A 57,671-nucleotide genomic window follows, 5' to 3' on the forward strand; every position below is an offset into this window, starting at 1 on the left:
GATTACGAAGCCTTGCTGCCGTGGAACTGCGAACCTCGACTTCACAGCTAAGCGCTTTACCTATCTTTTGCCAGGTGGGGTTTATGGAGCGCTTACGATTCATCGCGGTCGGAGTGAGTGATCGTTTTATAACCCATTCGTATATCCTCTAAAAGCAGCTTTTATTCTTGGCGAAAGACTTCGCATATCTTCTTGCCGTACGAGCCTCTTGTTGCGAAATAGAAATTTGGGTATCTGGCGGGAAACATCCATGAGCGATGATGAGGACTTTTTTTCAAGCATTGCGCGGTTGTCCGGAGAGGTCGAAGTGACGCAAAGCCCTGCGTTTCACATGTCTGCTCAAGACAGAATCGGCGGTGACGCAGCTCCTACTTAGGCGTTACACGGCTGTACCTGCTTATCCAGCCGTCGCTGGTGAATAACTCGCCCGATAGACCATCACTGAGTGTGTTTATATTTTTTCTGAAAAATGTGAGTTCAATTTTTTCATCGTTCTGTTCAATCATATCCAGGAAATTAAAAAGGGCATTGTCGGTTGTCTCGATTATTAAGGTTTTGATGGCTTTTTTTGTTCATCGTTAAACTGGCTCAACAATTTGCTGAGCTCCAGACCTTTTTGAGATTTTAAAGAACCCATTTCTATTTTTTCGAATTTCTCAATTGTCCGATCACGTACGGATGTGATCAGTTGCTCCCCAAACCCATCTAAAATCTTTTGGTCTGACATTTTTTCACCTATTGATACCAAGGAATGTTTGTTGGCTTAATTGCACCTTGCTGGCGAAGATTCCACAGAGACTGCGCAGTCAGTTTCTGGCCTGCGATATTCATACGTTCATAGGGTTTTGAGTTAATGCCAAAGAGGGTCAGTGCTTCAGCTTATTCAAAATATCGCATAAAAATTATTTGATGCCCAGTTGACTGTAGCTAGATTTTTCTGGCGCAGCGAGACATACACTACTCCAGCTGCCTTTCCTTTTTCGTTCCAGCAGCGAGGACAATTTTTCGCCAGTAGGCCTGCCTGGCTTTCCAAACTTTATAGGGGCTAGAACAAAAAGATAAACTCTATCATCAATCTCTATTGTGTTTTCATCAGTTGTTGAGTTCCATGATTTGTTGACAGCCATAAGAGCATCGACACCATCGGGCCATGCGAGATCATTATAATTTTCATCTGTTTTAACAATCATGTCCCCTTCGCTAAGCGGGACGCTGCTTTTTACATGAAGAGCAAGTCTTTTCAAGAATGAAGTTGGAAAGGTCCAAGGATTATCTACAGGTAAAGAGTTTCGCGGCAACGGCCAGTCGCCGGGAAGGCAAATCAATAACTCTGTATGAGGACGCTGAGTAAAGAGTCCTGTCGTAAAAAGCAATTTGTTCCTGTTTTTTCCATCAATACAACTAATGCGTAATGCTAGATTCTCAACATCTGTGATGGGGCTGAACTTACTGGGTAGCACCCACCCAACAGTGTTGTGAATAAAAATCACTATAGGTCCGCCGAACTGCGCTTCTGAATCTACAATGATATCTCTTGTGCTCAACGCGCCCCTCAGCTTTAAGAGGTTTGAGATCTCTGAGTGGCCCCACATGTCAGCTATATCAAGAGGTGCACTATTTATTTTCGCATGAAGACGATTGACATCAGAGCCTTGATTGATCAGAAGTTCCACGGTTTGAAATTGGTTGGAGATGATAGCGTCTATGAGAGGCGTGGTTAGACTAAAAGGATGTCCGTCTACCGCCGCTCCATTATCCAAGAGGAGTTGGACGGTTTTTAGGTGTCCTTCCGCAGCAGCCTCGTGGAGGGGGGTGGATCCTCCTGCCTCGTAGGCACATGCATTTGCATCTGCACCACAATCAACGAAAAGTTTGCAGATATCGGTTTTTCCTTCTTGAGCAGATAAATGTAAAAGCCCTACTTCCCCCGGCACGCCATCTTCAGGGATAAATAGAAGCTCTGGCTTCATCGCCAGAGCTTCCTTTATATTTTCAATCTTACCTTTTTCAATCCATGTGTAAATCTTCCCGATAAGTTTCAGATTTTCTTTATAAATTTTGGATATTTCTAAATTTTTCATAGTGCGTTTTTGCTCATTCTTTTACCCAGTCTAGCAAGTGTTTGCTCTACCGATGCAGTGCCTCGCTTGTCTGTGGCGGACAATGCAATTTTGATGATTTCTTTACTTAGGCAGGCGAAGAGCCATCAGATAGTCTGTAGCTACCAAACTCGTAAATTTTTCTACCGTAGCCAGTTTATGAAACGCCAATGATCATTCGCCATCGCTTGGGCAATCAGCTTCGATGCTAGTGCAGTTTTTCAGACTAATGCCCGTTAATTTAAATTTTTTACAGTCTGCCAGGAAGCTGTCCGAAATGTAAATTCGAGTGGTGCTCTCTTCTAGCATGAATATATACCTATCTCCCGCGACACTACTATCCAATGTTGGTTTATAAATTATCTTGTAACCGTTAGCTGTTTCTCTATATTTTGACTTTTCCCAGACTATCGAATCGCTAAGTACAACGTTTACATGAAAGCCGACGTAGGGTGAGTTCTGTTCTTTGAGGGGTACAAACTCTCCGTAAGGATTCAGGTTTTCCTCAAGATGTTCACGTGCCGAAGACGAGAGTATTATTATAGAGTTTGCGCCTAATAATGAGATGTCCGCTATTTTATTTTTTTTGTTTTCTTCAGGGTTAGGTATTACGCTCAAGGGCTTTAATTTTTCATTCAGCGCCCGCCCAAAGCTCTCCTGCAAGAGTGGCGCTGAGCTGTCTTTCCATTCAATATCCTTGAGGGCCTCCTCGAAAATAAAGCTTTGGTAGCGTTCGTTACTAAAGGGTTCAAAAAACTGTGTCATATACCAGTCTCCTAATTTATTACGGTTGCCCATGCTAGACGTTCTAGGGGCGGAAATTAACTCGCCTTTTAATGCGCTAAGCTCTGCGAGAACTTCTGTTTTCCCTCCTCTTAGGTCCGCATCGGCAATTCTTTTTTTTACTTTGTAAAAGTACGCGTTAGGGTGCTTTCCGTTGTGCAGTATTCCAGGAAGAGCATCTTTATTATTGCGATTTGGTAACCATACACCGTTTTCGGCTGAGTCAACGTCGATACCGTGTTTCTTCAATATCGCGCGCGACGTTGCTGCTTTGGCTGAGGTATCGCCCACGATGTGGTGCGCTGCCGAATTTGCAGGCCTGTTTTTCAGGTTCCTGCCAAGTCTTTGCGAACACCCCCCCCCCACGGATCCCCCCCCAATCTGTCTTTCAGACTGTGCGCTTCAAAGGTGCATATGAATAGATGTCAACGTCATGCACGCTTTATAGCGCCGACTTGCTCGGTGCTCACCAGCTCAAAGCCTTTCAGATTTTCGTTTTTCAACACGTCGGCGAGTCTTGATGACACAAAAGTGTATCCCAATAAGCTGATTTCAAAAATCTTGAAGAAGTCCAAGCTTACTTCTTCTTTGATGGTAAGGGAGATAATGTTTTTTATTTCACCGTTTTTTCTAAAGTTAATATTCGATTGTTCGATGTCTATGATGTGCGGTTTTTCTTGTTCCTGCATGACCTGACGTATGTAATAGTATTGTTTGTCCGTAACTTTTTCGCCTTTAGGGTTGACGATGTCCAGCGTTGCGACTTCCCATGTACTGGTTTTTATTTCATTGAAGATTTTTAGAAAGCTTTCGCTAACTATGTGACCACTTAACGCAGTGCGAAAGTCAAAATCATAGCCCTTGTCTTTGGTGATGAGTATGAGCCGCTTTGGCAGCGCTGTCAGCAGTACTCCGGGCTCAGCGTAATACCAGCTACCCGACATGCCTTCGTCATAAATTCCCGGGTAAAAGCTTTCCTTGAGTATGCCGTCGATAAATGCAGGACAGCCTTTGTCTGGTTTGTATGCAAGCGTGTAAAACATGAAGCCTCTCTTTTCAACCCAGTCGGCCTGTGGTTGATTTTGTTCGTACTCTCCCGGATGCGGTTTTTTTCGGAGACTACGTTGAAGCGGCTTGACCTGTTGTCGAGCGTGCGCCTTGGATCCATTATTCGCATAAAAACGCTGACTGGTTCGCTCTAGTTTCATACCGGCCAGATCAGAGTAGTTTCGATGAGATCCATTGTGGTGAACGTTCCAACCGATAGTGCGCGCTTTTGCTTGGCTATCAGGCATCAGTAATCCATGCCGTCGTCAGCGCAGACGTAAAGGCTGTCTGGCTGTGTTTGTGTGCCTAGCGCAAAGTCGTTCTCGTGCACTTATTTCTGTAGTTACCGGCACCATCTCCAAAATTACGCGCACTCTACAGAGCCTATCTCTTCAGTGCCGACTATCTCAAAGCCTTTAAAATTTTCTTCTTCAAATTTTTTTGCGGCGCGCGATGAAATAAAAATATATCCCAGCAAGCTGATTTCGAAGATTTCAAAAAAATCCAGTGCCACGGTTTCTTTAATTGCAAGAGATGTTATGTTTTTTATCTCGCCATTTTTTCTAAAGTTAATTTTGGATCGCTCAGTGTCAATAACGTTTTGCTTTTCTTGTTCTTGCATTACCTGACGCATGTAGTAGTATTTTTTCTGCGTTGCTTTCTCCCCTTTTGGATTAACGATGTCTAGACTGGAAAATTCCCAATTGCTGATCTTCAGCTCTTTAAGAACTTTAAGAAAATGTTCGCTAACGAAGTGACCATCTAATCCGGTACGAAAGTCGAAATTATAGTCCTTGTCTTTAGTAATAAGCACGAGATTTTCGGGCAGAGAAGCGAGCTGTTCTCCAGGCTCTGCATAATACCAAGTCCCGGACATGCTTTCATTATAGATGCCAGGATAGAAGCTTTCCTTGAGAATGCCGTCAATAAAAACGGGACAGCCTTTTTCGGATCTGAGTGCAAGTGTGTAAAGCATAAAATCTCTCTTTAGCAAAGTCGGCCTGTGGTTGATTTCGTGCGTATCCTTCCTGACATGGTTTTTTTCCTTAGGCTGCGTTGAAGTGATTCAACTTGCTGTCGAGCCTGCGCTTGAGTTATGGATTTTGCATAATAACGTTTGCTGATTCGATTGATTTTTTGATCAATCATCCGGGAATAGTCGGCGTGTGACCCAACATGGTAGACCTTGCGGCCTACAGTTCGTGCTTTAGCCTCGCTGTCTGGCATCAGTAATCCATTACTTTTCATGTCGCGTGTGTGACCCATACCGATTGAATCTAAAAATGGTTTTCGATCTTTCCACACGGCAACTGGAATGACATGCTGCGCCTGCATGCCGTCTCCTACAACGCCGCCTAACGAACGATCCAGAACGGAGCTCGGACTCCAGCCCCATGGGGCAACCCAGCCAATAGGATTTGGACCGTATGCATATGTGTTCAGTCCGCCACCCAACCCAATCGGGTCCGGTGTGGTGAAGCGCCCTATGTCGGGATCATAAAACCGGAAGGTGTTGTAGTGAAGCCCTGTTTCGCGGTCCAGGTATTGGCCCTGGAAGCGCAGGTTCTGTTCTTCGATGTAGTAGGGCTCGCGGATTTCTTCGATGGTGTTGCCCCAGACCCGATAACGGGCCTGCCAGACGGTGTGGCCGTCAGGTTCGGTCAGTTGCTGCGGTAGGCCGTTGAGGTCGTTGTGGTAGTAGCGGATCTTTTGCAATGCGCCGCTGCCGTCGATCCGGGCCAGCGGGTCGTAGCCGTCGTCAGCGTAGATGTAAAGGCTGGTCTGGCTGTGTTTGTGTTCCTGCAGCAGGCGCATGCCGTCCCAGGTGAAGCGGGTCTCGCCCAGCGCAAAGCCGTTTTCGTCGTGCTCGCTTTTGGCGATGCGCCGACCCAGCGGGTCGTAGGTCATGTTGACTACTGAAGTCCGTCCGTCCTGTTCGGTGCGGACTTCAATCAGTTGATGCTCTGCGTCATAGGCGAAGCGCTGAGCGCGATGACTTCCGCTGCGCTTTTCGATCATTCGTCCGAAGGCGTCATAGCGGTAGCGCTTGTCCTGATAGGTCAGCAGCCGGTTATGCACCACCAGCCCTGCACTGGCAGGCGGCCCGTCGATTAGTCATACTGTTGCATTTCTTCTTTTAATTTTTCGTTAAGAACAGAGGGGGGTAAAACTACTCCTTGAGATCCCTTGATAGGGAATACTAAGATATCTGTACCGTCGTTCTCCATGCCAGGTAGCCATTTTTCAAAAAAATGGCCAAGCTCTATACGTTTCGGTAATGCAATGGCTTTATTTTCATCTATGTAGTTTTTTGCGAAGTCTTCTTCAGGCCAAACCGGAAGAAATTTTTTATCACTATTGTCCCCTAGAAGCAGCCATCCCTCCTCATAGGCTCCCCATAGCTCTTCGAAGTCTGCCACTTTTCGAATGAAGTACTCTAATCGTTCTAGATCATCGAGTAAAAGTACGTTCTCTATTTTTTGTCTGTTCATATTTTAATACCCTTCGTATTTGTGTTCCAGTAAGTGCAAGTCGTGATCTTGCATCACTGAGTGCTCATAAGAATGCCCGTCTTTAGCCCGCATGCCTCGTTTATGAGCAAGCACCTTTCCTGGAGCCTTGGATTTTTTAGAATTGCCTGGAAGACGTATAGTCTTTCTTTTTTTATTTTTTATGTGGCGCAGCTCATTTTTTATCCATCCTCTAATCCATTTAGGCTGCTTAGGGTCGTCCATGAGAGAACGCAGTTTTGCTTGCTTACCAGATCGTCCAGTTGTGCAACTCCACCCCCACGGATCCACCCAACCAATCGGATTCGGCGCGTACTGGTACAGGTTGATGCCACCCGCCAACCCAATCGGGTCCGGTGTGGTGAAGCGTCCGATGTCGGGATCATAAAACCGGAAGGTGTTGTAGTGAAGCCCTGTTTCGCGGTCCAGGTATTGGCCCTGGAAGCGCAGGTTCTGTTCTTCGATGTAGTAGGGTTCGCGGATTTCTTCGACGGTGTTGCCCCAGACCTGGTAGCGGGCCTGCCAGACGGTGTGGCCGTCAGGTTCGGTCAGTTGCTGCGGCAGGCCGTTGAGGTCGTTGTGGTAGTAGCGGATCTTTTGCAATGCGCCGCTGCCGTCGATCCGGGCCAGCGGGTCGTAGCCGTCGTCAGCGTAGATGTAAAGGCTAGTCTGGCTGTGTTTGTGTTCCTGCAGCAGGCGCATGCCGTCCCAGGTGAAGCGGGTCTCGCCCAGCGCAAAGCCGTTTTCGTCGTGCTCGCTTTTGGCGATGCGCCGACCCAGCGGGTCGTAGGTCATGTTGACTACTGAAGTCCGTCCGCCCTGTTCGGTGCGGACTTCAATCAGTTGATGCTCTGCGTCATAGGCGAAGCGCTGAACGCGATGACTGCCGCTGCGCTTTTCGATCATTCGTCCGAAAGCGTCATAGCGGTAGCGTTTGTCCTGATAGGTCAGCAACCGATTATGCACTACCAGCCCTGCACTGGCAGGCGGGCCGTCGAGCAGGTTGGCGGCGGCGTCGTAGGCGAAGGTTTCGTTCTGGCCTTGAACGTTGTCCTGGCTGGCGATGATGCGGCCAGTGGCATCGTAGTGCAGCAGTTGGCGATGATCGCCACGCGGCTGCTGGTCGAGACGGCCGATCAGGTTATCGGCCGGGTCGAACTCGAAGCGCTTCTGGGCGGGGGCCGGCAAGATTGGCGACTGGCTGGTCAGTCGGCGTTGACGAGCACGCAGACGTCCGGCACGGTCGTATTCGCTGCGGGTACTGACATGCCCTTGAGTGCGCAACACCTCGCGATGCAGGCGATCCCGCTCGAAATCGCTGATGACCTGGCCATCCAGATTGATCTGGTGCAGGTGACCGCTGCCGTAGTTCAGGCGGTTGAGCCAGCGACCATCCGGCAGTTGCGTCTGGATCAGGTTGCCCAGTTCGTCGTAATGGTATTTCAGGCTGCCGGCTGCGCTCTGTTCCTCCAGCATCTGGCCGAGGGCGTCATAGGCGAAGCTCAGCGTCTGCTCGGTACCGGGGCGACCGGCAAAGGTCACTTCGGTCAGTTGGTCGACCGGGCTGTATTGATACTGCGTGCGGCCATCGTCGGTGACTTTGGCGATCAACCGACCGACCGCGTCACGCTCCAGCAGGTGCGTGATCGGTGAAAGCGGCTGGGTCGGGACCACTGCCAGACCGTTGCCGAACGGCGCGGGTGCATATTCCATGCGGATGACATCGTCCAGCGCGTCGTAAGCGTAGAGGCGGGCGCTGCCATCCAGGTCCTGCTGCTGTGTCAGGCGGTCGCCAGCGTCCCAGGCGAAACGGTAACTCTCGCCATTTTCGTTGGTCAGCGCCTGCAAACGACCGTAGGCGTCGTAGCTGAACTGCACAGGCCGCCCGAGTGCATCGATGCGTTGGCGAACCTGACCGCGCAGATCGTATTGATAACGGGTGGTGTGTCCGGCGGGGTCGACGTAACCGTTGAGCAAACCGCTGGCGTCACGCAGGTACTGCTCGATACGTCCGTCCGGCAGCTCGCATTTCACCAGTCGACCTTGTGGGTCGTGCTCATAGACTGTGCGCTCGCCCAACGCGTCAGTGACCACCTGCAGATTGCCGTGTCGGTCGTAGCCAAAGCGGGTCGGATAGCCGGAGCAGTCGACGTGTTCAATCAGTTGACCAAGATCATTCCACTCCAGCGTCTTGCGCTTGCCGGTGGCGTCAATGATCTCGACTGTCTGGCCACGTTCGTCATAGCCGTACCGCGTGACCTGGCCCAGCGGATCGATCTCATGGGTGCAGTTGCCACGCGAATCGTAGCGATAGCGCCAGCTGTTGCCGGCCGCATCCGTCTCCACCAGCGCCAGTGACCACAGTTCCAGCCACAGCACTGACTCGCGGCGGCCCAGCGGGTCAACGGTTTCGCTCAGATTGCCCGCCTCGTCGTAGCTGTATTGATACTGGCCGCCCTTGGGGTCGACCGCGCTGAGCAACTGGCGCTCGTCGTTCCACTCGAATTGCCACGTGTTGGCGAGGTTATCGGTGTATCCGGTGATCTGGTGCTGCTTGTTCCAGTGCCGCGTGCTGGTGCGTTGCAGGCCGTCGATCACACGGGTAATGCCATTGCTCAGATCGTATTCGAACGTGTAGCTGTCACCGGCATCCGTCCAGTGTTGAACCACGCGCCACTCGATGCCGTCGACCTGAGCCCACTGATAAAAGCAGCGCAGGCCGGTGGGCAGTTGGTGTTCGGTCATGCGCTGGCCCGCGTCATAGGCAAAGCGACGTTGAACCTGCCCCAGCGCATTGCGGACCTCGGCAAGGTCGCCGCGGCTGTCATAGTCATAGCTGACCAGCACGTCACGTTGCTGATCGGGGTAGAGGCGTTCAACCTGCTGAACACGATCAGGCCACCGCGCGCTGTAGATCAGCTCCACCTGCACTGTGTCTTGCGTGTCGCGCAGACGGATCAGTTTGCCCGCGTCGTTGTAATCCAGGTAAATCCGGTTGTCGTTACGATCACCCAACTGGCTGAGGCGCAGCAGGGCGGCGTCGGCGAGGGTTGGCTCAAACAGCCGGTATAACCCGTCATCGCTTTCAATCAACAACTGACCGGCATCGCTGCGTTTGACCGCAAGGCCTTCACCGGGGCTGAACACTGCGCCGCCCAGCGGGATCGAGCCCATGTCGATGCGTCGGCCCTGTTCATCGACATACGTCAGCCGCTCGCCACCGTCGGGGTGCGGGTCTATGTACACGTGCACTTCATAGGGCACGCTCCAGCCTGCGCCCAGCAATCCGTCGCGTCGCTCGTCACGGCTGTTGTAGACACGTTGCCAGTCGATAGGCAGCACGCCCGGCAACTCGAAATCCAGTTCATCCGCGCCACCCAGCACCTTCGCGCCTGTGGCAGCGTGCACCGGGTTGGGCGAGCCTGCTACGGCGTTGGTTATTGCGCCGGTCACCTGGCTGACCACGAACGAGTTGACGCCAGCCAACAGCATGCAGGGCAGGTTGGCGCGAAATTTACCTTTGCCGCCTTTGAGCATCATCAGCACGGTCAACGCCAGGCCGACGCCAGGAGTCTTGCCGCTGCGGATTTCCCGCACCACCACCGAACCGCCGCCGATGGTGACGTTGGAAGAGATCATCCCTGACGAAACCACTTTGGCTTCGCAGGTACTGCGGTCGCCACTGCGCACCGCCGGCTGGCCATTGATGCTGACCTTTTCCGAACCTTCGGCGAGAAACTGCGGAGGCATCGGTGGATGCTTCATGCAAACGACGAGGTCCAGCGGCTTGGGCACCGCACCGGGCGCAGGCGTGGCAACGGTGGGCTGCCAGAGTTGGGAGAAAAATCCCTTTGCCATGTCCAGAAAACCGGCTTCTTCAGGCGCCGGTTGGTCATCGGCTGCGTTTTGAGTGTCATCAGCGCTGGGTGGCGTACCCATCGGGTTCATGTGCGCAGGCACGGCACCCGCTGCACGCGCCGCCGGAATGGAGTTGATCAGGGTGTCGGTCGAGCCGGTCAGAATGGTTGCCATGACAATGGGCGGGAACAGGCCATTGGCAATCGACTCGCAAATACTGCTCAGCCCCTTGTCCGCCCCCGTCTTGCTCATCGCCAGACCTACGATCACCCCCACGACTGCGCCCAGCACGCAGGCACCCAGCCCGCCTGTGGCAACGGTGATACCGGTGGCCGCTACCACTGCCATGGTTGCCAATGAGCCGATGGCCGCATAGGCCGCGACCTCAAGGACGCCGCCCAGAATGTCGGCCATCATCGAACTATGTTCGAGCCCGTCACCCAGCCGGGCGGCCCACAGCGCGTCAGACATTCAAGGTACTCATCATGCCAGCGTCAGCGTCTGCTTGAGCACCGCCCAATGCGCCGCCTCTGCATCGCCCAGTGGCTGAGCCTTGACGTAGCTGAGGGCGATCATCTTGCGGGTGCCCGGCAGGATGAAGGCCAACTGGAACTGATAGACCTTTTCCGTGCCTTTGCTGAACTGGCTGCGTAATTCGATGCCTTCGATGGCTTGGTCTGCGCCCAGTCGTGCGCCTTGAACCGGTTGATAGCGCAGGTCCTGAACCTGCTGCTCCAGGCGCTTCAACTGCGTCTCGAAATTGCTGTGCAGCGTCTCGCCGTCAGCCAGCTGACTGCGGCTGACGATCAAGGACGTCCCCAACGCGGGAAACTTGAGGATGTTGATCGAGGCGTCCTGCAGTTCGCTCTCGGGCAACTGAAACTGGAGTTCGTTGATACGATAAACCATGAGGCTCGAATCTCGTTATTTGGGCTTTGGGAAGGCTGACTTGATGTTGGCGTCGATGCTGGCCTTGACGCCCTGACCATCAGGTGAGGCGTCAGCGCCCTTGCCATTGTTCAGGTGCAGAACACCACCGGTATTGAACTGTGCATCGCCGCTGGCGTGCAGACTGATCTGCACCCCACAGATATTGATCTGGCCGCTGGCGTTGAGCTCCAGCACGCTTTTGCCGCACACCAGTCGCAGGTTTTCCCCCACCTCAATGATGTAGCTCTGGCTGATGCTGTCGGTTTTGCTGGTGCCCACGGCCAATACGTCGGTGTGCTGGACGATACGAACCCGGTTATTGCCGATCAGCACGGTTTCGTTGTTGCCGATGCTTTTGACCCGGTCATGGCCCACCGAGTGGCTTTCGTCCACCTCGACGATCATGTCCTGATTGCGCTCGGCATGGATGTACAGCTGTTCGGCGCCTTTCTTGTCTTCCATGCGGATTTCATTGAAATTCGCCGGCGTGCCGCCCTTGCTCGAGCGGCTTTTCATGCCGCTCTGCGTCGCGTTGGCGGGCAGGTCGTAGGGCACGGTCTGTTCGGCGTTGTAGACGCGGCCGGTGATGATCGGGCGGTCAGGGTCACCTTCCAGAAAGCTGACGATGACTTCCTGGCCGATGCGCGGGATCTGCATCGAGCCCCAGTTCTTGCCGGCCCAGGCCTGCGAGACACGTATCCAGCACGAGCTGTTTTCGTTGGACTGGTCGTGGCGGTCCCAATAGAAATGCACCTTTACCCGGCCAAACTGATCGGTCCAGATTTCCTCGCCGGATGGGCCGACCACGATGGCGGTCTGCGGTCCCTTGACGATGGGGCGCTGGGTGTTGGCCAGCGGCCTGAAGCTTTGCTGTGCATCGATGCAGCTGATGCCGAGCTCGAACTGCGCACCGCCGCCCGCTGCGCCACTTTCCAGGCTTTCCTGGGCGATGTAATAGCGTGCACCGACGATCAGGTATTCGCGGTTCTGGTCCTGCCGACCAAAGCCGGTCAGGCTGAACAGATGACCCGAACCCAGGCCCCGTGCGTTGCCACTCAGCTCGACCCGTTCATGCAGGCTTTGCAGGGCTTCGAGGCGGGTTCGCGCGTAGTGCTCGCCGTCCTGGCTTTGTACGTAGGTGCCTGGATAGTCATACAGCGGGTAATCGCCTGCCGTGTGCGGCCGCGGCATGGCGGAGCGCACGTCGATGCTCGCGCTGGGCCGCTGGAAATCATAGTCGTTGAGCTCCAGTGAGCCCGGCTGGACTTCCTGCGCCAGGCGCCAGTCATTGATGTGGTCGCGCTCGCGGTGCTGACCGTCAGGCGGAAAGTAGGGCACTGATTCGTAGCCGGGTGCAGGCTGATGAGCGCCGTAGGCGTCGGCCAGCACCAGCACATGGCGGTCCTGTTCGTGACGGAAGAAGTAGTAGATCCCTTCCTGTTCCATCAAGCGGCTGACAAAGTCGAAGCTGCTCTCGCGGTACTGCACGCAGTATTCCCACTCGCGATAGGGCCGGCTCAGCGCGTCTTCGAAATCGGAAAAACCCAGGTCGCGGAACACCTGCCTGATGATCTGCGGGATCGTCAGGTTCTGGAAAATCCGGCAGTCAGAGGTGCGGGTCAACAGCCACAGCCAGGGGCGTAGCGTTACCTGATAACTGGCGAACTGATCGCGGGTCACGTTCTGGCTGCAGCGCGCCACGATGCCGTGGAAGTGCCGCTGCGCACCGCCCGCCAGCTGAATGGACACGCTCATGTGCTTGCCCAGCAGTTGGTTGAGGTCCAGCGCGCCGTCGGACGACGTCAGTTGCAGGTCGTAATTGAACAACCGTCCCAGCTCGTCGCCGCCGCTCAATTCCTTGAGCAACAGCACATCCGGACCGAGTGGGCTGGTGACCTGTGCCAGGCGGGTAAGTTGCTGGAAATTCATCGAGTATCCCGTTTTGTGCAGCTCTGCTCAGCGCTCATCAAATGTTCTGCCCTGCGGCTCAGACCGATGCATCACTGAACTGATAATGGAGTTCATTATCCCGTTGACTGATCCGCACACCCGCCAGCGCCTTGCCTTCGAGCATGCGCGTGAGGAATTCACGGCTCATGTCCGGCAGCAGGTTATTGGTCAGGATGGTGTCGATCATGCGTCCGCCGCTTTCGGTCTCGGTGCAGCGCGAGACGATCAGGTCGATGACTTCGTCGTCGTAATCGAAAGCGACCTTGTGCGTGTTTTCGACCCGTTTCTTGATGCGATTCAGTTGCAGACGGGTGATCGCCTTGAGCATGGTGTCGCTGAGCGGGTAGTACGGAATCGTCACCAGACGGCCCAGCAGGGCTGGCGGGAAGATTTCCAGCAGAGGCTGACGCAGCGCCTTGGCGATGTCTTCCGGGTCCGGCACGTTCAGGACGTCTTTGCACAGGTGCGAAATGAGTTCGGTGCCGGCATTGGTGGTCAGCAGAATCAGGGTGTTTTTGAAGTCGATGACGCGACCCTCACCGTCTTCCATGACGCCTTTGTCGAACACCTGAAAGAAGATTTCGTGAACGTCCGGGTGTGCTTTCTCGACTTCGTCCAGCAATACCACGCTGTAAGGCTTGCGACGTACGGCCTCGGTCAATACGCCGCCCTCGCCATAGCCGACATAGCCCGGCGGTGCGCCTTTGAGGGTGGAAACGGTGTGCGCTTCCTGGAACTCACTCATGTTGATGGTGATGACGTTCTGTTCGCCGCCGTACATGGCTTCGGCCAGTGCCAGTGCGGTTTCGGTCTTGCCCACACCGGAGGTGCCCGCCAGCATGAACACGCCGATCGGTTTGCTCGGGTTGTCCAGCCCGGCGCGCGAGGTCTGGATGCGCTTGGCGATCATTTGCAGCGCATGGTCCTGACCGATGATGCGTTTCTTCAGGTGCTGGTCCAGATTGAGGACGGTTTCCAGCTCGTTGCGCGCCATACGGCCGACCGGAATGCCGGTCCAGTCGGCGACCACCGAGGCCACCGCCTGGTAATCCACGGTGGGCAGGATCAACGGGTTTTCGCCCTGCAATGCGCTCAGGCGTTCCTGCAGGCTGACCAGTTGCTCGCGCAGTGCCTGTCCGTTGTTGCCTTGAGTCTCGGTGTCGCTGTCGACCACGCCTGCGCTGTCGCGCAACTGGGCGCGCAGGGCCAACAGTTCGTCGACCAGTGCTTTTTCGTCGGCCCAACGTGTTTCCAGTTCTGCCAGACGCTCGCGCTCGGCGCTCAACAGGGTTTCACTGTGGCTCTGACGGGAGCCGATTACGATGCCGATCGCATGTTCGCGAGCGATGATTTGCAACTCGGTTTCCAGTGCCTCGATGCGTCGACGGCTGTCGTCCACTTCGGCTGGAACGGCGTGCAGGCTGATGGCAACCCGCGCGCAGGCGGTGTCCAGCAGGCTCACGGATTTGTCCGGCAACTGGCGCGCCGGAATGTAGCGGTGCGACAACTTCACCGACGCTTCCAGCGCTTCGTCCAGAATCTGCACCTTGTGGTGGTGTTCCATGGTCGATGCCACGCCGCGCATCATCAACAGCGCTTTGTCTTCGGAAGGCTCAGCTACCTGCACAACCTGAAAACGTCGGGTCAGGGCCGGGTCTTTCTCGATGTGTTTTTTGTATTCCGCCCAGGTAGTGGCAGCGACCGTGCGCAAGGTGCCGCGAGCCAATGCTGGCTTGAGCAGGTTGGCGGCGTCACCAGTCCCGGCTGCGCCGCCTGCACCGACCAGCGTGTGGGCTTCGTCGATGAACAGAATGATGGGCTTGGGCGATGCCTGCACGTCTTCGATCACCTGACGCAGGCGCTGTTCGAACTCGCCTTTCATGCTGGCGCCGGCCTGCAGCAGGCCCACGTCAAGGCTTCGCAACTCAACGTCCTTGAGCGCGGGCGGTACGTCACCGGCCACGATGCGCAGCGCAAAGCCTTCGACCACTGCTGTTTTGCCTACTCCAGCTTCGCCGGTAAGAATCGGGTTGTTCTGGCGACGACGCATCAGAATGTCCACCATTTGGCGGATCTCTTCGTCGCGTCCAACGATAGGGTCCAGCTTGCCGCTGCGTGCCTGTTCGGTCAGGTCAACCGTGAATTTATTCAGCGCCTCCTGCTTGCCCATCGCGCTCGGCGACATGGCACCGCTGGCCTCGCCGGGCACGGCGCCCGCGTTGAAACCGTCGCTGGCACTCAAGGCGTTTTCCGGAGAATCGCCAACGTATTCGTCGAACCGCTCGCTCAGGGTTTCGGCCTTGATCTTGTCGAATTCTGCAGACAGGCCCAGCAACGCATGACGCAGGCTCGGTGTCTTGAGGATGCCAATCACCAGATAGCCGGTCCGCACCTGGCTTTCGCCAAACATCAGGCTGCCGTACACCCAGCCGCGCTCGACGGCTTCTTCGACATGGGACGACAGGTCGGTGATTGACGTCGAGCCACGCGGCAAGCGATCCAGCGCCTCGGTCAGGTCGCGGGCCAGACGTGCAGGCTCGACGTTGAACTGGCGAATGATGCGGTGCAGGTCCGAGTCCTGCAGTTGCAGCAGTTGGTGAAACCAGTGCGCCAGCTCGACGTAGGGGTTGCCCCGCAACTTGCAGAATACGGTGGCGGCTTCGATGGCTTTATAGGCAACGCTGTTGAGCTTGCCGAACAGCGCGGCGCGACTGATTTCACCCATGTTTCCTGCTCCTTGAAATGTGTGCTGACGTTGCCTGTTCGGCGTAGTGCCGGGCCAGAATCAAGTCATCGGCATCTTTTTTGGGGGTGCCCAGCCAAGTATTGAAACCCAGCCGTTGGCGCCCGTTGAGTAGAAATGCCGGGACTTCGGGCTGTTCCAGGATCAAGTTGAGATCCCAGTCCAGTTCGTGCCCCAGGTATTCGGCGACCCAGGCCACCAGTTCCTTGAACGACTGACCGTCGGGCAGCATGCCCATGTAGTCATCGAGCTTGAGCGGCCCCAGTCGAATACGAAATTTGTGCTGGCGATCCCAGACATGGCTGCCCAGACAGAAGTCCACGCCCAACTGGTGCGAGCTGACGCCGAGACGACTGCGCTCAGGCAATTCGAGCCACTGGCCGACGTACTCTTCAATCTCCACCGGCAGGCCGAAATACTCGGAGAGGATCGCGCGCAGGCCATCCGGGTAGCGGGTCTGTGCGGCCAGATGACCGCTGAAGTGCAGTTGGGCCGTGTCAGGAATGAGGCCCTGTTCGAGCAGGCTCGGCATGCCGCGTCCGCTGAGTGCGGCCAGTCGCGCAGACCAGTAATCATCGTCCGGGCGGTCGTGGCTGACCGTTGGGCGTGCCTCTGCCCACGCACGGTAGAACAGGCTCAGCAAGCGATGGTGGAACACATCCAGGAAACGCTTGCTGGTGCTGTCAGCGTTATTGCGCTGACGTTCGCGCACGTATTCGGTGATATGCAGCGGCAATGGACCGTTAGGCCCGCCAAGACCGAAGAAAAACTGCTCGAGGCGGGCCGGTGTGTCGTCGCCCGCGGGCGTCATGGAGGCCAGCGTCGAAGGCGCAAATGCACTGTCGGGTTGTTGCCCCAGACGCAACGGATCGTCGGCCAGACGCACTGAATGGCCAAGCCTTGGCAGGTGTGGCGATTCGCACTCGATCCGACGCAGCGCCTGGAAAAAATCATATTCCCAGGGCTGGTCCTGCATGGCCGTCAATGTGTTCAAAGGGTCGGACGACGTCCGGGCCGGGCTTTCCATCGCATGATCTCGCCGCGTTCGGTGGTACGTAACACCGTTTCGGTAAAACTGTTGATCGACACGTAACGTGCCAGGAAACGCTCGAACACCGTGCCAAGCAAAAACACGCCGGTGCCGCGAAATGCGTTCTCGTCAAATTCCAGGGTGATCTCCAGACCACGACCAAACACGATCGGTCCGGGCATCGGCAAACGGCGAGTGCAGGGTTTGCTGCTGACCTCGCGCAGGCCTTCGATCTGCAATTGCAGCGCAGCGTCGTGGTCGTCGCCGTACAGCCGCAACAGCTCACGCAACGCGGCTGCGCCCTGACCCTGTTCACTCAGCGACAGGTAATTGAGCGACAGCTGGCTGATCAGGCGCCAGGCCTTGTTGTCATGTGCGTTGCTGGCACGCGGGCGGCTCGGCCCCGCCAGGCAGCGAATTGCAGACACCGGCGCACTGTCGGCCAGGGTGAAGTCTGTCTTGCCGCTGCCCACGGTCATGAACAGCGGCAGATCGCGATTGGTGCACAGGGCACTCAAACCCAGTTGGCGCAGGTCGTGGCGATAGGGCGCCTGTTGGCTGTCGACGAGGCTGATGAAGGTCTCGCTGCCGACATAGTTGGAGCGTGTACCGTTGCGCCGTTGCTCGCTGGACAATACACGTGGCTCGCGGCGCAGAATGTAATAAGCCTTGTCGCGGCCGTAGCGTGACGGATCGCGCACGGCATAAAACGGCAGAAACGGTTGATCAGGGCCTGTGCCGTGGCCGGTCACGCTCTTGAGCGAGTGAATCTCGAAATCCATCGGCCGTGTGCGGTCGGCAATGGCATGGTGTTCATGCACACGGTCCGACAAATGAATCCGGTCCAGACGGCGCGGGAACAGATTGATCGCCGGTGTGCAGAACGGTACGAACTGCTCCGCGCTGATGCTGCTTTCCAACGGCTGCTCAAAGCTGTTGAACAGCACAATCAATTCCAGTTCTTGCCCCGCACACCGCTGGACGGCACGTGTCAGGCCAGTGAAGTCGACGAACAGATAACGCTGGGGCAGGGCAAAATACTCCTGCAACAGCCGATAACCCTGAAAGGCCTGAGGCACCACCGGCAGCGCCGCTTCACGATCATCGAAGCCGCATGGCTTCAAGGCGTCAGCAGGCAGCCGCTCAACCCAGTCGCCGCCCGGCTGACGGGCAAATACTGCACAGGCATTGCCCAGCAGTTGTTCGTATAGCCGGAACGGCTGTTCGTCGGCGCCGTGCAGGTAAAGCGGCAGATTATCCAGCGTCAGTTTGTCGAACGTCAGCTCTGCGCCGGTACGCAAGGTAATGCGTAGCCCGGCCTTGGCCTTGGGTTCACTGGCTGCCAGGCGCCCGAGCACTGCGGCCGGATTGCCGAAATATTCGGCCTGTGTGATCTGCAGTGGCCACAGGATCACTTCGTGTGCGCTGCGGTATTCACACGGCGTTTGCGAATCGCGCCCCAGCGACGCGCGCAATACGCTGTCACGGGGCAGGGTAAAGCCACTGCTCAGCGAACCTTCGTTCGGATCAGTCTGCAGTTGCACCACGGTCATCGACGGCGTTGGTGCGAGGTAATGCGGATACGCGATTTCCAGCAGGTTGTGAGTGAACGTCGGGTACTCGGCGTCCAGCTTGAGCTGCACGCGTGCAGTCAGGTAGGCAAACCCTTCCAGCAGGCGCTCGACGTAAGGGTCGGCACAATCGAGGCCCGACAGCGTCAGGCGTCCGGCAATCTTCGGGTATTCCTTGGCGAATTCGGCTGCGCTCTCACGAATGTGCTGCAGTTCCTGGTTGTACAGCCCCAACAGGCGAGGGTTCATGAGCGCCTCCTTTGCTCGGCGGGCATGACCTGCACATGTCCGGACTCAAGGTCCAGTTCGGTTCGCAGCAGCAGCGGCAAGGGCACAGGCTGTGCCCACAGGTCGCCCTGAATCTCGAAGCTCAACGCGTTATGGTTCATTTCGTCACGGCCAACCCTGGCCCTCACTTGCAGTGTCTGGGGCAGGATACGCGGCTCGAAAGTGGTGATGGCGCGGTGAATCAGGCTTTCCAGCAGGCTGATGTCGATACTTGATGCACTGTTACCCGCCAGCGCGGGCAAGCCGAAATTGACCACCGAGGTGCCTGCCGGAGTGTGCAACGTGGCGTCAGCGTCCAGCAGCGAAGTGGTGTTCAACAACCAGCTCAAGTCGCGCAGGACCGATGCCTTCAGTTGATTGACGGACAGCACGCGCTTGTCCGCGCTCTCCTGCGGATTGCTCGGGTCTTCGTCAGTCAGGCGGTCAAGCAGCGATGGCTGCAGGCGCTCGCGGGGGATCATGCAGTCACCAGTCAAACTGCCAGATGAATGCTTTTTGATCCCAGTGGCTGGGGCCACAGGCAGCGACCCGGCTGACGGGCGAGGCTTCAAGCTTGCCGTTCAGCAGGCGCACAGGCTGCAGGTCGGTGACACAGCTTTTGCTCGGCGCGGGCAATGGGTCGCTGCGTTCGACCATGATGATCAACGCCTTGCGGTAGGTTTCCACGCGCACGTTCTTTTGCAGGTCTTCGCTGAACCGGCAGGGCCATTGCATTTCGAGCGTCAGGGACGCCGCGCCTGCACGGTTCAGGGTGCAACGGCCCTGCTCATTGCTCAGGCTGAGCGGCTGACCGCCGAGTTCGGCCTTGGTCAGACCATTGCGGGCAGGATCAGCCTGTTCGGCACACGCATTGAGGCTGATCAGCGCAGCGGTCAGCAACGGAAGCACAACCCATTTGCGCATCACGTCAACTCCCAGAACCAGACGGCTTTGGCCCGGTGGAAGTAGTCGCCGGTCTGGGTCTGTCCACGGTTCCAAAGGTCGATGTGGTCGCCGGTGGGGTGACCCTCGCGGTCGTTTGGCTGAGCGTAGAAATCCTTGTAGAAAATGATGCCTTTACTGTCCAGCAACCGGGTCCGGTCTGCCGGGCTGTTGGTGTAGATTTTTGGCGCGCCGAGTTGTTGCTTTTTCCACAGCCAGTTGGCCAGGGACTCCGCCCCGCGGGCATGACCGTGAGCACAGCGAGGCTCGTTGTAGGTCGAGTTATTCACCGTAAGCGTACGTTCGTTGCACAAGGCAATGCTCAGGCGGATCGCACATTGATTGGCCCATGGGCCGTTACAAGGCTTGCCGCTGGGCGAGGTGCCCATCATGTCTTCGTACGCTTTCCACAAATTGATAAAAGAGGGCTTGGCCATCATTCAATCTCGATACGGCGTGGATCGGAGTGTCCTGATACCGAAGGCCCCGGCGGCGGTGCCGGGGCCGGGCGTACTTAGCGCTTGGTGTTGGAGCGGATGTTCCAGCCGTATTTGACCGGGCCGCCTTCTTTGGTGCCGTCGGCTTTCTGCGGTTGGTAATCGACCAGTACCTGAGCGAAGTTCAAGGTGACGTTTTCAATCAGACGATCATCGCTGCCCGAACCGCCGGTGCTCAGCGAGGTGATCAGAACTTCTTCAAGGTTGATGATCAGGTACTCGACCTGGCTTTCGCCGCCGGCCTTGCGCACGGTCAGCTTGACCTTGTCGATGTGCTTGCCGCTGGAGCAGTGCATCATCAGGTTCGGGGTCGATTTGTCGACGTACTTGGTGATCGACAGGTCCTGAATGTTGACCTTGCCCGCACCGCCGCCTGTGCCCGTGTGCATGTTGCCGGTCTGGGACATGCCCCAGCTCCAGTTCAAGACATCGACTTCGTCCTTGTGGGCCTTGTCCATGGACTCGCCCTTGATGTCACCGATCTTGATAAAGATATCGACAGCCATGTTCTCTCCTGATGTGGCCTTGACCACTTTTTGTTGATTGGCTGCGCGCCCTCATGGATGCGCAGCGTGCTCGCGATCGAGTGCAGGGCACTCGCAAAACCGGTCTGCGGGCAGCGCCGGGTGAATGAAACAGATCATTCGCCCGGCGCTACGCGCAAACGAGGTCAGGCGCCTTTGGCCGACGGCAGTTTGGAGACCAGCCGCAGCGATACGGTCAGGCCTTCAAGCTGATAGTGCGGACGCAGGTAGAACCTGGAGTTGTAGTAACCCGGATTGCCCTCGACGTCCTCGACCACCACTTCTGCCGCCGCCAGCGGGTGCTGGGCCTTGGTGGTTTCGGTGGAGTGAGCCGGGTCGCCATCGACGTAGTTGAGAATCCAGTCCTGCAGCCAGCGCTGCATTTCGTCCTTCTCTTTGAACGAGCCGATCTTGTCGCGCACGATGCACTTCAGGTAATGAGCAAAGCGGCAGGTCGCGAACAGGTAAGGCAGGCGTGCAGCCAGGTTGGCGTTGGCGGTCGCGTCCGGGTCGTCATACTCGGCAGGCTTCTGCAACGACTGCGCACCGATGAACGCTGCAAAGTCAGTGTTCTTCTTGTGCAGCAATGGCATGAAGCCGTTCTTCGCCAGTTCTGCTTCGCGGCGATCGGAGATGGCGATTTCGGTCGGGCATTTCATGTCCACGCCACCGTCATCAGTCGGGAAGGTGTGCGCAGGCAGGTTTTCTACCTCGCCACCGGACTCGACCCCGCGAATCCGCGAGCACCAGCCGTAGTGTTTGAACGAACGGTTGATGTTTACCGCCATCGCGTAGGCCGCGTTGGCCCAGGTGTACTTGGCGCTGTCTGCACCGTCTGTGTTTTCTTCGAAGGCGAAGGCTTCCACCGGATCGGTTTTGGCGCCATACGGCAGACGTGCCAGGAAGCGCGGCATGGTCAGGCCGATGTAGCGCGAGTCTTCCGATTCACGCAGCGAGCGCCAGCCTGCGTATTCAGGCGTGGTGAAGATCTTGGTCAGATCACGCGGGTTGGACAGCTCCTGCCAGGAACCCATGCCCATCACCGTTGGCGACGCCGCGGCAATGAACGGGGCGTGCATGGCTGCACAGACCTTGGACAGCTCACCCAGCAACTCGACGTCCGGCGGCGACTGGTCGAAGTAGTAATCGCCTACCAGGCAACCGTACGGTTCGCCGCCGAACTGGCCGTACTCTTCTTCGTACATCTTCTTGAAGAGCGGGCTCTGGTCCCATGCCGTACCCTTGAACTTCTTCAGGGTCTTGTGCAGCTCCGGCTTGGAAATGTTCAACACGCGAATTTTCAGTTGCTCATCGCTTTCGGTGTTGTTGACCAGATAGTGCAGGCCGCGCCAGGCACTTTCCACTTGCTGGAAGTCCTGGTGGTGGATGATCTGATTCACCTGTGCGGTGAGCTTGGCGTCAATGGCGGCGATGATCGACTCGATCGACTTGATGGCGTCGTTGGACACCAGATCGGTCTGCGCCAATGCCTGTTCGGCCAGCGTGCGCACGGCTGTCTCGACGGCTTCGCGAGCGCGTTCGGTCTTGGGTTTGAATTCCTGCAGCAGCAGTGAAGCGAACTCACTGGTCTGCTCAGTGGTGCCTTGCTGTACCTGATTTTCGCGACTGGATTCGGTCATGATCTATGGTCCTGATTACGCGTTGGGCTCGGAGTCCTGAGGCTTTGGCGCACTCGCCAGGGCCTGGAGCAACGCCGGATCCTTGATAGCCTTCATGATGATTTCTTCAGCGCCAGTCTTGCCGTCCATGTAGGTCAGCAGGTTGGCCAACTGAGTCCGCGCTTCGAGCAGCTTGTTCAGCGAGTCAACCTTGCGAGCGACGGCTGCCGGGCTGAAGTCGTCCATGCTTTCGAACGTGATATCCAGGCTCAGATTGCCTTCGCCGGTCAGCTCGTTGGGCACATGAAAAGCCACACGTGGCTGCATGGCTTTGAGGCGTGAGTCGAAATTGTCGACGTCGATTTCCAGGAACTTGCGATCAGCAACGGCTGCCAGAGGCTCTGCCGGCTTGCCAGCCAGATCCGCCATGACGCCCATGACAAAAGGCAGCTGGACCTTTTTCTCCGCGCCGTAAAGCTCTACGTCGTATTCGATCTGAACTCGAGGCGCGCGATTGCGCGCGATGAATTTCTGAGAACTGGTTTTCGCCACGTTGCTCCTCCTGGTCGCTGCTGCGACGGTATTGGCGTCATCGGTCGTTGCCGGTAACGGGATTGCGTGATCCGGATTGAAGCCCTTTGCAGGAGTCAGTCAGTCTCGGGTCCGCGCAAGTTTTCGAACTGGGACATACCGTCTGGAATCAGGTTGCGCACGATCGCTTCAAAGTCGGCGTGCACCAGATTCTTCGCTCGGTTCAACAACACCGGCAGCGGGCTTGAAGGCTCGTGCCGGGCGTAATAAGTCAGGATTCGATCCAGGCTGCGCAGTACGTCGTCGCGGCTCGCGATGTCTTGCGAGGCCGTCACAGCCATTGGCGCAGGCGCTCTGGAGGTTGGCGCGGCGCTGTCGTCAGTGTCGAGGGGCAGTGTGGCGGACGGCGGTTCATCGCCATCGGCAGAGGGTTGTTCACCCAGAATCTGCAAGGCTTGCTTGAGCGGTTGCTTGAGCGCTGAAAGGTCGACGCCTTGCGCCGAGCCCACCTGGTCCGACACAAAGCGCTCGATAAATTCGGCTGCCTGGCGCGATTCGCTCAGCGCCAGGCGCGTTGCATTCAGCTGTTCGGGATCGCTGTCGCGCAGTGCCCCGGACAATGCTTCGCTGCTCAGTGTTTCGTCGGCAAAGCTTTGCAGGCCGGTGGCGTTGAGCGCGGCGCGCAGGCTGATCGTGCCGAATGCCCGCGAGCGAACCAAAACGCTTTCACGCAGCAGGCGGACATTGGTGTCACAGGCCAGGCCTGCCAGTGCATTGACGCGAACGGTGGGGTCGTTGTCGTCATCGGCATCAAGCTGCGGATAAAGATCGGCCCAGTACTGCTTCAGCAGCTCGCCAATCAATGTCAGCACATTGCTCACGCCTGCAAACCCATCAAGGGCCAGCGCGCTTTGCAATAAGAAATGGGTAATACGCAGGTCCTTGCTGCGTTGTAGCAGTGCGGTACTGGACTGCTCGATTGCGCGCCATTGAGGCGGCTCGGCAGGCTGAACAGAGTCGCCCATGACGCGTTCGGGTTTGCCTTGGGCGTCACGCTCCAATTGCAGAAAGTCCGAGTCATATTCCAGGTCCTCGCCACAGGGCAAGTGGCTGGAAACTGCTGCGAGCAAGAGCGGGACATCCACCAAAATCGATCTCCTTATCAAGTCAGATGTTGTATTGCTTCGCGTTAGGAAATTTTTTTGGACAACTTTCGAGAATTGTCTTCAATGCTGTCGCGTGATATCAATATGAAATCATAGACGGTTTGGCGTGGTGCATTTTTGGTGTAGTACATATCGCTTGTCAAGGTTAAGCTATGCCCGCTTCGCGCAGTTGTGACGGGGGTGGCAGCCAAAATGTAGTTATTCGGGACGCGCGTGCCACTGTCACGGTTTTATGTATAAGCTCGCGCTTTTTCATGGCGCATGACATTTAAAAATAATTTTTGAACGTTTTCTGCCCGAGCCTGTCTCGCTTTTTCGCTTCAGATTTTTCCTTCGTTATTGTTTAGGCGCGATATAAGCAAGGAGCCGCGATGTCGCTGTGTTTGACTATTACTAGTTACCACAAGATCACACCTGGACAATGTCCCGAGAAATCAATGGACACTGGAGTGATGGCAATTGGCCGTGGTCAAGAAAATGACTGGGTACTTCCTGATCCGGAGCGCCTTGTTTCACAGAAACATTGCACTATTCAATACAAAGACGGCCGTTACTATCTAACCGACTACAGCACAAACGGTGTCGAGTTGGTCAAGGCGGGCATCAGGCTGCGTCGTGGCAACAGCGAGCCGCTTCAGGACGGCGAGATTGTCCGCATCGGTGAATATGAAATTCAGGCACGCGTTGATTTTGGTATGCAAGCCGTTGAAGGCAGTCTGGCAGGCGCCAGCCCGTCGAGCAGTTTTGAAGCGCTGATGGCGGGCCAGGACTCGCCCGCGCAGCTCAGTACACCGGCTGTGAGCAGTCTGCCGCCAACCGCGCATTTCAAGGGTGGCTCGGCTCAGGATACGTTCCCCGACCTGTTTGATTTTCTGGCTCCGTCCAGCGTCGCGCCGCCTACTCAACCCGATCACGTGCCTGCCGAACAGCATGATTTTCGCGCCCCGATGCCGACGATAAAGCCTGCACCGCCAGCAGTGTCTGCATCAGCGCCAGCGCCGTCCGCCGGGCTCATTCCGGATGACTGGGACCCTTTTGCCGACGTTGTCGCGCCTTCGTCACAAGCCCCGCTGCCTGAGTTTGTGGCGCCCGCACCGGTCCTTGCGAAAGCCCCTGAGCCCATCGAACCGGCGATTGCCCCGCTGGAGCCCGTACAAGCCCCTGCTCCGGTCCCGGTACCCGCTCCAGCCTTTGTCGCCGAGCCGTTGCAGGCTGACGCGTCAGTAACAGGCCAGCCCGATCTGCTTCAGGCTTTTCTGCGTGGCGCAGGTCTTGATCAACTGAATATCGACAAGGCGCAGGCCGAGGCGCAGATGTTTGCCATCGGACGCAGCTATCGATTGATGGTCGAGGGTTTGATCGATGTTTTGCGTGCGCGCACCAGTCTCAAGGGCGAGTTCCGCATGCAACAGACCATGATTGGTCCTGTGGAAAACAACCCACTCAAATTCGCCCCAAATGCCGATGAGGCGCTGATGCTCTTGTTGCGTCATGGCAACCAGGCGTTCATGGCGCCAGAGCAGGCGGTAGCCGACAGTTTCGATGACCTGCGCGCGCATCAGTTGGCTGTGATGGCAGGTGTTCAAGCGGCCATCAAGCATCTGCTCAACCGCTTTGAGCCCGCTGAGCTGGAGGCGCGCATGGGCGCCCCGTCGGGTGGTTTGTCGGGCCTGTTCAGTGGTTCCCGGCAGGCTCAGTACTGGCAGCAGTTCACTGCGCTTTACAGCAAGATTTCCAGCGAAGCCGAGGACGATTTTCAGGATCTGTTCGGGCGGGAGTTCAGCCGTGCCTATGAGGAACATAGCGCGCGTGTTCGCCGCCCCTGAGCGGCAGGTTTGGCCATTGATCGCCAACGGCATTATTGAGGAATAAGGATGTATCGCAGCGTTGTATTGGCAGCTCTCACCGTAGTGCTGTTGAGTGCCTGTGCCAAGGATGTGCAAGCCCCGAAGGACGCACCTGCGCCTGCTTCGGATACTGCCGTCATGCTCAATTTCCAGGCCATCACCGGGCTCAATCCGGGCGCGACCGGCCAGGCGGCGCCTGTGCGCGTGCGGATCTATGAGCTGAAAAATACTGCGTCCTTTCTGCGTGCAGATTACTTCGCACTGGTCGAGCGTGCCTCGGCAACCCTGGGGCCCGACCTGATCGATCAGGACGAAGTCCTGGTCCAGCCCGGCGAATTGCAGCGCGTCTTGCGCAATCTCGACCCCGCAACCCGTCACGTCGGGCTGGTGGTCGGCTATCGGGAAATTGACCGAGCGCAGTGGCGCGCCGTTATCAACGTTCCGGCGCGGCAGGCCAGCGAATACCAGATCAGCCTCGATGTGCATGCAATTCGTGCAGACGTCGTCGCCAACCCATCCCGCCCGGCTCAATAGGCAAACGGAGTACCCATGTCCTGGAACAATCGAGTGGTCTGGTCGGAAGGCATGTTCATTGGAACGCAGCACTTCCAGCAACATGACCGTTATCTGGAAAACCTGATTGACGCCCGCAGCCGTCCGTTGTCAGCAGGCGCGTGGGGATTCTCCGAACTGTTGATCGATCAGGGCCTGCTGGCGCAGGGCAAGCTGGCAATTGTTTCGGCCAGGGGGCTGCTGCCGGACGGTACTCCCTTCAGCATCCCTCATGATGATCTGGCACCCAGCCCGCTGAGCATTGATGACAGCCTGCGTGACGGGGTGGTGTATCTGGCCTTGCCGCTCAAGCGGGCGGGTGCACGCGATACCGTGGAAGAGGGTGAAGAACTCGGCGGCGCGCGCTACCTCAGCCAGGTGCGTGAAGTGCGGGATGACAACGCCCCGTTCGAGAATCGTGCGCCGGTAGCGGTCGGTTCCAGAGCCCTGCGACTGTTGACGACACAGGACGGTTTGAGCGACTACGCCGCCATCGGCGTGGTGCGCGTCAGGGAGAAGCGTGCCGACCGTGCGCTGGTGCTTGACGACAGCTACATCCCGCCGGTGCTCGATGTGGCGGCAAGCAGGCCGCTGACAGCGTTTCGCAGTGAATTGCAGGGCCTGCTTCGCCAGCGCGGCGAAGCATTGGCCGGCCGGGTTGTGGCTTCGGGCGCGGGCGGCGCATCGGAAATCGCAGACTTCATGCTGCTGCAACTGGTCAATCGCGCCGAGCCGTTGATCAACCATCTGAGCCAGCTAAGCCCGCTGCATCCCGAGCGCTTCTACAGCGAGCTGGTCAGTCTGGCTGGCGAGTTTGCAACCTTCTCGTCCAGTAATCGTCGCCCTGAAGAGTTTCCGCGCTACCTGCATGACGACCTGACAACGAGCTTCACGCCGGTCATGCATGCCCTGCGCGAGGCGCTGTCGATGCTGATCGACAGCAAGGCCACACCGATCCCGATTGTCGAGAAAGCTTACGGTGTCCACGTAGCAATGCTTGCCGACAAAAACCTCATCGACACCGCCAGTTTCATTCTGGTGGTGCGCGCCGACATCCCGAGCGAAACGCTGCGCGGGCGTTTCAGCCAGCAGAGCAAAATCGGCTCGGTCGAGCACATTCGTGACCTGGTCAATCTGCAACTGCCGGGTATCGGTCTGCTGCCACTGCCTGTAGCGCCTAGGCAGATTCCGTTCCATGCAGGTTCGACGTATTACGAACTGGATCGCGGCAGTGAGCACTGGAAGCAACTGATGCACTCCGGTGGGTTTGCATTCCACATCGCCGGCGAGTTTCCCGGGTTGAATCTGGCCTTCTGGGCCATTCGAGGATAAGTCGCGATGCATTCCAACGACGACGGCTCGTCTCAACCTGCCAACGACCGCACCCAATTCATGCCGCGACCGGGTGGCCGCAGTGCACCTCCCGGCGGCAATGCAGAGCAGGCGCCGCCGCTCAATGTGGCGTCTGCGCCGCTGAGTACCGGTCAGGCGCAGGGGCTCAACCCCCTCGAAAGCGCGGCCGGCCCACTGTTGGCATTGCTGACGCGACTGCGCAGCACCATTGCCCACCCGGCACCGGCCAGCCTGCGTGCGCAATTGCTCGCCTATTTGCGTCAGTTCGAAGAGCGGGCGGAGGCGGCCGGGGTGGCACGCAACGACGTGCTATTGGGCCGTTATGTGCTGTGCACGGCGCTTGATGAGGCGGTGATGAGTACGCCGTGGGGCAGCACCAGCGAATGGGGCAAGCAGAGTTTATTGATCACGGTGCACAACGAAGCCTGGGGTGGCGAGAAGGTTTTCCAGCTGCTGGATCATTGCCTGCAAAGCCCGCGTGAGCGCCTGTATCTTCTGGAGCTGTTGTACCTGTGCATGTGCCTGGGTTTTGAAGGCCGCTACCGCGTCATGAATAAAGGGCGCAGCGAGCTTGAGGCGTTGCGTGAACGCACCAGTGCCGCCATTCGCAGCGCGCGAGGCGAGCATGAGCGCGAGCTGTCGCCACATTGGCGCGGGCTGACGCTGGCCCGTGACCGCCTGACTCAGTTCATGCCGCCCTGGGTCGGTGTGGCTATCGGGCTGGCGTTGTTGCTGCTGTTGTTGTTCGTACTGCGACTGAAGCTGGCGTCGGACGCCGAGCCGGTGTTCAAGAACATTCATGCGCTGGGCGAGATCCCGGTGCAGTCCATTGACCGTCCGGTCGTGCAGCCCAAACTGGTCGAACGCCCGCGCCTGGCAGGCTTTCTGGCTGAAGAGATCAAGGCCGGCAAGGTGGCCGTCGAGGACGCCGTGGACCGCTCCGTCGTGACCATCCGCGGTGACGAGCTGTTCGCATCCGGCAGCTCGACCATTGTCGATGACTTCCAGCCGTTGATGCTGCGCATCGCCGACGCCATCCGCAAGGTCAAAGGCAATGTGCGCGTCACCGGCCACAGTGACAACCGTCCTATCGCCACGCTGCGCTTTCCATCCAACTGGGCCTTGTCCCAGGCACGCGCCGATCAGGTGCTGCAGATCCTTGCGGCCAAGACCGGCCAGCCGCAGCGCTTCACCGCCGAGGGGCGTAGCGACACCGAACCGCTGGGTTCCAACGCGACTGCCGAGGGAAGGGCGAAGAATCGTCGGGTTGAAATCACTGTATTGGCGGAGGGGGTCGAGTGAAGGTTTTTTTCGGTTTTGTCATTCGCTGGATCGTCCCGCTGCTGGGGCTGATTGCCCTGAGCCTGATCATCTGGTTTGTCGGTCCGCTGCTTGAAGTGCTGGTGCCGGAAGGGCGTCGTTGGGCACTGATCATTTTGCTGTTTGCCGCGTGGATCGCCTATCGCGTGCTCCGCATCATCCAGGCGCGCCGTCAGGCTGCCGCGGTGATGCAAAGCCTGGCCGCCGAAACTGCGCCAGACCCTGCCAGTGTGGCGACTGCCGAAGAGTTGGCAACCCTGCGCCAGCGCATGGACGAAGCGCTGACCCTGCTCAAGAAGGCCCGTCTGGGTGGCGATCAGCGTCGTAACCTGTACGAGCTGCCGTGGTACGTCATCATCGGTCCGCCGGGTTCGGGGAAAACCACTGCGCTGGTCAATTCCGGTCTGCATTTCCCATTGGCAGCGCAATTGGGGGCTGGCGCGATCCGAGGCGTTGGCGGTACACGTAACTGCGATTGGTGGTTTACCGATCAGGCCGTACTGCTGGATACCGCAGGCCGCTACACCACCCAGGACAGCCATGCCCAGGTTGATAAAGCCGCCTGGCTGGGTTTTCTTGACCTGCTCAAGACGCAACGTTCACGTCGGCCTATCGACGGGGCGTTCATTGCCATCAGTCTCTCTGACCTGTTGCTGAGCAGCGAGGCTGAGCGTGCCGCTCACGCGGCGGCGATTCGGCTGCGGATTCAGGAACTGCACACCCAGTTGGGGGTGCGTTTCCCGATCTACCTGATGCTGACCAAGCTCGACCTTGTGCCGGGTTTCATGGAGTTTTTCGATGCGCTGAGCAAGGAAGAGCGCGCTCAGGTCTGGGGCATGACCTTCGGGCTGGATGACGGCAAGAGTGTCGAAGGGCCGCTGCAGGATTTCCAGAAAGAATTTGCAACCCTGGAGCAGCGCCTCAACGAGCGTCTGGTCGAGCGTTTGCAGCAAGAGCGTGACCCTGCGCGGCGTGATCTGATTTACGGTTTCCCGCAGCAATTCGCTGCGCTCAGGCAATCGCTGCAAGGTTTCCTGGATGGCGTGTTCAAGCCCAACGCATTCGAAGAGCGTGCGTTGCTGCGCGGTGTTTATTTCACCAGCGGTACGCAGGAAGGCAGCCCTATCGACCGTCTGATCGGTTCGATGGCGCAGAGCATGAACCTCGACCGCCAACAATTGGCGCGCCAGACCGGTACCGGACGCAGTTACTTCATCGAGCGTTTGTTTACCGCGGTGGCCTTTGCCGAGCAGGGGCTGATGGGCGTGGACCCAAACGTCGAGCGTCGCCGCAAATGGATCGCCCGAGGTGTACTGGCCGCAACCGTGGCGGTTGTATTACTGGTCGGCACGTTGTGGCTGATCAGTTACAACGCCAATCAGGCCTACATCGCTCAGGTCGATCAAAAGGTCGCGCCACTGGGGCAAACCGTTCAAAACCTGAGTCCTGCCCAGCGTGATGTGCTGGCCGTGTTGCCGCTGCTCAATGCGGTCAGGCACTTGGCGGGCGACGCACCGGGCTGGTCCGAAGGCCTGGGGTTGTATCAGGGCGATATGCTCGAAGCCGAATCAGCCAGCGTGTACCGCAAGCTGCTGATCGCGGTGTTCGCGCCTCGCTTGGTTACGCGTCTTGAGGAACAACTGCACAACGGCGGCTCGTCGGACTTCTTGTACGAAGGCCTGAAGGCCTACCTGATGCTCGCGGATAACGAGCATTACGACCCTGATTTCATCAAGGCATGGATCGCACTGGACTGGGACACCAGCCTGCCACGCGATCTGCCTCCGGAACAACGGCTGGCGCTGGGCGAGCATTTGCAGGCGCTGTTTGAGCGCCATCCGCCCAAGGCGCGTCTTGATCAGCGTTTGATCGACGATCTGCGCCGCCAATTGCAGCAACTGCCAGTGGCCCAGCGTGTGTATGACCGGGTCAGGCGCCAGAAGCTGCCCGAGGGCGTGCCGGACTTTCGATTGAGTGAGGCAGGTGGCCGTGATGCCGCGCTGGTGTTCAGTCGCAAAAGCGGCAAGCCGCTGACCGAACCGCTCAGTGGCCTGTTTACCGCCAAAGGCTATCGCGAAGGGTTTCTGCTCAGCAGCTTGAATCAGGCTTCAACGCTTGCAGAAGAACAGTGGGTGCTCGGCCGCGATCAGGCCGAACAGCTGGACGTCGCCAGCCTCGCTGCCGAGGTTCGTCGTTTGTATTTCCAGGACTACATGCGCCAGTGGGATGCCTTGCTCGCCGACATCGACTTTGTGCCGATCACCAGTGTGTCGCAGGCAGCGGACGTGCTGCGGGTGATATCCGGCCCGAGCTCGCCGCTGAAAAAGCTGCTGGCAGCTGTAGCCAGGGAAACCGATCTGCAGGAAGAAGACAAACTGCTTGCTGCTCAGGGCAAGAAGGTGGACGGCAATGTCGACCAGCTCAAGCAGCGCCTGGGTTCGTTGCTGGGCCAACAGCAGGCCACTGTCAGTAACACGCCGGTAGCGACCGAAGATCCGGTCAGTGCCCACTTTGCTGACCTCAAGAGTCTGGTCAGTAAGGGCGAGGGTGAACCCGCAGCGATTGACGCGCTGCTTTCCGACATGAATGCGCTCTACGTGCAGGTCAGTGCGATGGTTGGCGCCAGTGGCGATGCGTTGCTTGGCGAGGCCAAGAACCAGGCCACTGCCGCTGCCGCACGCGTCAGCCTGACCGCCGAGCGGCAGCCGCCGCTGGTGCAGGGGCTGGTCAAGTCCGTGGTCAGTTCTACCACCAATACCATGATGGGTGGCGTGCGCAATCAGCTCAATGCCGCGTGGGTCAGCGAAGTAGTGAACGTCTATCGCCAGTCGCTGAGTGGCCGTTACCCGATGTCTCCCGGCAGTGCACGCGATGCCACGCTGGATGACTTCGGCCAGTTCTTCGGTGTTGGCGGTGTGATGGACAGCTACTTCCGCAAATACCTGCAGCCTTACGTTGATACTTCTGCGAGCACTTGGCGCTGGCAGCCTGGCGCCGCTCAAAAACTGGGCATCAACGCAGGTGTCTTGCAGACCTTTCAGCGTGCGAGCGCCATTCGTGATGCGTTTTTCCGTTCCGGTGGCACTCAGCCGACGGTGCGTTTCGAGCTCAAGCCTATCGCCATGGACACCTCCATCACCCAGTTTCTGCTGGACCTGGATGGGCAGCAGATCAGCTACGACCACGGCCCGAGCCGTCCGGTGGCCATGCAGTGGCCCAATCCCGGCAGCATCGGTGTGGTGCGGTTGTCCATTTCACCGCCTTCAGCGAGTGGCCGCTCTGGCGTAACGCTTGATGGCCCATGGGCCTGGTTTCGTCTGCTCGAGCAGTCGGACCTGACGGCGGGCAATTCGCCGGACCGTTTCAACCTGCGTCTACGTGTGGATGGGGCGAGTATCTCGTACGAGTTGCGCGCCAACAGCGCCTTCAACCCGTTCAAAAGCCGCGTGCTTAGCGGTTTCAGCCTGCCGGAGCGGCTATGACAACGGTGGGTTTCTACGGGAAACTGGCCAGCCGCGGTGACTTTGTCAGCCGCGGTTTACCGCAAAGCTTTATTCAGGCGTGGGATGCCTGGTTGGCAGCCGGTCTGCTGGCCAGCCAGAAACAGCTGGGGCAGACGTGGCTGGATGCTTATCTGGTCAGCCCGCTCTGGCGTTTCGTCCTCGCCCCCGACGTCTGTGGACCTCAGGCGGTAGCCGGTGTGCTGATGCCGAGTATTGACCGCGTCGGACGTTATTTTCCGCTGACGGTGGCATTGCCTATTGAAGCTGACCAGGCATCAGGTGCCCTGATCGGTGCGGCAGATGACTGGTTCGAACGGGCAGAAGAACTGTTGCTGGCGACGCTTGAGCCGCAGGCGACGTTCGAATCCTTCGAGGCCGGGCTGCATGCGCTTGGCGCTCCTGCCGTTGCCGCGCGTGAGCCAGCCGTTGAATTCTCCGGGCTGCAGCGCACTGCCAGCGACACCCCTCAGGCACGGCTTGCCGCATTGGTCGAGTGGGCGTGCGAAGGGGCAAGTGTGTGGTGGGGCAAGGGCTCGGAAAGTATCGCGCCCGGCATGTTGCGTTGCCGAGGGCTTCCGGCCGCTGCAGATTTCGGCAGTTTTCTGCTGGGTAAAGGGGCTGAGGTCAAATGACTTCGAGCACCGTAATGACTTACAGGTCGGCCAGCTACAGCCATGTCGGCATGATCCGTCAGGTCAATGAAGACGCGTTTCTCGAAGTGCCCGCCGACGGCATTTGGGTGGTAGCGGACGGCATGGGCGGTCACGCTGCGGGCGATTATGTGAGCAGCCTGATCGTTGACACTCTGCGCGGCGTGCCCTGTGTGTCGACGCTGGATCTCTACGTCGAGCATCTGAGCCTGCGTCTGCATGAAATCAACGCGACAGTGCGCGAAGAAACGCACCACCGCGGCGTGAGCATGATGGGCAGTACCGTGGTGTTGTTGGCGGTACGTGAGGATCGAGGCGTGTGCATCTGGGCTGGCGACAGTCGTTTGTATCGCTTGCGTGAGGGCGTTTTGGAAAGCATTTCCCGCGATCACAGTTACGTTCAGGACCTGATGGACAGCGGCTTGCTCAATGAGGCCCAGGCCCGTGTGCATCCTCGTTCAAATATTGTTACGCGGGCGATTGGCGTTCAGGACCAGCTTGAGCTGTCGATGTCGCAGTTGCAGATATTGCCTGGCGACAGCTATCTGCTGTGCAGTGACGGCCTTAACAAGACTGCTGAAGATCATGAAATTCGAGACGTGCTCGGCCACAGGGATCCGTATGAAATCGTGCGAAGCCTGGTGCATCTGGGGCTGACCCGGGGCGCACCCGACAACATTACAGCCATCGCCGTCAAAGCCGGTTGAAGAACATACGTATGAACACACCGATTCCTGGATTTGACATAGAAGGCGAAATTGGCGAAGGCGCCATGGCGACCGTGTACCTGGCGACTCAGCGTTCGCTGGATCGCAAGGTAGCGCTCAAGGTGATGGCGGCGACGCTGGCGGCTGACCCGAGCTTTTGCGAGCGCTTTCTGCGTGAAGGTCGCACCCTGGCGCGCTTGTCCCACCCGCACACTGTCACCATCCACGACATTGGCAATGTGGGTGACCTGTATTACATGGCCATGGAGTTCCTGCCCAATGGCACGCTCAAGGAACGCATCGCCGCGGGCCTGAGCGCCGAGCAGGGCCTGTTGTACGTGCGCCAGATCGCCTCGGCACTGGGCTATGCCCACCAGCAGGGGCTGGTGCACCGTGATGTGAAACCGGCCAACATTCTGTTCCGCGCCGACGGTACTGCGGTGCTCTCCGACTTCGGCATCGCCAAGTCGCTGGACGATCGCACCCAGTTCACCCAGGCGGGTTTCGCAGTCGGTACGCCGAGCTATATGAGCCCGGAGCAGGCGCGGGGCCAGGACATCGACGGTCGCGCTGACCTGTACGCACTGGGCGTGGTGTTGTACGAGATTCTGGTCGGCGAACTGCCGTACAACGGCATTGACGCGCTGTCCACGGCCTTGGCGCACCTCACCGAGCCCTTGCCGGAATTGCCGATTCATCACGGCCGCTATCAGGACGTGCTGAGCCGTTTGCTTGCCAAGGACCCTGCTGAGCGCTTTTCCGACGCCAAGGCCCTGTTGGCGGCGCTGGACCAGTTGGCGGTCAACGATACGGAGCGCACGGTGTTTCAGCCGTTGCTCAAACCTGAACCGGCAAAAGATGAGCTTGCCGGACTGACCCCCGTTTCCATCGATATTCCGAGCGGTCCGCCTGCGACGCCAACGCCGAATCCAGAATCTAAGCCCTCACCCGCGCTGACGCTGGGCAAGACGCAGAGCCCCGCTGAAACGCCGCACAAACGTCGGGTCTTGCCACTGGCGCTGCTGGCCGTTGCCGTTGCTGCCGCCATGGGTGCGGGAGGCTACTGGTTCTTGCGCAACGATGCGCCTGTGGCCAGCGCCGTCGCAAAACCACCTGTTGAAACGGTCGCGACAGCGTCTACGGCATCGGCCACGCCACCCACGGTTGCGGCCGCTGCCGCATCTGCAAGCCCGCCCTTGGCAGCCGACAGCGATGGCGGGCAACGTCCGTTATTGATGCCAGGCAAGAAAACCCTGTTCCAGCGGGTCCTGACCAAGCCTGGCGCCAGCATTGCGAAAGCGCCCGGCGCAAAAGACATTCAGCACCTGCCCGCGTTTTCGGTGCTTTACGTTTACCAGCGTCAGACCTTCAATGGCAGCCCTTGGCTACGGGTGGGTGCAGCCAGCGACGGGCGCAGCGAAGGCTGGCTGCCTGCTGATCAAGTCAGCGACTGGAAGCAAAGCCTGGTGCTGAAATTCACCGAGCGTTCTGGCAGAGCGCAGGTGATGTTCTTGCAACAGCCGGATCAACTGGAAAAACTGATTGCCAGTCCCGCCGCGGCCCGAAATCTGTTGCTCAAAGCCGAAAAAAACATGGACGCCAGTGGCCAGGTCGTCGCCCTGGAGCCTATCGCCAGTGCCGTGCCGCAGGACCAGTTTTACCTGCTGCCCATTTTTGAATCGCGCGAAACATTCGACACGAGTGGTCAGCCGGTTCAACTGCTGAACGTGGCATCGATCGACCCTGGCAACCTGCCGCAGAAGACCGCAGGCAACGAACTCAAAAAGCCCGCCAGTGCCGATGCGTTCCGTACCGCGATCGTGCTGGTGGTCGATACCTCGGTATCCATGCAGCCTTACATCGATCAGGTTCGCGACGTCGTTCACGGCTTGCAGGAAAAGATCGCCCAGCGTGGCGAACTCGACAGCGTCAGCTTCGGGCTGGTGGGTTTTCGCAACAACGTCAGCAAGACCCCGGGTCTTGAATACCTGAGCAAAACCCTGGTGACGCTCGATCAGGGCCGCGACCCGGCCCGGTTCATGGAGCTGGCCGGGCAGGTCAAGGCCACCTCGGTGTCCAGCCATGCCTTCAACGAAGACTCTTTTGCCGGTGTGATGCAGGCAGTCAACGGCATGGACTGGTCGGGTTACGGCGGTCGCCTGATTCTGCTGGTCAGCGATGCTGGCTCGCTGCGCAAGAGCGACCCGTTGAGCAGTACACAGATGAACGAGGCTGAAGTGCGCCAGGCCGCGCTCGGCAAGCAGATCAAGATTTATGCACTGCACCTGCGTACCGATGCCGGAAAGAAAAATCATGCGTACGCCGAGCAGCAGTACCGGACCCTGACCGCAGATTCGAATCCGCAGATCGGCGATTTGTATATTCCAGTGCCGGGCGGTGATGTGCACAAGTTTGGCGAACGGGTCGATGAAATCGGTTCGGCATTCGCAGACCTCGTGCACAACGTGCACCAGAGCCCAATGCAGCAAGTGCCGCTCATGAAAGCGACGCCAAGCGTTGCCGAAAAATCTGCAGCGATTGGCTACGCGATGCACATGGATTTTCTGGGGCGTAAATATTCAAGCCAGGCGCCGCAACTGGTCAGCGCCTGGACGGCTGATCGTGATCTGACCAATGTGTCGCAACCGGCGTTTCAGGTCTGCGTGATGCTCACCAAGCTGCAGCTCAACGATCTGCAGCAATCGCTGAAGCTGATCGTCGACGCAGCTCGCAAGACCCAGACCTCGCCCAAGGATTTCTTTCAGGAAATCGCCAGTGCCAGTGCCTATATGAGCCGCGATCCGTCGGCATTACGTAAAGGCGCGAATCTGGCGCAAGGTGGCATTCTGGGCGAATACCTGGAAGGTCTGCCATATCGCAGTAAAGCACTGAGCATGACTCAGGACCTGTGGTTGTCGTTGAGCGTGGCCGAGCAGGAAGATTTCATCGATGAGCTGGATTCGAAAATCCGCCTCTATGAAACCTTCCATAACGATCTGGCCAATTGGGTCCGTTTCGGCGATGCCGAGCCGGGTGATGCGTTGTACCGCGTTCCACTGTCGACGCTGCCGTAATGTTGAGTCTGCGCGAAGTGCACAAGACCCGGGGGCAGGGCAGTCAGCGCTACAGCCTGGTCATCCCGCGTCTGGAACTCGGCGCGGGGCAGCACTATGCGCTGGTCGGTCCGAGCGGCTGTGGCAAAAGTACCTTGCTGGATATGCTGGCACTGGTATCAGCCCCGGACCGTGTACAGCGTTTCGATTTTTCCACGCCTGAGGGCGAGCACGACATTGGTGGCTTGTGGCGTGACGGGCAGCAGAAGCGCCTTGCCGATCTGCGCAGCCGTCATTTGGGGTATGTGTTGCAGACTGGAGGTTTGCTTGGGTATCTGGACGTGCAGGGCAATATTGCGTTGTCACGCAAGCTGTTGAACCTGAGCGACGACGGTTCGGTCGAGCGTCTTGCCGGGCAACTTGAAATTGCTGATCAATTGCGCAAGAAGCCCGCTGCATTGTCGGTGGGGCAACGTCAGCGTGTCAGCTGCGCCAGAGCGCTTGCCCACGCACCGCAATTATTGCTCGCCGATGAGCCAACGGCGGCGCTTGATCCGCTCAATGCGTCCCGGGTGATGCAGCTGTTGCTCAAGCAGGCAAAAAAACAGAATGCCTGCTGCTTGATCGCAACCCACGATGAAGCACTGGCGCGCAGCGCCGGCCTGGTCATGTTACGGATCGAATGCCAACGCGATCCGGATGGCGGTGTGACCGCCATGGTGGGGGAGCCGAAGTGATGCGCGCCTCCTTGGTGGCCAGCCTGGCCTGGCAGGATTATCGCAGTGAAAGCCGCTTGTCGGCCTGCAGTGTATTGGCGCTGGTCGCAGTGATTGCGCCGTTGTTGGTGCTGTTTGGTCTCAAGTTCGGCTTGATTGGCAGCCTGACCGAGCGTCTTGAGCAGGATCCGGCGGTACGCGAAGTCATCCCATTGGGTGGCGGCCGCTTCACATTGCCATTCATCGCCAGCCTGGCCGCGCGCCCTGATGTCAGCTTCGTATTGCCGCGCACCCGACAAATCGCCGCAACGGCAGACCTGTCGCTGAACGGCCAGGCAATCAACGTCGAGATGATCCCCACCGCCTCCGGCGATCCGCTGCTGGGCAGTGTCGCCCCTCCAGCCGTTCTGGACAGCGTGCTGTTGAGCAAGACCGCCGCAGAGAAGCTCGATGCCAAGGCCGGCGACTGGCTTGAGGCTGCGTTCACCCGGCAGGTGTCGGGAACCCTTCAGGCGCAACGTATGCGGGTGCGTGTTGCGGCGGTTCTTCCATTGGAGGCGTTTCAGCGTGACGCACTGTTTGCCTCGCTGAGCCTGCTGGAAGCCGCTGAAGACTACCGCGACGGACGAGCCGTCGCTTCGCTGGGCTGGGCCGGTGAAACGGGCTCCCACGCGCAACGAATCTACCCCGCATTCCGCCTTTATGCGCGTGACTTGAACGATGTCGAACCGCTGCGTCGCTACTTTGCCGATAACGGCCTGTTGGTCTCGACGCAATCGCAGGCCATCGCACAGGTGCAATCGTTGAGCCGTAATTTGTCGATTGTGTTCTGGATCATCGCCGGGTTGGCACTCACCGGTGCTTGCGCCGCAATCTTCGCCGGCGCCCTGGCGTCGGTCGAACGCAAGCGCCGTGAATTGTCGGTCCTGCGTCTGCTGGGTTTCAGTACCGGTGCGCTGTTGCTGTTTGTGGTCTTGCAGTCGTTGTACAGCGGCGCACTGGCCGCATTGCTAGGCGCGGCGCTGTATGGCGTCGCTGAGCAGGGTCTGAATCGTTTGTTTGTCCAGGTGGCCGGCGAATACGCCAGTCACCTGTTGCCACGTCATTACTTCGTGGCCCTGTGCGCCGTTCTCAGTGCCAGCGCCATTGCGGCTGCACTGGGTGGCCTGCGTGTGGCACGAATCGAAGCTTCGGAAGGAATCAGAGATGTTTGAGTTGCGCAGGACCGCCCTGGTGCTGGCGATAGCCTCGTTGTGCCTGTCTTCGTTGAGCGCGTATGCCGACGATGACGACACGCTGGATAACCCCAAGCCGCTGGCTGATGACATCAGCCTGCCGCTGCCGTGTGGCGGCGAAATGGTCTTTCGCTACGTGTACATTTTGGCGCAAGGCAGTCTGGACGATCGTGAAATCAGTCTTGGCTACCCCTTCAGCGAGGATGAGCCGGGCTACAAACAGTCGTTCATTTCCGGCTATCGCCGTGACTTCATCAATGGCCAGTTCACCCTCAAGGACCTGCCTGCCGATTGGCGCAAGACAATCAGCCCGCTGCTGCCCAAGACCGACGCCGGAACGCCGCTCAAACCGATGATGTACTTTATCGGCAAATATGAAGTCACCGCCCGGCAGTACGCGCAGGTCATGTCCCAGGCGCAGTCGCTTGCCAGCGGCGAGCCGGCACCGGCGTGTGAAGCTCCGGACGGCATGGCGGGGCGTCTGCCCAAGGTCAAGCTGTCGCGTTTCGAAGCCGAGCGCTTCAGTGCGGTCTACAGCGCGTGGCTGCTGAAAAACCACCGTGAGCTGTTGCCCGTCAGCGGGCGCGGCACTGATGCGCAAGAGGGCGGCGTTGGCTTTGTCCGTCTGCCGACCGAAGTCGAGTGGGAGTTCGCGGCACGCGGTGCTCAGGCAGTCAGTCGCCAGGACATGGACGGGCGTCTGTTTCCGCGCCGCACCGAAGGCAGCGAAGGTGACGGGCCGCTCGCCGACTGGGCGGTATTCAACCAGGTTGCTGGCGGCACCGGGCAGGCTGCCCGGCTGATGCCGATTGGCACCAAACTCCCCAACCCGATCGGCATGTTCGACGTGATCGGCAACGCTGCGGAGATGGTTCAGGAGTCGTTCCAGCTGGTGCACGCCGGACGTCGTCAGGGTGCTTACGGCGGCTTTGTCGCCAAAGGCGGCAATTATCTGGAGGGCGAGGGCACGCTGTTCACCGGCATGCGTCGTGAATACCCGTTGTTCGCTGCGGACGGCACCGAACAGAGCAACGAAACGACTGGCTTTCGTGTGGCGATCGGTGCGCTTTCTGCGCCGCGCTCGCGTTACAAAGAGTTGTTTGAACAGTGGCAAAAGGAAGGCCGTCTGGCTGCGCTGACCGATGACATTGCCGACGCCGATGATCCTACCAAGCGCCTGGACAGCATCATCGCCGCCAGTGCCGACCCTCGTCTGCAAGCGGAGCTGGGGCTGGTCAACGAAGAGCTCAAGCGCAATGTCTCGCTCATCGCCCAGCAGCGCGAAGAGGCGGCCGGTAACCTGATCCAGTCCGCTGCGCTGGTGGCCGAAACCATCAATAACTACAACATCCGCCTGACCAACCTGAAGAAAAGCCAGCAGCAGGCCGTTGCTGCCAAAGACGAAGCCAGTGCGAAATTGTTCGGGACCGCGATCGACAACGGCCGCAGTGCGCTGGATGGCGCGGTTGCGATCTACATCGACAACCTGGCGACGGGTACGCGCTACACCGACGCGGTGATTCAGGCTCAGTTTCAGCGGATCAAAGAAGAACTCATTCGTAAACCGATCATCGGCAAAAGCCTGGTGGCTCGCGCGACGCTGTTTGTGCGTCACGTGGGCGAATACCGCCAGCAGAAACGCGCCGATCCGGAAACGATTGTGAAGCAATTGCTTGCATCGGCCAGTCAGCAATGACCGGCCGGTGTCTGGCAAGCACAGAGGGGACTCGGGCGGCATCAAGCCGCGCCGGGCTAGTCAAACCTAAAGAAGAGAACGCCAATATGCTTTTGTCCCGTAAACCCCTTGTCTCGGCCTCCAAAAGTCGTGCGTTGCTGCTGGCAACGGCCGGTTTCAGCGCAGTCCTGTTGACCGGTTGCGCAAGCTCGCCGGTTTCCAAGGTAGGCGCCAGCACCAAGGTCGAGTACTACCCGACGTGCTACGAGCCCGTTCAACACTTGCGTCAGACTGACTCGGACATGACCAAGTCGGTTGCGACCGGTGCTGCGCTGGGCGCAGTAGGTGGTGCTTTGGCGGGTGCCTTGACCGGCAACTCCGACAAGCGGGCCCGTAACGTTGCCATTGGCGCGGCGGGTGGTGCTCTGGTGGGCGGCGCAGCGGGTTACTACACCGAGCGTCAGAAGCAGATCACCGATGACAATGCGCGTATCGCGTCGTACTCCACCGACATCAACAAAAGCGCTGCCGACATCGATCGCAGCACCGCTTACGCCAAGGCTTCCCAGACCTGCTATCAGCGTGAGTTCACCAACCTGATCTCGGGCCGCAAAGCCAACACCATCAATGCCACTGAAGGCCGCAAGCGCCTGGCTGAAATCGTTGCCGGCCTGAAAGAGTCCAACGACCTGATCACAGCGGTTAATGGCCGTGCCAGCGAAGACCTGAGCAGCTACACCCAGGCCTACGAAAAAGACCTGCAACAGGTCGGTGTGAAGCGTAATGACGTCGTCATCGTTGCCAACGCCGATGTTGCGCCGGTCGCGACCACGTCGAACAAGAAGATTTCGAAGATCAAGCAGCCGTCGAAGGACAAACTGCCAGCTGTGCCGAAAGAAGCCGTAGGCACCGAGAAGAATCTGCAACAGGCCAAGGTCAAGCAGGCTGAAAGCGCGCAGGTTGCGACTGCCGGTCAGACCCAGGTCAACAGCATGTGCAAAAACCCTGACGTCGGCGATTGGGCTCCAGTCCCTTGCCCGAATGTCTAAGCACATTTGACGCATCACGTTGATCGATAGACTCACCGGCCTCCTTCGCGGAGGCTGGTGATCCTGGTCGAGCAGATTCAAGGAAGACTCATGTCTCAAGCAATGATCGGGCTCAACAACAGCCCGTCACAACTGCTGGCGCGGCGAAGTGTCGAAGCCAGAATCAACGTACAACGCCTGTTTGCCACCATCGACGCCGATCCCGGGATCGTCGGTGCGGGTGTCGTTTATATCGACAGTGACTACAACGTCATCACACTTCGCGAATTCACGCCTGTCTGCAGCATCAAACCCAAGCGGATTATTCTGCGGGAGGCCAAAAGAAATATTGCACCGCAACAGTTTGCGCGAGAAGTGCAGACCAACCCACGCGAGTCCCGTCTGCTTTACGAAGCGTTTAGTACCACCATGTCGTGTGGTGGCGCGATTCTGGGCTGGATTGCCGTGTTTGGCGGCGGTGCAGCGGTGCCCTTCACGGGGGGCGCGAGTCTGGTCATTACGGCGATTGGTTACGCCTCGACGGCCGCCAGTACCGCGCAGTGCGCCATCGGGCTGACAAGAACGCTCAACGAAGTTGTCTCGCCCGGCAACAACGACAGCATGGACAGTTCCGAAACGTACCAGTTGATCGCCTCCGTTCTGGATGTTGTATCACTGGCAGGCGTCGGGGCTACCGGACTGACCACCGTCAAGCTGATGCAGGTGCGAAAAGCTGCGACAGGACGCAGTTGGTATGACCTGACTAAAGAGCTCAACCGTCAGCAGCGCAAGGCGCTGACCAAAGAGCTGCTGATGCTGCAAAATCCGAAGCTGACGGCCAAGCTGTTGAAACTCAAACAGGCGAGCGGTGATTTGCCCACGCGTATGGCGCCCACTCAACTCAAGGCTGCAACGGTGCTGCAGTTGCAGGACGTCTTGAGTATGGGATTGAGCCTGATCGGAAGCAGCTATATGCAAAGCATTGCGGTGGGGCTCTATGAGGAAGTGACTGAATGACCGACCACCACAATTACTACGCCTTCAGAGCCCGATATTTCCCTTCATTTCTGGGCTCGATGTTTCTGGCGACGTTTTCAATCGCCACGACAACTGTTCAGGCCACCCAGGCCTGGTTTCGGGAGGTCGATGGCATCGCGCTTTATCAGGTGCTGGCGATTATCGGCGCGGCCATTGTGCTCGCGTTCGGCGGTCTGATGATCACACGCGGACGTACATGGGGCCTGTGGGTGGTGTTTGCGATGATGGCGATGAATTTCACGGTGGTGCTGTTCACCTTTCCCACCCAGGCAGGCGGCGCGTTGCTGTTCATCTATGCGCTGGGGTTGCTGTTCCCGCTGCTCTGCCTGTTACTGCTCAATAGCAGACGACACCGTGAAATGCGCGCAGGTTTTGCCGCGCTTCGGGCCGAACGCGAAGAAAGCAGTCATGAAGCCAGCCGTCAGGCCGCGCTTGAAGAACATCGCGAGAGCCTGCGCAAGAAAAAGCCCCGCCGCCAATAGACGCTCCCGGCGCCAGGCTTTTCTGCAGGCAATAAAAAACCCGCCTCAGCGGGTTTTTCCAAGACCATCCCGACTTCCTGTCGGACGCCTCCAAGGCAATGGTCGATCATCCTTGATCCTGGTGAGCTTCCTTCTCACCACTTGTTGGATCCAATAATACGGTCATTGTTGTAGGACAAAAATAGCCAAGTGCCTCCAGCGCGTGTAAGCGATTGGCTATACGAAGCCGTTGCAACTTCGAGTCACGCTGATCATGAGCCAGAAAAGTGACAGTCTGACGCGGCATATTCCTGTCAGATCATTTTTTGATCAATCGTCGTTTCGGCCTGCATAAATCGCGGACGAAAAAAACCCGCCGAAGCGGGTTTGTTCCAAGACCATTCCAACTCCCTGTCGGCTGCCGTCGTGGCGATGGTCGATCGTCCTTGATCCTGGCGAACTCCTTGTTCACCAGTTGTTGGATCCAATCTTACGAGCCTTCATTAAAGTCCAAAAGAGCCAAGTTGCCCAACCTCGTGTAAGCCTTTGGCTATAGGTGTGTCGGAATTAGCCTAAGGTCGGTCACGCTTATCCCGCTTCACAGGCTATAACTGAGCACAGCATCAACGTGAAATCACCGGCCCATCAGGCCCAGAGCTAACAATACGCCAGGGTGTTCATATGTCGATCTTCCTTCAGGGCTTGTCCAAAGGGCCAGCCAACCACATGGCGCTCACGCCGCTGAGCTTTCTTGAGCGCACGGCGGCGACCTATCCGGATTACCCAGCAGTGATTCACGGCGCCATTCGCCGCGACTGGGCGCAGACCTACCGGCGTTGCCGTCAATTGGCGTCGTGCCTGAGTCAGTCGGGTGTGCAGGCGGGCGATACAGTTGCCGTCATGCTGCCCAATATCCCCGCCATGCTCGAAGTGCACTTCGGCGTGCCCATGCTCGGCGCTGTGCTCAACACGCTGAACGTCCGGCTGGAAGCGTCGGCCATTGCTTTCATGCTCAAACACGGCGAAGCCAAAGTATTGATCGCTGACCGAGAGTTTCAGGGCGTGATCCATGCGGCGTTGGCCCTGCTGGAGAACCCGCCGCTGTTGATCGACGTGAATGACACCGAGTACGCAGAAGGTCAGCCGCTGTGCGATCTCGACTACGACACGTTGCTCGCCACAGGCGATCCCGAGTTCGACTGGCAGTGGCCGCAGGATGAGTGGGCACCGATTTCGCTGAACTACACCTCGGGCACCACGGGCGATCCCAAGGGTGTGGTCTATCACCACCGGGGCGCTTATCTGAACGCCATCGGTAACCAGATGGCGTGGGGCATGGGCTTGCATCCGGTCTATCTGTGGACGCTGCCGATGTTCCATTGCAATGGCTGGTGTTACCCCTGGACGATTACCGCGCAGGCCGGGACGCATGTGTTTCTGCGCCGGGTCGATCCGCAAAAGATCATCGCGCTGATCAGTGAACACAAGGTCAGCCACCTGTGCGGCGCGCCTATCGTGCTCAACGCACTGGCCAATCTGCCCAATGTGGCCGATATCGCTTTCGGACATGCTGTGAATGCCATGACCGCCGGTGCCGCGCCGCCAGCCAGGGTCATTGCTTCGGTGGAAGCCATGGGTATCTGCATTACGCATGCGTACGGGCTGACCGAAACCTACGGGCCCGTCACCGTGTGTGCGTGGAAGTCCGAATGGGATGAGCTGGCACCGGACGAGCGGGCCTCGGTCAAGGCACGTCAGGGCGTGCGTTACCCGACGCTTGAAGGTCTGATGGTCGCCGACCCGCTGACCCATCAGCCGGTGCCCAGGGACGGCACGACAATTGGCGAAATCTACATGCGTGGCAACACCGTCATGAAAGGTTACCTGGGCAACCCCGACGCCACCGACCGGTCGTTCGAAGGCGGCTGGTTTCATTCTGGCGATCTGGCGGTCTGGCACGCGGACGGCTATCTGGAAATTCGCGATCGCAGCAAGGACATCATCATTTCCGGTGGCGAAAACATTTCTACCATTGAAGTCGAAGGCGTGCTGTATCGCCATCCGGCCGTCATGGAGGCTGCAGTGGTCGCTCGACCGGACGAAAAGTGGGGCGAAACGCCGTGTGCGTTCGTGACGCTCAAGGCTGGTTTCGAGGAAGTGACCGGCGAGCAGATCATGCGCTTCTGCCGCGAGCATCTGGCTGGCTTCAAAGCACCGAAAACCGTGGTCTTCACGCCGCTGCCGAAAACTTCGACCGGCAAGATCCAGAAGTTTCTGCTCCGGGAGTGGGCGAAAACCGGCCAGACCGATCAGGGCGTGAAGGTCGAGGCCGCCTCACAATAAAGGTGTTCGGTGTCCTTGCTTTGCTCATCTTTGTTGCGCACGGCGCGTTTGCTCCACTCCTGGCATTGTTCTCTGAAATTGACCTGCGCCGACTTGCGACACTCGCGGCGCTCTACCGAACGGGCGGGGAAGTTTTCGCACACGCTGTCGCCGTCAATGGTGTTGCCGTAGATCCGCCACTGTGCACGATAGCGGTTGCGGCCGTCCCATTCCCGGATCAGGTTGGAGGAGACCATGTACGATTTTGATGGCCGCTCAGCGGGGCGGGTGGCGCCTGCCTTGAAGTCAGCCATGTAACCGGCCGACACCATGCCTTTGGCCGGTTCGCTGTGTGTGGACCTTGGCACCTGGCCGAAGCGGCAATTCAACACGCTTTCATCGATGACGTTACCGTCTTTCAAGCAGTTATCCAGCGGCTGCACCGTCGCGCTCTGTGCGGTGGCTGGTGCTGCTGGCACCACATAAGGTTGCAGCCGCAACGAAGCAGGCGCAGGGCTTGCAGTCATCGGCTGCGTTGCTTCGGGCTCTACGGGAAGCTCTTTCTCGACGATTTGCCCGACAGCTGGCACTGGCACCACTTTGGGCGCATGGAGCCGCGACCCGATCAACGCGCTCAACAGGGCGACCACCAGGAGTGCGGCAATCCAGAATCCGTAAGCATGCTTTTTTCGCGGACGCGCCACGTGTTGTCTGCGCGGGTGCGAACCCAGCACGACATCCACCTGGCCCGGCACGAGACGTTGAATACGAATAACCCCGTCGTCTTCGGGCGATTGTCTGGAATCCATTCCTGCTCCTTGAAGCCTTCATTACGGCGCGTCGCGAAGTTCAGCTGACTGCCACGGATGCGATGGCGTGAAATTTCAAGGTTATCGGCGAGTCGTCGAATTTCTGAAACGTTTTGGGGCTGTATTCGCTGAGCCTGACAGGCTAAGGTCGAGTCCGTTTTGATTGATCAAGAGAACACACCACCCATGCATCAGCGCCTTGAGCAGGTTTTCGGTTATTCGCAGTTCCGTCCTGGGCAGGAGGCAACGATCAGTGCCGTGCTGGCTGGGCGTTCGGCTGCTGCCATTTTCCCGACCGGCTCAGGCAAGTCTTTGTGTTATCAGCTGCCCGCGTTGATGCTGCCTCATCTGACGCTGGTGGTTTCGCCATTGCTGGCACTGATTCAGGATCAACTGGCGTTTCTGCAACGCCATGGTATTGCAGCGGCGAGCATCGACTCGGCGCAGAGCCGTGACGATATCGCTGACGTCATGGCGCGAGCGCGCTCTGGTGAACTGAAGATTCTGATGATCTCTGTCGAGCGCCTCAAGAATGAACGCTTTCGGAGCTTCATCGCGCAAGTGCCGATCTCGTTGCTGGTGGTGGACGAAGCGCACTGTATTTCCGAGTGGGGTCATAACTTCCGACCTGACTACCTGAAGCTGCCAGACTACCAGCGCGAGTTCAACATTCCGCAAGCCTTGCTGCTGACCGCCACGGCGACACCGCATGTAATCGCCGACATGCAGGAAAAATTCGCCATTGCGCCTAGCGATATCGTGGCCACGGGGTTTTACCGCGCCAACCTTCACCTGTGGGTAAAACCGGTCAGTGGCCGTGACAAACGTCAGCGTCTGGTCGAGTGGCTGAGCGACCGGCACGGGCAGCCCACGATCGTGTACGTCACGCTGCAAAAGACCGCCGAATATATCGCGGCCCATCTCGAACAGAACGGGCTGCCCGCCAATGCCTACCATGCAGGCCTGCCGAGCGATCAGCGTGAGTCCATCCAGAAGCGCTTCATGAGCGGCAATCTCAATTGCATCGTGGCAACCATTGCGTTCGGGATGGGCATCGACAAGAGCGACATCCGCAACGTGGTGCATTTCGACCTGCCCAAGTCCATCGAGAACTACAGCCAGGAAATCGGCCGCGCCGGGCGTGATGGCGCGGCCTCCGATTGTCTGGTGCTGGCCAACCGGGACAGCCTCAATACGCTGGAAAATTTTGTTTACGGTGATACGCCCGAACGCGAAGGCATTCGTCTGGTACTGGAAGACTTGCTGGGCGCGCGCACTGACGGGCAATGGGAGTTTCTGCTGGGGCCGCTGGCCGACCTCAGTAACATCCGCCAACTGCCGCTCAAGACACTGCTGGTGCAGTTGGAGCTGCGCGGGATCATCGCACCGCGCTACGCGTACTTTGCGGAGTACCGCTTCAAGTTTCTGATCGAAACGTCTGCACTCCTGTCACGCTTCGAAGGCGAGCGCCGGGCATTCGTTCAAGCGCTGATTGACACCTCCAGCCGGGCGCGGACCTGGGCGACGGTCAATTTTGATGGGATGTATCAGCAATATGGCGCCGAGCGCGCACGAGTGGTCAAGGCACTCGACTACTTTCAGGAAAAGGGCTGGATCGAACTCGAAAGCAAGCAGATGACTGAGGTCTACAGCCTGTTACGTACCGATTTCGACCCTCAAGCGTTAAGCGATGAGCTGTATGAATACTTCGCCCGTCATGAAGCGACGGAAGTCGCCCGAATTCACGCGATGCTGGAAGTATTCGCCAGCGATCAATGCCTCACTCATCGTCTGGCCGACTATTTTGGCGACCACAATGCGCCGCAGCGGTGCGGGCATTGCTCGGTCTGTCACGGTCAGGTTGCGCACCTGCCTGAGCCTCCCGCTCTTGAGCCGCTGGAACGCCGCGACTTTCAGTCACTGTGTGGCGATTTCATTCGCAAGCATCAGGACTACAGCGGCCAGCCACCCAGCGCTGAATGCCTGACTCGCTTTCTGTGTGGCATCAGTGTCCCGTTGTTTACCCGGCTGAAAGCCCGTGCGACGGCGGGTTTTGCCCAGCTTGAAGAATATCCCTACGCTGATGTGAGAGCGTGGGTGCAGGGCAAGCTTCAATAGACAGCCCACACCGCCTGTTTTTTCAATCCACCAGAGCCGCGCCGATGCCAGATCAACCTCCGCAGCGTCATGATTTCCCGCACTTCCATCCCATCACCACACGCTGGACTGACAATGATGTCTATGGCCAGGTAAGCAGCGTGACGTATTACAGCTTTTTCGACAGCGCGGTGAACGCTTACCTGATTGCGCGTGGCGGGCTGGATATTCACGACGGCGGCATGGTGGCGTTCGTGGTGAGTTCGTCCTGCGATTACTTCGCGTCGGTGGCTTACCCGGAGTTGATCGAAGTCGGCGTGAAGGTGAGCAAACTCGGCGGCAGCTCGGTGCAATACGAGATGGGTGTTTTCAAGGCGGGCGAGGATGAAGTCTGCGCAGTAGGGCAGCTTGTTCACGTTTTTGTAGACCGGGCGTCTGGTCAGCCAATGACGATGCCAGCAGGGCTGTCCGAGGCGTTGCAGCGGTTGATACGCTGAAACGAAAACTGGCCGCTTTCAAGGGCGGCCAGTCTTGAAACTGTCAGACGTCACGCATCAGCAATCAGCGGTCGCGCCAGTTGCGACTGTGCTTGCGATGGCCGTAATGCTTGCCACGGTTGCCATGACCGCGATACTCGCGACGATCACCGCGATAACGACGATCATTGTCACGGCTTTCATTACCCAGATAGTTACCAATCGCTGCACCACCGCCGCCGCCGACTGCCGAACCTACCAGGCTGCCGGTATTGCCACCCAGTGCGCGACCTGCAACGTTACCGCCCGCTGCGCCCAGGCCGCCACCAATGGCTGCCTCTGCGCGGTTGCGACGGTCTGCACCGACTGCACCACCTGCCGCACCACCCAGACCCGCGCCAATGGCAGAGCCGGTGCTGCCGCCGAGTTGTTGACCGAGCAGTGAGCCCGCAACGCCACCGAGCGCTCCGCCTATACCCGAGTTCAGGTTGCCGTCTGCTGAGGCGAAACCGGTGACCAGGGAAAGAGACAACAACAGTATCGATGAATACTTCATGTCTGAATCTCGTATGGATGACGGCGCGATAGTCACGTCAAGTGAAGAATGTAGCAATGTAAATCCGACGAGTAACACGACTGCAACACAAACCGCTAAGTCTTTGTTTTAGCTGTGGAACTTAAGTCTGAAAAGGCAGTCTGAGGTTACTTGCGAAAGGCCCGTTTTGAACAGAAACGGGCCTTTTTTGTGGGCGTCAGATAATCCGGGCGGTCTCGCTGGCGCGTTCCAGGCGAATCGCCACGAACTTGGACGTTGGCGTGCTGCTGCCATCGCCCACGCTTTCCAGCGGCACCAGTGGGTTGACCTCTGGGTAATAGGCCGCAGCCTGACCTGCTGGAATATCGAACGGCAGCAGCGTGAAACCCTTGACGCGGCGTTCGCGGTTGTCGCTCCAGATCGAGATCAAGTCTGCTTTCTGACCCGGCTGGAAGCCAAGACGGATGATGTCGGCTTCATTGACGAACAGCACGTCGCGCTGACCTTTCACGCCGCGATAGCGGTCATCGAGGCCGTAGATCGTGGTGTTGTACTGATCGTGCGAACGCATGGATTGCATGATCAGGTCCGGGATCTGACCTGTCGAACTGATGTTTTCATGGATCAGGCTCAATGGCAGCGCATTGGGCTTGAAGTTGGCGCGGGTAGACGCCGTGTTCCAGCGACGGGCACCGGCAGAGTTACCCAGGTAGAAACCGCCCGGGTTCTTGAGGCGCTCGTTGAAGTCCTTGAAGCCCGGGATGGTGTCTGCGATCAGGTCACGAATCCGGTCGTAGTCTTCAATCAACCACAGCCAGTCCACCGGTTTGGCACCGAGCACCGCATTGGCGATACCGGCAATGATGGCGGGCTCCGAGCGCATCAGCGACGAAGACGGCTGCAGTTGGCCGTTGGAGGCGTGGACCATGCTGAACGAATCTTCCACCGTAACAGCCTGCGGGCCATTGTTCTGGATATCGATGTCAGTGCGCCCGAAGCACGGCAGGATCAAGCCGTCCTTGCCGTGAAACAGATGACTGCGATTGAGCTTGGTGCTGATTTGTACGGTCAGGTCGCACATGCTCAATGCTTCTGCGGTGCGATGACTGTCCGGCGTCGCCTGGGCGAAGTTGCCACCCAGTGCGATAAACACTTTGGCGCGACCTTCTGCCATGGCGTGAATGGCTTCGACCACGTTGTGGCCGTTCTCGCGCGGGACTTTGAACTGGAAGCGTTTTTCCAGCGCATCGAGCAGGAACACCGGTGGGCGCTCGTTGATGCCCATGGTGCGGTCGCCCTGCACGTTACTGTGACCGCGAACCGGGCACAGGCCGGCGCCGGGCCTGCCGATGTTGCCGCGCAGCAGCATCAGGTTGGCGATTTCCTGGATGGTCGCTACCGAATGGCGATGCTGAGTGATGCCCATCGCCCAGCACATGATGACGTTCTTGCCCTTGGCATACATGCGCGCCGACTGCTCGATGTCATTGAGCGTCAGACCGGACTGCTCGACTAACTCGTCCCACGACGTGTCGTCGATGGCGGCCAGGTAATCAAGCACGCCTTCGGTGTGTTCGTTGAGGAACGCATGATCGAAGACCGACGGCGCGTTGGTGTTCTGGGCTTCACGTTCCCACTGCAGCAGGAACTTGGCCATGCCGCGCAATAGCGCCATGTCGCCGCCCAATGCCGGACGGAAGTAGGCGGTGTTGGTTGGACGGTCGCCGTTGGTAAGCATTTCCATCGGATGCTGCGGGTGCTGGAAACGCTCCAGGCCGCGCTCCTTGAGCGGGTTGACGCACACTACCTGGGCGCCGCGCTTGACCGCTTCACGCAGCGGCTCAAGCATGCGCGGGTGGTTGGTGCCCGGGTTCTGGCCCAGCACGAAGATCGCGTCAGCGTGCTCGAAGTCGTCGAACGTTACAGTGCCTTTGCCCACACCCACGCTTTGCGACAGCGCTACACCGCTGGCTTCGTGGCACATGTTCGAGCAGTCCGGGAAGTTGTTGGTGCCGTAGGCGCGCACGAACAACTGATACAGATACGCAGCTTCATTGCTGGCACGACCCGAGGTGTAGAACTCGGCCATGTTCGGGCTTGGCAACGCATTCAGGTGTTTGGCGATCAGCGCGAAGGCGGCGTCCCAGGCGATAGGCTTGTAACGATCGGTTTCGGCGTCATAGACCATTGGCTCGGTCAGACGGCCCTGATATTCGAGCCAGTAATCGCTCTGCTCCAGCAACGCGGTCACGCTGTGGCGGGCAAAGAACGCGGCATCGACGCGGCGCTTGGTGGCTTCCCAGTTGACTGCCTTGGCGCCGTTCTCGCAGAACTTGACCATGCCGCTTTCAGGAGAATCACCCCAGGCGCAGCCAGGGCAGTCGAAACCGCCGTTCTGGTTGGTTTTGAGCATCATGCGCAGGTTTTTCAGCGCGTTGTCACTGCCCAGCCAGGCCTGTGTCACGCTGATCAGTGCACCCCAGCCGCCTGCCGCACCTTTGTATGGCTTGTAGCGAGGGGTTGGTGTCTTGTCGGCTTGGTGGTGGGTACTCACGCTTGAATCTCCATCGCAGGGCTATAGACCCGCGGCGCACTGTGCTGCGGCAGGTGAATTAAATTGAGGTTGTGACGGCGTGCCCATTGCAGGGCCAGGCCGGTGGGCGAGGACAGGCTGACCAGCGTCTGTATACCTGCGCGCAGCACTTTCTGGATCAACTCCAGGCTGCAACGGCTGGTGACGATGGCGATGCCGCCGGTCAGCGAAATGTCCTGTCGGATCAGTGCGCCAATCAGTTTGTCCAGGGCGTTGTGTCGCCCGATATCTTCGCGCCCCAGCAATAATGTGCCGGTGTTGTCCATGAACAGCGCCGCATGCACGGCGCCGCAATGCTGGCCCAGAGGCTGAAACTCGCCGATGCGCTGACGCAGACCTTCGAGCCATTGAATCGGTGGTAACGGTGCGCCGGGCAATACATCCAGCTCCGGCAGCGCCTGCTCTACGGCTTCGACACCGCACAATCCGCAGCCACTGGTGCCTGCGAGTTGCCGGCGTTGCTGCTTGAGCTCCCAGAACGCCCGGCTGGCAATTTCGACCTCGGCCTGCATCGCCGAACCACAGCCGGAAATCTTGAAGTCGTAGATCTCGTCGAGCGACGCGATGATGCCGCTGCCCAGACTGAAACCAACGATAAAATCTTCAAGATCGGTCGGGCTGACCAGCATGACGGCCTGGCTGATACCGTTGTAGGCAATGGCCAGCGCCACTTCTTCAGCAAGTGCGTTGCGTGCAAAGTCCTGGCCCTCGAGTGTCGAGTAGCTGTAAGACTGGCTTGCTTGGGGCGCGGGCGCGTAAACGGGCGCCGTGCTGACCGTGCGCTTGGCGGGCATGGGCTGAATACCGGCAGATTGATACCGTCAAGACTAGGCGTCTTGTCGGGTATCGTCTAATCGCTAGTTCCAATGCACCGATAGATGACGTCGATCAATGTTTTATCGAGGGATTTCTGCCACCAGCGCAAAGCAGGCTTCCGCCAGTGCCGAGCGCGGTGCACTGCGGCGCATGATCAACCCCAGCTGGGCGAGAGTGCGCGCATCGGCAATCGGATGCAGGCGCAAATGCTCGGTCAGCGTCTCCAGCCCGCCATCCAGCGGCATGATGGCGCAGCAAAAACCGCCATGCACAGCCTGCAGCAACTGATGAACGGCATCGGTTTGCAGCAGCGGATGAGGCTGGAGGCCACGGCTGTGGAAGTTATAGTCGATGGATTGCCTGAAATGCATGCCGCTGGTCAGCATGCCCAGCGGCAATTCGACCAGATCCTCCCAGTTCACCGCCTCTTGCGCAAACGTGAAATGACGATGATCGTAGAGCAGACCCATTCGGGTATCGTCCAGCGTCAGAGAGTCGAACCGCTCGCTGTCGAGCCGTTCGAGGTATGAAACGCCCAGATCGATGCGGTTGCTCGCCAATTGCTCCAGCACTTGCTCGGAGCTGAGTGACGACAGCTCGAAGCGCAGATTCGGGTGCATCTGGTGCAGCCTGTGCAGCAGCGGCAGCGGATCGAAGCTCGACAACGGCACCACGCCCAGACGCAACGTACCTACCAGATGGCCACGACAGGCCGCGGCCTCTGCCTGCAAACCGTCATAGGCCGCCAGCACGGTGCGCGCCCACGCCAGCACACGCTCGCCGGGCGCCGTGAACCCTTCAAAACGCTGACCCCGGTTGACCAGCGGCAACTCCAGTTCTTCTTCAAGATTGCGCAGACGCATCGACAGCGTTGGCTGGGTGATATTGCAGCGCGCGGCCGCCTGACCGAAGTGTCTCGTCTCGTCGAGGGCGATCAGGAATTTGAGTTGCTTGATGTCCATATTCACTCCGGTGGGCAGTCCAGGCGCTCGATTCTACGCGTTCAGACTCAAGGATGGTCGGGCTGCGTTCAGGGGGACGTTGGTCGGAACACTCAAGGCCCCGGTTTATAAGGGCTAAAGTCAATGCAGCAGATTCTTGATGCACACCTGAGGAGCGGCAGAGAATGAGTATTTTCAGTTTCGTAAGAGAGGCAGGCGAGAAGATCCTTGACCTGATCACCCCCGACAACGCCAACGCAGATGAGGTGCTGAAGGCCCATGTGTCCAAGGTGGGTTTGGGTAACCCTACCATTCAGACCGAAGTGGATGACGGCACAGTCATCATCAAGGGCGAAGTGGCGAGTCAGGCAGAGAAGGAAAAGATCATCACGGCGCTGGGTAACATCGAAGGGGTGGAAAAAGTCGACGACCAGATGACCGTTTCTGCTGGCGGCGAAAGCACGCCTTCCAGATTCGAGACCGTTCAGAAGGGCGACACGCTGAGCGCCATCTCCAAACGTGCCTATGGCGACGCCAACAAGTACCAGAAAATCTTCGATGCCAATAAGCCCATGCTCAAGGATGTGAACAAAATTTATCCCGGACAGGTACTGCGCATTCCGGAATGAGACCGCCACCATTCACGAGCAAGACAGCGTGCCCCCGACTCCCAGGGGGTGCGCACTTCAAAATGGATCGTGGGGGAGTGAGCTTGCTCACGAATGGGCCTGCGTGTTCACTGAAACTGCCAGCCCAATAGCGCTCAATGTCAGGCTCACAAGCCCTTGATCAGCTCCCGATAATCACCCAGGGCTGCGAATTCTTCGGTGTCCTTGGGGCCTTTCTGGCTGTTGGGCTGGCTGACAGCCAATAGACGCGCCACCCCGAATCGCTGCGCGCTGCGCAGAATCGGCAGAGTGTCGTCGATAAACAGACTGCGCGCCGGGTCAAACGCGGTGTCCGCCTGCAGGGCATCCCAGAACTGCTGGTTTTCCTTGGGAAAACCGTAGTCGTGTGAGCTGATCAAGCGTTCGAAATACGGCGCCAGTTCAATGCGCTCCATCTTCAACGACAACGAATCGCGGTGCGCGTTGGTGATCATGATCACCCGTTTGCCCGCTTGCTTGATGGCCGCCAGAAAGGTTTCGGCATCCGGGCGCAGCGCAATCATGTCGGCAATTTCCCGTTTCAGGTCGCGGACTGACAGTTTCAGTTCTGCGCTCCAGAAATCCAGGCAATACCAATTGAGTGTGCCCGCGTTGTTTTCGAACAGCGGCTTCAACTCCAGCCAGGCCATGGCGAAGCTGATGCCGTGCAGCTCGGCGTAACGCTGCGGCAGGTGCTGCATCCAGAAGTGTTCGTCGTAATGCAGGTCGAGCAACGTCCCGTCCATATCCAGCAGGACGGTGTCGATTTCGCTCCAGGGCATGGAAAGCATTCTGGCCTCTTGAGGGAGTTGGTTTGAGTCAGCATATCCGAGACAGACATTCGCAAAAGCCACGGTATAGTAACCCGTCCATGTGAAGGAGCCTGTCATGCGTCAGAAACCTACCGTACTTGCCCGTGCCATTGTCGCCAGCAGTCGTCTGTTCCGCGTTGAAGAGCTGCAGTTGCGCTTTGCCAACGGCGTCGAGCGCACGTATGAGCGTCTGGTCGGCCGAGGCGCTGGTTATGGCGCGGTGATGATCGTCGCAATGCTTGATAACGAGCACGCCATATTGATCGAAGAGTATTGCGGCGGCACCGACGCATACGAACTGTCTCTGCCCAAGGGGCTGATCGAGCCGGGCGAGGACGTGCTGGCAGCTGCCGATCGCGAACTCAAGGAAGAGGCCGGCTTTGGTGCGCGCCAGTTGGAGCACCTCACAGAGCTGTCGCTTTCGCCGGGCTACATGAACCAGAAAATCCAGGTGGTTCTGGCCACCGAGCTTTACGAAGAGCGGCTTGAGGGCGATGAGCCTGAGCCGATCCGTGTCGACAAAATCAATCTGCGGGAACTGGCGAGCCTGGCGCAGAACGACCAGTTCACCGAAGGCCGTGCCCTGGCTGCGCTGTACCTGACTCGCGATCTACTGACCCAACGTGGACTGTTCCAACCATGACCGATTCGCTGGATAACCTGCCTCATCCTTTGCTTGCGCCTGTCATCGAACTGGCCCGTCTGGCGGGCGAAGTGATTCTGCCGTTCTGGCGCGCCAACGTCACAGTAACGGCCAAGGCTGACGATTCGCCGGTGACTGCGGCGGATCTGGCAGCGCATCAGGTGCTGGTAGAAGGCTTGCAGGCACTGGACCCTTCGATACATGTGCTTTCCGAAGAAGACGCCGACATCCCGCTCAGTGAGCGCGCAAGCTGGGAGCGCTGGTGGCTGGTCGATCCGCTGGACGGCACCAAGGAGTTTATTGCCGGCAGTGAAGAGTTCACCGTCAATGTAGCGCTGATCGAGCATGGCCGAGTGGTGTTTGGTGTCGTGTCGATGCCGACCAATGATCGGTGCTACTTCGGCGGCGCAGGACTCGGCGCATGGCGCAGTGAAACCGCCGGTCACGCCGCGCCGATTCACGTGCGCAACGAGCTGCAGGCCGGTCAGGCATTCACCGTGGTCGCCAGTCGCCGTCATTCAAGCCCCGAGCAGGAACATTTGCTGGCAGGCCTGGCCGCGGGTCTTGGACCTTTGCAACTGACCAATATTGGCAGTTCGTTGAAATTCTGTCTGTTGGCCGAAGGCGCCGCCGACTGCTACCCGCGTCTGGCACCGACCTCGCAATGGGACACGGCTGCGGCGCAGGGAGTACTGGAAGGCGCGGGCGGGGCGGTGTTGCAACTGGACGGCCAGCCGTTCAGCTACCCGGCGCGTGAATCGCTGCTCAACCCGTTCTTTCTGGCCTTGCCTGCCGATGCTGAATGGCGCGAAAAGCTGTTGGTGCTGGCACAGTCCTGAACCGCTTCACGGCTAGCGATGCAGCACGAACTGCCCGACAAACTTTACGGCCTGCTCATCACTGTCTTGCGCGCTGATGCTGGTGTGCAAGGCGAGGCGGGCGCGTCCTCTTCGTTGGTAGGTGGCAATGAACTTGTCCCACTGAGCAGCTTGCGGCGCCTCGCACAAGGCCACCGCATCGTCGCGGACCGGCAGTGGATAGCTGATCTGACCGTCCTGAATGACAATATGCCCGTCGGTGATCCCCGCTTCACGCAAGCGCAGGTGCAACCAGCCCCAGCCTGCCAATACCGCACCGCAATACAGGCTGCCGCCGAACAGCGTGCTCTTGTGATTGACGTTGGGCGCCAGTGGCAAGTGCAGGCGTAACCGGTGGTTTTGCCAGTCAATCACACGGATGCCCATTTCCTGGGTCAGCGGGATATCGCGGTGCAGCACCTGCTCCAGCTCGGCTGCGGCATTGTCCTGGGCATTGTGTACGGATGTCACCTGCGGCTCAGTCGGTTTCATCGGAGGCTCCGCTGTTGTCGCCAAAGCTCAAACCATGTTTGCGAAGCTTGTCGTGAAGGGTCTTGCGTGGCACGCCCAATGACTCGGCCAGGCTGCGCACCGAACTGTGCGGGCGCGCCAGTTCGGCGGCGATCAATGCCCGCTCGAAGCTTTCGACCTGTTCGCTCAGCCCGCCACCGATCGGTGCTGCCTCGGCGGTGTTGCTGCCTTCCAGTTCCAGTTCAAGCCCCAGCGCAAAGCGTTCGGCGGCATTCTGCAGTTCACGCACGTTGCCCGGCCATGTGTGGCGCAGCAGCAGCGCGCGCTGGCCGGGTTTGAGTTCCTGCTTGGGGATGCCGTGACGCAGGCTTGCAGCGTCGGCGTAATGCTCAAACAGCATCAGTGCGTCTTCACCCCGCTCGCGCAAGGGCGGAATGCGCAGCGACG

The 57,671-nt window shown here is 58.4% G+C and carries 47 protein-coding genes and 1 pseudogene (1 of these 48 running past the window's edge); 20 read left to right on the top strand and 28 right to left on the bottom strand.

The features are described 5' to 3' along the window. Positions 1-547 precede the first annotated feature (547 nt). From KDX37_RS20405 to tssA, 20 genes and pseudogenes are all read right to left on the bottom strand, one after another. Positions 548-727, bottom strand: coding sequence for a hypothetical protein (locus KDX37_RS20405; protein ID WP_231654514.1), 180 nt, complete (start codon positions 725-727; stop codon positions 548-550). A gap of 175 nt (positions 728-902) precedes the next feature. Further along, positions 903-2,081: an ankyrin repeat domain-containing protein gene (locus tag KDX37_RS20410; protein ID WP_231654515.1), complete on the bottom strand. Its 1,179-nt coding sequence runs from the start codon at positions 2,079-2,081 to the stop codon at positions 903-905. Between the two features lie 192 nt (positions 2,082-2,273). Further along, complete coding sequence (locus KDX37_RS20415) at positions 2,274-3,248, bottom strand: AHH domain-containing protein (protein WP_319941709.1); 975 nt, start codon at positions 3,246-3,248, stop codon at positions 2,274-2,276. Between the two features lie 65 nt (positions 3,249-3,313). After that, the gene (locus KDX37_RS20420) at positions 3,314-4,177 is read right to left on the bottom strand and encodes an Imm43 family immunity protein (protein ID WP_231654517.1); all 864 of its coding nucleotides are present in this window, start codon (positions 4,175-4,177) and stop codon (positions 3,314-3,316) included. Positions 4,178-4,293: 116 nt separating this feature from the next. Continuing rightward, entirely contained in the window at positions 4,294-4,905 is a 612-nt protein-coding gene (locus KDX37_RS20425) for an Imm43 family immunity protein (RefSeq protein WP_231654518.1), read from the bottom strand. 11 nt (positions 4,906-4,916) lie between these two features. Continuing rightward, positions 4,917-6,044: pseudogene (locus KDX37_RS29445) on the bottom strand (RHS repeat domain-containing protein); the annotation flags it as partial. Next, positions 6,041-6,421 (bottom strand): DUF2750 domain-containing protein, encoded by a 381-nt coding sequence (locus KDX37_RS20440; RefSeq protein WP_231654519.1) that lies wholly within the window; start codon positions 6,419-6,421, stop codon positions 6,041-6,043. The pseudogene KDX37_RS29445 and the gene KDX37_RS20440, both read right to left, overlap by 4 nt. Positions 6,422-6,424: 3 nt before the next feature. After that, positions 6,425-10,768, bottom strand: a complete 4,344-nt coding sequence (locus KDX37_RS20445) for an RHS repeat-associated core domain-containing protein (RefSeq protein ID WP_231654520.1) — start codon at positions 10,766-10,768, stop codon at positions 6,425-6,427. Between the two features lie 12 nt (positions 10,769-10,780). After that, positions 10,781-11,206 (bottom strand): DcrB-related protein, encoded by a 426-nt coding sequence (locus tag KDX37_RS20450; protein ID WP_231654521.1) that lies wholly within the window; start codon positions 11,204-11,206, stop codon positions 10,781-10,783. A 15-nt stretch (positions 11,207-11,221) separates the two neighbouring features. Then, a complete protein-coding gene (locus KDX37_RS20455; protein WP_231654522.1) occupies positions 11,222-13,156 on the bottom strand; it encodes a type VI secretion system Vgr family protein in 1,935 nt (644 codons plus the stop codon). Between the two features lie 58 nt (positions 13,157-13,214). Next, on the bottom strand, positions 13,215-15,902 hold the full coding sequence (tssH, locus tag KDX37_RS20460; RefSeq protein WP_231654523.1) for a type VI secretion system ATPase TssH: 2,688 nt from the start codon (positions 15,900-15,902) through the stop codon (positions 13,215-13,217). After that, positions 15,895-16,947 (bottom strand): type VI secretion system baseplate subunit TssG, encoded by a 1,053-nt coding sequence (gene tssG, locus KDX37_RS20465; RefSeq protein ID WP_231654524.1) that lies wholly within the window; start codon positions 16,945-16,947, stop codon positions 15,895-15,897. Before tssG ends, tssH begins: the two co-directional genes overlap by 8 nt. Continuing rightward, the gene (gene tssF, locus KDX37_RS20470) at positions 16,911-18,770 is read right to left on the bottom strand and encodes a type VI secretion system baseplate subunit TssF (protein WP_231654525.1); all 1,860 of its coding nucleotides are present in this window, start codon (positions 18,768-18,770) and stop codon (positions 16,911-16,913) included. The genes tssG and tssF overlap by 37 nt, the downstream gene beginning before the upstream one ends. Next, on the bottom strand, positions 18,767-19,270 hold the full coding sequence (gene tssE / locus KDX37_RS20475) for a type VI secretion system baseplate subunit TssE (RefSeq protein ID WP_231654526.1): 504 nt from the start codon (positions 19,268-19,270) through the stop codon (positions 18,767-18,769). The genes tssF and tssE overlap by 4 nt, the downstream gene beginning before the upstream one ends. 4 nt (positions 19,271-19,274) lie before the next feature. Continuing rightward, complete coding sequence (locus KDX37_RS20480) at positions 19,275-19,712, bottom strand: hypothetical protein (protein WP_231654527.1); 438 nt, start codon at positions 19,710-19,712, stop codon at positions 19,275-19,277. After that, positions 19,712-20,167 carry a type VI secretion system amidase effector protein Tae4 gene (locus tag KDX37_RS20485; protein ID WP_231654528.1) on the bottom strand — a complete coding sequence of 152 codons (456 nt, stop codon included), beginning with the start codon at positions 20,165-20,167 and terminating at the stop codon, positions 19,712-19,714. Before KDX37_RS20485 ends, KDX37_RS20480 begins: the two co-directional genes overlap by 1 nt. 77 nt (positions 20,168-20,244) lie before the next feature. Beyond that, positions 20,245-20,733, bottom strand: a complete 489-nt coding sequence (locus KDX37_RS20490) for an Hcp family type VI secretion system effector (protein ID WP_231654529.1) — start codon at positions 20,731-20,733, stop codon at positions 20,245-20,247. A gap of 164 nt (positions 20,734-20,897) precedes the next feature. Then, positions 20,898-22,391, bottom strand: coding sequence for a type VI secretion system contractile sheath large subunit (tssC, locus tag KDX37_RS20495; RefSeq protein WP_231654530.1), 1,494 nt, complete (start codon positions 22,389-22,391; stop codon positions 20,898-20,900). Positions 22,392-22,406: 15 nt separating this feature from the next. Beyond that, positions 22,407-22,922: a type VI secretion system contractile sheath small subunit gene (gene tssB, locus KDX37_RS20500; RefSeq protein WP_231654531.1), complete on the bottom strand. Its 516-nt coding sequence runs from the start codon at positions 22,920-22,922 to the stop codon at positions 22,407-22,409. A 95-nt stretch (positions 22,923-23,017) separates the two neighbouring features. Next, the gene (gene tssA, locus KDX37_RS20505; protein ID WP_231654532.1) at positions 23,018-24,046 is read right to left on the bottom strand and encodes a type VI secretion system protein TssA; all 1,029 of its coding nucleotides are present in this window, start codon (positions 24,044-24,046) and stop codon (positions 23,018-23,020) included. 392 nt (positions 24,047-24,438) lie between these two features. Between tssA and tagH the strand changes: the two genes are divergently transcribed. The 15 genes from tagH to KDX37_RS20580 all read left to right on the top strand — a co-directional run bounded on the left by tagH (position 24,439) and on the right by KDX37_RS20580 (position 45,548). Beyond that, positions 24,439-25,893, top strand: a complete 1,455-nt coding sequence (gene tagH, locus KDX37_RS20510; RefSeq protein WP_231654533.1) for a type VI secretion system-associated FHA domain protein TagH — start codon at positions 24,439-24,441, stop codon at positions 25,891-25,893. 48 nt (positions 25,894-25,941) lie between these two features. Further along, positions 25,942-26,448 (top strand): type VI secretion system lipoprotein TssJ, encoded by a 507-nt coding sequence (gene tssJ, locus KDX37_RS20515; protein WP_231654534.1) that lies wholly within the window; start codon positions 25,942-25,944, stop codon positions 26,446-26,448. A 15-nt stretch (positions 26,449-26,463) separates the two neighbouring features. Next, positions 26,464-27,798: a type VI secretion system baseplate subunit TssK gene (gene tssK, locus KDX37_RS20520; RefSeq protein ID WP_231654535.1), complete on the top strand. Its 1,335-nt coding sequence runs from the start codon at positions 26,464-26,466 to the stop codon at positions 27,796-27,798. A 6-nt stretch (positions 27,799-27,804) separates the two neighbouring features. Continuing rightward, a complete protein-coding gene (locus KDX37_RS20525; protein WP_231654536.1) occupies positions 27,805-29,121 on the top strand; it encodes a DotU family type VI secretion system protein in 1,317 nt (438 codons plus the stop codon). Beyond that, positions 29,118-32,621 (top strand): type VI secretion system membrane subunit TssM, encoded by a 3,504-nt coding sequence (gene tssM / locus KDX37_RS20530; protein ID WP_231654537.1) that lies wholly within the window; start codon positions 29,118-29,120, stop codon positions 32,619-32,621. The genes KDX37_RS20525 and tssM overlap by 4 nt, the downstream gene beginning before the upstream one ends. After that, positions 32,618-33,274 (top strand): type VI secretion system-associated protein TagF, encoded by a 657-nt coding sequence (tagF, locus tag KDX37_RS20535; RefSeq protein ID WP_231654538.1) that lies wholly within the window; start codon positions 32,618-32,620, stop codon positions 33,272-33,274. The genes tssM and tagF overlap by 4 nt, the downstream gene beginning before the upstream one ends. Further along, positions 33,271-33,999, top strand: a complete 729-nt coding sequence (locus tag KDX37_RS20540; RefSeq protein WP_231654539.1) for a PP2C family protein-serine/threonine phosphatase — start codon at positions 33,271-33,273, stop codon at positions 33,997-33,999. The genes tagF and KDX37_RS20540 overlap by 4 nt, the downstream gene beginning before the upstream one ends. Before the next feature lie 11 nt (positions 34,000-34,010). Further along, the gene (locus tag KDX37_RS20545; RefSeq protein WP_231654540.1) at positions 34,011-37,073 is read left to right on the top strand and encodes a serine/threonine-protein kinase; all 3,063 of its coding nucleotides are present in this window, start codon (positions 34,011-34,013) and stop codon (positions 37,071-37,073) included. Further along, positions 37,073-37,789, top strand: coding sequence for an ABC transporter ATP-binding protein (locus KDX37_RS20550; protein ID WP_231654541.1), 717 nt, complete (start codon positions 37,073-37,075; stop codon positions 37,787-37,789). The genes KDX37_RS20545 and KDX37_RS20550 overlap by 1 nt, the downstream gene beginning before the upstream one ends. Continuing rightward, a complete protein-coding gene (locus KDX37_RS20555; protein WP_231654542.1) occupies positions 37,789-38,982 on the top strand; it encodes an ABC transporter permease in 1,194 nt (397 codons plus the stop codon). Before KDX37_RS20550 ends, KDX37_RS20555 begins: the two co-directional genes overlap by 1 nt. After that, entirely contained in the window at positions 38,975-40,699 is a 1,725-nt protein-coding gene (locus tag KDX37_RS20560) for a formylglycine-generating enzyme family protein (RefSeq protein ID WP_231654543.1), read from the top strand. The genes KDX37_RS20555 and KDX37_RS20560 overlap by 8 nt, the downstream gene beginning before the upstream one ends. An 86-nt stretch (positions 40,700-40,785) precedes the next feature. Next, on the top strand, positions 40,786-41,727 hold the full coding sequence (tagQ, locus tag KDX37_RS20565; RefSeq protein ID WP_231654544.1) for a type VI secretion system-associated lipoprotein TagQ: 942 nt from the start codon (positions 40,786-40,788) through the stop codon (positions 41,725-41,727). A gap of 90 nt (positions 41,728-41,817) precedes the next feature. Further along, a complete protein-coding gene (locus KDX37_RS20570; RefSeq protein ID WP_231654545.1) occupies positions 41,818-42,723 on the top strand; it encodes an NAD synthetase in 906 nt (301 codons plus the stop codon). Beyond that, positions 42,720-43,226 carry a hypothetical protein gene (locus KDX37_RS20575; protein WP_231654546.1) on the top strand — a complete coding sequence of 169 codons (507 nt, stop codon included), beginning with the start codon at positions 42,720-42,722 and terminating at the stop codon, positions 43,224-43,226. Before KDX37_RS20570 ends, KDX37_RS20575 begins: the two co-directional genes overlap by 4 nt. Before the next feature lie 660 nt (positions 43,227-43,886). Then, positions 43,887-45,548, top strand: a complete 1,662-nt coding sequence (locus KDX37_RS20580; protein WP_231654547.1) for an acyl-CoA synthetase — start codon at positions 43,887-43,889, stop codon at positions 45,546-45,548. Here the strand turns inward: KDX37_RS20580 and KDX37_RS20585 are convergent. Continuing rightward, positions 45,515-46,336: a hypothetical protein gene (locus KDX37_RS20585; protein ID WP_231654548.1), complete on the bottom strand. Its 822-nt coding sequence runs from the start codon at positions 46,334-46,336 to the stop codon at positions 45,515-45,517. The genes KDX37_RS20580 and KDX37_RS20585 overlap by 34 nt on opposite strands. Before the next feature lie 186 nt (positions 46,337-46,522). Here KDX37_RS20585 and KDX37_RS20590 point away from each other — a divergent pair, with 186 nt between their 5' ends. Both KDX37_RS20590 and KDX37_RS20595 read left to right on the top strand, forming a co-directional pair. Further along, a complete protein-coding gene (locus KDX37_RS20590; protein WP_231654549.1) occupies positions 46,523-48,454 on the top strand; it encodes a RecQ family ATP-dependent DNA helicase in 1,932 nt (643 codons plus the stop codon). Between the two features lie 44 nt (positions 48,455-48,498). Continuing rightward, positions 48,499-48,930: an acyl-CoA thioesterase gene (locus KDX37_RS20595; protein ID WP_231654550.1), complete on the top strand. Its 432-nt coding sequence runs from the start codon at positions 48,499-48,501 to the stop codon at positions 48,928-48,930. 64 nt (positions 48,931-48,994) lie between these two features. Here the strand turns inward: KDX37_RS20595 and KDX37_RS20600 are convergent, their stop codons facing one another. The 4 genes from KDX37_RS20600 to KDX37_RS20615 all read right to left on the bottom strand — a co-directional run bounded on the left by KDX37_RS20600 (position 48,995) and on the right by KDX37_RS20615 (position 53,815). Continuing rightward, positions 48,995-49,465 carry a glycine zipper domain-containing protein gene (locus tag KDX37_RS20600; RefSeq protein ID WP_231654551.1) on the bottom strand — a complete coding sequence of 157 codons (471 nt, stop codon included), beginning with the start codon at positions 49,463-49,465 and terminating at the stop codon, positions 48,995-48,997. 196 nt (positions 49,466-49,661) lie between these two features. Next, positions 49,662-51,998, bottom strand: a complete 2,337-nt coding sequence (locus tag KDX37_RS20605; RefSeq protein ID WP_231654552.1) for an FdhF/YdeP family oxidoreductase — start codon at positions 51,996-51,998, stop codon at positions 49,662-49,664. Next, positions 51,995-52,831: a formate dehydrogenase accessory sulfurtransferase FdhD gene (gene fdhD / locus KDX37_RS20610; protein ID WP_231654557.1), complete on the bottom strand. Its 837-nt coding sequence runs from the start codon at positions 52,829-52,831 to the stop codon at positions 51,995-51,997. The genes KDX37_RS20605 and fdhD overlap by 4 nt, the downstream gene beginning before the upstream one ends. A 102-nt stretch (positions 52,832-52,933) precedes the next feature. Then, positions 52,934-53,815: a LysR family transcriptional regulator gene (locus KDX37_RS20615; RefSeq protein WP_231654565.1), complete on the bottom strand. Its 882-nt coding sequence runs from the start codon at positions 53,813-53,815 to the stop codon at positions 52,934-52,936. 164 nt (positions 53,816-53,979) lie between these two features. Between KDX37_RS20615 and lysM the strand changes: the two genes are divergently transcribed. Continuing rightward, entirely contained in the window at positions 53,980-54,423 is a 444-nt protein-coding gene (lysM, locus tag KDX37_RS20620) for a peptidoglycan-binding protein LysM (protein ID WP_231654567.1), read from the top strand. Between the two features lie 146 nt (positions 54,424-54,569). Here lysM and yrfG read toward each other — a convergent pair whose 3' ends face one another. Continuing rightward, on the bottom strand, positions 54,570-55,232 hold the full coding sequence (gene yrfG / locus KDX37_RS20625; RefSeq protein WP_231654569.1) for a GMP/IMP nucleotidase: 663 nt from the start codon (positions 55,230-55,232) through the stop codon (positions 54,570-54,572). A 97-nt stretch (positions 55,233-55,329) separates the two neighbouring features. On the opposite strand from yrfG, the gene nudE reads away from it, so the two are divergent. Beyond that, positions 55,330-55,896 carry an ADP compounds hydrolase NudE gene (nudE, locus tag KDX37_RS20630; protein ID WP_231654570.1) on the top strand — a complete coding sequence of 189 codons (567 nt, stop codon included), beginning with the start codon at positions 55,330-55,332 and terminating at the stop codon, positions 55,894-55,896. Beyond that, the gene (gene cysQ / locus KDX37_RS20635; RefSeq protein ID WP_231654572.1) at positions 55,893-56,735 is read left to right on the top strand and encodes a 3'(2'),5'-bisphosphate nucleotidase CysQ; all 843 of its coding nucleotides are present in this window, start codon (positions 55,893-55,895) and stop codon (positions 56,733-56,735) included. Before nudE ends, cysQ begins: the two co-directional genes overlap by 4 nt. 12 nt (positions 56,736-56,747) lie before the next feature. Here the strand turns inward: cysQ and KDX37_RS20640 are convergent, their stop codons facing one another. Beyond that, on the bottom strand, positions 56,748-57,245 hold the full coding sequence (locus tag KDX37_RS20640; RefSeq protein ID WP_264759327.1) for a thioesterase domain-containing protein: 498 nt from the start codon (positions 57,243-57,245) through the stop codon (positions 56,748-56,750). Further along, on the bottom strand, positions 57,232-57,671 hold the end of the coding sequence (locus KDX37_RS20645; RefSeq protein ID WP_231654574.1) for a sigma-54-dependent transcriptional regulator. 946 nt of this gene lie beyond the right edge of the window; only the last 440 of its 1,386 coding nucleotides appear in the window; its start codon lies off the right edge, out of view — the gene reads right to left on this strand; it ends in the stop codon at positions 57,232-57,234. The genes KDX37_RS20640 and KDX37_RS20645 overlap by 14 nt, the downstream gene beginning before the upstream one ends.

Origin of the sequence: Pseudomonas californiensis (assembly GCF_021147775.1) — a bacterium.
In the GTDB taxonomy this organism is placed as follows: Bacteria; Pseudomonadota; Gammaproteobacteria; order Pseudomonadales; family Pseudomonadaceae; genus Aquipseudomonas; species Aquipseudomonas californiensis.

Bases quoted from the DNA above. Each gene is read 5' to 3' on its own strand.
- tssE (WP_231654526.1), bottom strand. From the start codon at position 19,270: ATGATCCCCCGCGAGCGCCTGCAGCCATCGCTGCTTGACCGCCTGACT.
- tssJ (WP_231654534.1), top strand. From the start codon at position 25,942: ATGTATCGCAGCGTTGTATTGGCAGCTCTCACCGTAGTGCTGTTGAGT.
- KDX37_RS20445 (WP_231654520.1), bottom strand. From the start codon at position 10,768: ATGTCTGACGCGCTGTGGGCCGCCCGGCTGGGTGACGGGCTCGAACAT.
- tagH (WP_231654533.1), top strand. From the start codon at position 24,439: ATGTCGCTGTGTTTGACTATTACTAGTTACCACAAGATCACACCTGGA.
- KDX37_RS20615 (WP_231654565.1), bottom strand. From the start codon at position 53,815: ATGGACATCAAGCAACTCAAATTCCTGATCGCCCTCGACGAGACGAGA.
- KDX37_RS20450 (WP_231654521.1), bottom strand. From the start codon at position 11,206: ATGGTTTATCGTATCAACGAACTCCAGTTTCAGTTGCCCGAGAGCGAA.
- fdhD (WP_231654557.1), bottom strand. From the start codon at position 52,831: ATGCCCGCCAAGCGCACGGTCAGCACGGCGCCCGTTTACGCGCCCGCG.
- cysQ (WP_231654572.1), top strand. From the start codon at position 55,893: ATGACCGATTCGCTGGATAACCTGCCTCATCCTTTGCTTGCGCCTGTC.
- KDX37_RS20550 (WP_231654541.1), top strand. From the start codon at position 37,073: ATGTTGAGTCTGCGCGAAGTGCACAAGACCCGGGGGCAGGGCAGTCAG.
- KDX37_RS20425 (WP_231654518.1), bottom strand. From the start codon at position 4,905: ATGCTTTACACACTTGCACTCAGATCCGAAAAAGGCTGTCCCGTTTTT.
- KDX37_RS20490 (WP_231654529.1), bottom strand. From the start codon at position 20,733: ATGGCTGTCGATATCTTTATCAAGATCGGTGACATCAAGGGCGAGTCC.
- KDX37_RS20420 (WP_231654517.1), bottom strand. From the start codon at position 4,177: ATGCCTGATAGCCAAGCAAAAGCGCGCACTATCGGTTGGAACGTTCAC.
- KDX37_RS20570 (WP_231654545.1), top strand. From the start codon at position 41,818: ATGTCTCAAGCAATGATCGGGCTCAACAACAGCCCGTCACAACTGCTG.
- KDX37_RS20480 (WP_231654527.1), bottom strand. From the start codon at position 19,712: ATGCGCAAATGGGTTGTGCTTCCGTTGCTGACCGCTGCGCTGATCAGC.
- KDX37_RS20640 (WP_264759327.1), bottom strand. From the start codon at position 57,245: ATGAAACCGACTGAGCCGCAGGTGACATCCGTACACAATGCCCAGGAC.
- KDX37_RS20485 (WP_231654528.1), bottom strand. From the start codon at position 20,167: ATGGCCAAGCCCTCTTTTATCAATTTGTGGAAAGCGTACGAAGACATG.
- tssK (WP_231654535.1), top strand. From the start codon at position 26,464: ATGTCCTGGAACAATCGAGTGGTCTGGTCGGAAGGCATGTTCATTGGA.
- KDX37_RS20580 (WP_231654547.1), top strand. From the start codon at position 43,887: ATGTCGATCTTCCTTCAGGGCTTGTCCAAAGGGCCAGCCAACCACATG.
- tssC (WP_231654530.1), bottom strand. From the start codon at position 22,391: ATGACCGAATCCAGTCGCGAAAATCAGGTACAGCAAGGCACCACTGAG.
- tssG (WP_231654524.1), bottom strand. From the start codon at position 16,947: ATGGAAAGCCCGGCCCGGACGTCGTCCGACCCTTTGAACACATTGACG.
- tssF (WP_231654525.1), bottom strand. From the start codon at position 18,770: ATGAACCCTCGCCTGTTGGGGCTGTACAACCAGGAACTGCAGCACATT.
- KDX37_RS20585 (WP_231654548.1), bottom strand. From the start codon at position 46,336: ATGGATTCCAGACAATCGCCCGAAGACGACGGGGTTATTCGTATTCAA.
- yrfG (WP_231654569.1), bottom strand. From the start codon at position 55,232: ATGCTTTCCATGCCCTGGAGCGAAATCGACACCGTCCTGCTGGATATG.
- KDX37_RS20540 (WP_231654539.1), top strand. From the start codon at position 33,271: ATGACTTCGAGCACCGTAATGACTTACAGGTCGGCCAGCTACAGCCAT.
- tagF (WP_231654538.1), top strand. From the start codon at position 32,618: ATGACAACGGTGGGTTTCTACGGGAAACTGGCCAGCCGCGGTGACTTT.
- KDX37_RS20410 (WP_231654515.1), bottom strand. From the start codon at position 2,081: ATGAAAAATTTAGAAATATCCAAAATTTATAAAGAAAATCTGAAACTT.
- KDX37_RS20575 (WP_231654546.1), top strand. From the start codon at position 42,720: ATGACCGACCACCACAATTACTACGCCTTCAGAGCCCGATATTTCCCT.
- KDX37_RS20525 (WP_231654536.1), top strand. From the start codon at position 27,805: ATGCATTCCAACGACGACGGCTCGTCTCAACCTGCCAACGACCGCACC.
- KDX37_RS20600 (WP_231654551.1), bottom strand. From the start codon at position 49,465: ATGAAGTATTCATCGATACTGTTGTTGTCTCTTTCCCTGGTCACCGGT.
- KDX37_RS20440 (WP_231654519.1), bottom strand. From the start codon at position 6,421: ATGAACAGACAAAAAATAGAGAACGTACTTTTACTCGATGATCTAGAA.
- KDX37_RS20405 (WP_231654514.1), bottom strand. From the start codon at position 727: ATGTCAGACCAAAAGATTTTAGATGGGTTTGGGGAGCAACTGATCACA.
- KDX37_RS20590 (WP_231654549.1), top strand. From the start codon at position 46,523: ATGCATCAGCGCCTTGAGCAGGTTTTCGGTTATTCGCAGTTCCGTCCT.
- KDX37_RS20595 (WP_231654550.1), top strand. From the start codon at position 48,499: ATGCCAGATCAACCTCCGCAGCGTCATGATTTCCCGCACTTCCATCCC.
- KDX37_RS20545 (WP_231654540.1), top strand. From the start codon at position 34,011: ATGAACACACCGATTCCTGGATTTGACATAGAAGGCGAAATTGGCGAA.
- KDX37_RS20560 (WP_231654543.1), top strand. From the start codon at position 38,975: ATGTTTGAGTTGCGCAGGACCGCCCTGGTGCTGGCGATAGCCTCGTTG.
- tssH (WP_231654523.1), bottom strand. From the start codon at position 15,902: ATGGGTGAAATCAGTCGCGCCGCGCTGTTCGGCAAGCTCAACAGCGTT.
- tagQ (WP_231654544.1), top strand. From the start codon at position 40,786: ATGCTTTTGTCCCGTAAACCCCTTGTCTCGGCCTCCAAAAGTCGTGCG.
- KDX37_RS20455 (WP_231654522.1), bottom strand. From the start codon at position 13,156: ATGAATTTCCAGCAACTTACCCGCCTGGCACAGGTCACCAGCCCACTC.
- nudE (WP_231654570.1), top strand. From the start codon at position 55,330: ATGCGTCAGAAACCTACCGTACTTGCCCGTGCCATTGTCGCCAGCAGT.
- lysM (WP_231654567.1), top strand. From the start codon at position 53,980: ATGAGTATTTTCAGTTTCGTAAGAGAGGCAGGCGAGAAGATCCTTGAC.
- KDX37_RS20555 (WP_231654542.1), top strand. From the start codon at position 37,789: ATGCGCGCCTCCTTGGTGGCCAGCCTGGCCTGGCAGGATTATCGCAGT.